Source organism: Pelomicrobium sp. G1, assembly GCF_051905455.1.
Classification (GTDB): Bacteria; Pseudomonadota; Gammaproteobacteria; order Burkholderiales; family UBA6910; genus Pelomicrobium.
Map to the genome: position 1 here is coordinate 52,743 of NZ_JBQACR010000016.1, position 51,213 is coordinate 103,955.

The following is a 51,213-nucleotide window of genomic DNA, read 5'->3' on the forward strand; positions in this document are numbered from 1 at the left end:
GGAGGGCGGTTGCGCCACCGTTGCCGCAGGCGCTTCCATGCCGGGCGCAGCCACCGCTCGGCCCGGTCCAGGGCCCGGGCCACCGTGAGGGAGGTGCTGCCCAGCAGGGTGAGGCCCACCAGGGCCACCAGCAGGCCTGGCCCCGGCATCGCCATGAGGAGGAGCCCGACGAAGACCAGCAGGAGACCGGCAAGGGCCACCAACACCCTGCCCCAGCCGTTCACCCTGGGGCGGCTGGAGCGGTGCCACTCCTGGAAGCGGTGGCCTGGCCTGCCCCGGCGCAACGCTTTCAAGCCCTCGATCCACCCCTTCATCGCCGATCCCCGCTGCTCGCCCCGTCAGGATACGGGAGAAGGCCCGGCGGGCAAACCGGAGCGCGGACGCCGGATGGGCTTTCCTCCTCAGAGCCGGGCGAGGACGGCGGTGAAGGCCGATTTCAGCTCTTCGTAGTTCCGGGCGATGGGGAACTGGGGGAATTCCCGGGCCACGTTCTCGGGCGGGCAGTAGAAGATGCCGGCGTCCGCCTCCGCCAGCATGGCGGTGTCGTTGTAGGAATCGCCGGCGGCTACCACCTTGAAGTTCAGGCCGTGGAAGGCCTTGACCGCTTCGCGCTTGGCGTCCTTCTGCCGCAGCCGGTAGTCCACGACGCGCCCGTTGCCGTCCACCGCCAGGCGGTGGCACAGCAGGGTCGGATATCCGAGGGAACGCATGAGGGGCAGGGCGAACTCGTAGTAGGTGTCCGAGAGGATCACCACCTGGCAGCGCTCCCGCAGCCAGTCCAGGAACTCCCGCGCCCCGGGCAACGGCTCCAAGGTGGCGATCACCGCCTGGATGTCGGGCAACCCCAAGTGATGTTGGTGGAGCAGCCGCAGGCGCTGGCGCATGAGCTGGTCGTAATCGGGAATGTCCCGGGTGGTGGCCCGCAGCTCGGGAATACCAGCGCGCTCGGCCAGGCCGACCCAGATTTCGGGGACTAGGACGCCTTCCAGATCGAGGCAAGCGATGTGCACGCAAGCGGCTCCCGGAGCGGAAAAGAGGGCCAGTATAAGCATTCGCGCCCTCCGCTCCAAGGCAAGCTCATTCGATCGCCCGGCAGCCTTCGGCCTCCCCTTGGGCGGCCGGCAGGGCCTCGTGCCGCTCGCAGCTCACCACGTAGCGCAGCGCTCCGCCGGACTCGGGGTTTTGGGAGGGATAGGGGCTCATCAGGGTGAGCACCTGGGCGAACGGATCCAGGTGCAGGGGCACCGCGCGCCGGTCGGCGACGAAATGCTCCTTCACCCGGTAGCGCCTTTCTTCGCCTCCGGGCGTCTCCAGCCGGATCTCGTCTCCCGGCCGCAACGCCTGGAGAAAGCGGAAATGGGCGCCGCCCGAGGCCGAGAGCACGAGATGGGCACGGCCCGCGCCGGGACCGGCGGCGCCCGCGGGGGGGTCCGGCGCCGGGCCGCATGCACCCATGTCCGCCAGCAGCAAGAGCTTGACCCCGAGGCGCGGGACGCTCAGCTTTGCGACGGGCCAGGCATCGGCCCAGGACCAGGGTTTCATGATCCGACCTCCTCGATGCGGGGCGTTCCCGACGTGGCCGTCTGTGGGAGTGGCAGGGTGTGTTCCGCCGCCTGGCGGAAGGGACACCCTGCGAGAGCGCACCCCCATTCGGTGGGCGACGGGCGTGCATGGTCGGCTGCGCCCGGACGCGGCGTGTTCAGAGGGATCCCGGGAACAAGGCGAGGAGCAGCACCAGGGCTCCCAGGACGAAGCTGGCGGCGAGGCCGGCGAGAACGCTCAAGCCCAGGGCGGACAGGGCATCGCGGACGAGCTCCGACCGCGGGAGCCGGCGGGTAGGGTGGAACGGTTGCATGGTACTCATTGTCTTCACCTCATCCATTGGAGCCGGCCGGGACGACCGGCCGCCGGGAGGAGATTCCACCGTGCCGGCGTGGCGGCGCGGGGGAAGCAAAAATGGAATTCCGAGGAGCAATTGGGGCAAAAAAATGGCAGATGGCCCGCCGGGATTCCCCGCGTCCAGCCGCGGCGCTATAGTCCCTGCAGGCTTTTCCAAAGTCATCACCGCCATGAGCCGACGCATCGCCATCGTGGAGGACGAGCCCGCCATCCGGGATAACTACGCGGACGCGCTGCGCCAGCGCCACTACGAAGTGGCCACCTATTCCAACCGGCGCGAGGCGCTGGAGGCGTTCCGGCTGCGGCTGCCCGACATGGCCATCATCGACATTGGGCTGGAGGACGAACCCGACGGCGGCTTCACCCTGTGCCGGGACCTGCGTGCCCTGTCGGCCACGCTGCCCATCATCTTCCTCACCGCCCGCGACAGCGATTTCGATACGGTGGCGGGGCTGCGCCTGGGCGCCGACGACTATCTCACCAAGGACGTGAGCCTGCCCCATCTCCTCGCCCGCATCGCGGCTCTGTTCCGGCGCAGCGACCTGGCGGGAAAGACGGCCGAGGCGGAGGACGTGCTGCGGCGCGGCCGGCTCACCCTGGATCTCAAGCGCATCGTGGCGCGCTGGAATGGGGAGCCGGTGGACCTCACCCTCACCGAGTTCTGGATGGTGCACGCCCTCGCCAAGTTTCCCGGCCACGTGAAGAGCCGGGACCAGTTGATGGCGGAGGCGCGCATGGTGGTGGACGACAGCACCATCACCTCCTACGTGAAGCGCATCCGCAAGAAGTTCGCGGCGCGCGACCCCGCCTTTGACTGCATCGAGACCGTCTACGGCATGGGTTACCGCTGGAACGACCCGCGCGCCGCCGAGTGATCCCTTTCAAGCCTACCCTCTCCATCCGCGCCAAGGTGCTGCTGGTGGCCGCGGTGCTGTTGACCATCCCGTGGCTCGGCTACCGCTACGTGGTGGAGATGGAGAAGTTCCTGCGGGAAGGCCAGGAGCGGACGGTGGCGGGCCTCGCCCGGGCGGTGGCCACCACCCTCCACGACCGGCCGCAGCTTTTCCTGGCGGGGCCGGCGGGCGAGCCGTCGCCTGCCGGGCTCATGGTGGCCAATCTCACCGCGGCGATGCGCTTGGACGGCCAGGCGTCCGACTGGGAACGCCAGGCCGTGACCCTCCATCAGCGCAGCCTGGGGGAGCTTTCCGCCGCGCCGGGAGGGCTCATCTTCTACTCCCTGTCCATGGACCTGCGGGCGGGAAGGTTCGGCCGCCACCTCTATCTTTTCGTGCGCGCCACCGACGACCGGGTGGTGAGACCCGCCGGCCAGGGCGAAGACCCGTGGCGGGCGGATCACCTCCTGCTGGAGATGGGAGGAGTCGGGGGCGAGCCGCGCCGCTGGCGCCTCACGGGCGATCGGGGCGGGCGGCTCCTGGCCGAAGGGGAGCAACCCGGCGGCCGATGGGAGCCCGACCCGGGCGTGGAAGGCGCGTGGCTGTGGGGCGAAACGGGCTATACCGCAGAGCTGCGCCTGCCCTTTGGCCTGGCGAGCGAGCGGGTGCGGCTTTTCGCCGTGGACGTGGACGCGGGCCGCGGCGCCCGGTCCGGAGCGCCGCCGGTGGAAGTGGCGACCCTCGCCTTTTCCGACACGGAGATCGATCTCATCATCAAGGGTCTCGCCCGGGCGAGCTCCCGCATCTGGGTGCTCGACGGAGCGCGCCGCGTTCTGGCCCAGGCCGGCAGCCTCCAGCCGCCTGCGCCGCAGGCCGGCAAGGACGGCGGGAGCGTGGGGGCGCGCCTGCGGGAGCACCTGCTGCGGCCCCTCTATGCCCTCATTCTGCAGCAGCCGGGAGAAACCCATGCCGAAGATTGGCCTGAGGAAGGGCGGCTCGAGGGACCCGAGGTGGAAGCGGCCCTCTCCGGCATCGCCACCACCCGCTGGCGCCGCCTGGCCGACGAGCGCGCCGCGGTGGTCTCGGCGGCTCACCCGGTGTGGAACGAGGACCGGGTCATGGGGGTGGTGCTGGTGGAGGAGAGCACCCAGCCGATCTTGAGCGTGCGCAACGAGGCCTTGGAAGCCCTTTTCGACCTGACGCTCGCCGTTTTCGTCCTGGGGGCGCTCGCCCTCTTCCTCTTCGCCCGCCACGTCTCGGTGCGCATCCGGCGCCTGCGGGACGCGGTGGACCGGGCCATCGATCCCCAGGGACGGGTGCGGAGGGAGATCGAGACCCCCGCTTCTGGGGACGAGATCGGCGACCTCGCCCGCAGCTTCGCCGCGATGCTGGCGCGGTTGCGCCAGTACACCGGATATCTGGAACAGATGGCGAGCCGCCTGTCCCACGAGTTCCGCACCCCCATCGCCGTGGTGCGCTCTTCCCTGGAAAACCTGAAGGGACAACCCCTGCCCGGGGAAGCCCAGGTCTATCTCGATCGGGCCGAGCAGGGACTTGCGCGCCTCTCCACCATTCTCACCCGCATGACCGAGGCGACGCGGCTCGAGCAAGCCCTCGCCCGAGCGGAGCGGGAACCCTTCGATCTCGTCCAAGTGATCTCGGGCTGCGTGGAAGGCTACCGGACCGCCTATCCCGGACGCGAGCTGGTCTTTCACCTGGGGGCCAGCGGACCAATGGGGATGATGGGGGTGCCCGACCTCATCGCCCAGCTTCTCGACAAGCTGGTGGCGAACGCCATGGACTTCGCCCGACCCGGGACGTCCGTCACAGTGCGCCTGGAGCGGGACGGAAACCAGGCCCTGCTGCGGGTGCTGAACGAAGGCCCCCGGCTCCCCGCCGAGATGCAGGGCCGCCTCTTCGAGTCCATGGTATCGCTGCGGCCCGACGGCAAGGAATCCGGCGAGCCCCACCTGGGGCTGGGACTCTACATCGTGCGCCTAATCGCCGAGTTCCACGGAGGCAGCGCCGCGCTGGCGAACCGGGAGGACGTGGACGGAGTAGTGGTCACGGTAAGACTGCCCCTCGTCTGAGGGGGCGGCCCGCGGCTACCGGCGGGGTCTCAAGCCAGCGTACAATCCTCTTTCCTTTCGGAGTTTCCTCCCATGGGCCCTGGGGAGCGCATCCGCCGGCTTGGCTTCAGGCGCTGGTACGAACGCCAGCTCATCGAAAGCCACGCCTACCTCGTGACCTGTTTCCTGTGCATGCTGGTGGTGGCTGCGACGCTGGAAGGCTTCAGTTTCCGGGGGCCGGGGCTGGAGCCTTTCGCCCTGCTCACCCTCGCCTTCGGCGGCGGCGCCTTGAGCCTCTTCTCCTGGGGGCGCTACAAAATCACCATGAACCTGGCCGAGCGGCTGGCGGACCACGCCACCTGCCTCCGCTGTCGCACCTATGGCGCGTTCACCGTCACGGCGTGGGGACCTCACGAGGACTCGGCGTCGAAGGACGATGGAGAGGCCGAAGCGGCGGAGCCCTGGCTCCAGGTGCGCTGCCGCAAGTGCGGCCACGAGTGGACCATCCACTGATGGCCTTCTTTCACAATGGTTTTATGGCCGCGGGTGATCCCCGCCGCGCTCACTTGCCCAGCCAGCCCTTGAGCCGCCCGGCGAAGCGGGCCGAGGAATCCAGGGTGAGATAGCACGTGTCGAGGGGTGCGGCGCCGAGGGTCAAGCGCCGGACGAACAGTTCGTCCCGGCGGAAGCCGGTCGCTTCCACGTTGTCTCCGGGCCGATAGCGGGCGAGGCGCGCTTCCAGATTGGAAGGCGTGACCCGCAGTCCATCCAGGGCGACGAGAGTATCGCCTGCGGCAAGCCCCGCCGCCTGGGCGGGCCCGCCGTCCAGCACGTGGGTGAGCTTCACCTCGTCCCCGTTGCCGGAAGTGCGGGCGCCCAGGGTGACCCGCTCCTGGAGCTTAGCGGCGGGCTTTCCTGCCGGCTTTCCTCCCTTGTCCGTCGCCGACTCCGCGGGGCGCAGCGCCATCTTCACCCCGAAGCGGGCAAGCAGGTTTTTGAGGGGCAGCTCCTCGGTGGAACGCAGCGCCTGGTCGAAGAAGGCGCCAAGCTTCAATCCGGTCACCTCTTCCGCGAGCCGCTCGATCCCGTCTTCGGGCACGGGCACGCCCGTCAGGCCGTGCCTGCGCCACAGCGCCCGCATCACCTCGTCCAGGCTCTTACGGCCGCGGGTGCGGTCGCGGATCAGAAGGTCCAGGCACAGGGCGATGAGGCTTCCCTTGGTGTAGTAGCTCACCACCGCGTTGGGCGTGTTCTCGTCCTGGCGGTAGTACTTGATCCAGGCGTCCCAGCTCGATTCCGTCACCGTTTGCTTGGTGCGGCCAGGGGTGCGCAGGAGCTGGGTGATGGCCTGGCCCAAAAGCTCCAGGTAGTCCTGCCGCGGGATCAGCCCGCAGCGCACGAGGGCGAGATCGTCATAGTAGGAGGTGAAGCCTTCGAACGCCCAGAGCAGCGTGGTGTAGCATTCCCGATCCAGGTCATAAGGGGAAAAGGCGGATGGCCGGATGCGCTTCACGTTCCAGGTGTGGAAGTACTCGTGGCTCGCGAGCCCCAGGAACCGGCGGTAGCCTTCGGTCACCTCCTTGACTCCGGAGCGGGGCAGATCGTTCCGGGCGACGAGCAGCGCCGTCGAGGCGCGATGCTCGAGCCCTCCGTAGCCTTCGCCCACCGCGGTCACCAGGAACAGGTAGCGGTCGAAGGGAGCCGGCTCGCCGAAAAAGCGGATATGATACTCGCATAATCGCTGCAGGTCCCGGGACAGGCGCGGGAGGTCCGCATCGCTCACGCCGGTGAGGGCCACTTCGTGGGGCACGCCGCAGGCGCGGAAGCGCGCCAGCCGGAACTCCCCCATTTCCACGGGATGGTCGATCAGCTCGTCATAGTCCCGGGCGGCGTAGCGGCCGAAGCCGTGGGCCTCGACGCTGTCCCGGGCGAGGGTGGTGGCCACCCGCCAGGCCCGGTAACGGGCGCCCCGGGGCGGCGCGATCTCCACCCGGCAGGGCTGCCTTTCCTTTCCCGGCACCCGCAGGAACACGCACGGGCCGTTGAAGAAACCGTGGGAGGTATCCAGGTGGGCGCCCCGCACCGACAGGTCCCAGGCGTACACCTCCATGGTCACCGTCACCGGGCCGGGCGCGGAGTCGCAGCGCCAGGTATGCTTGTCCACCTTCTCGATGGTGAGAGGTTTCCCGCCACTCGCGGCCCGGATCGTCACCACGTGTTTGGCGAAATCCCGGATCATGTAGCTGCCGGGGATCCACGCCGGCAGGGCGAAGTGCTGGCCCTCCGGATCGGGATCGTTCACCGTGCAGCTCACCTCGAACAGGTGGGCCTCGGGGGACTTGGGAAAGATGCGGTAGGTAATGGGCTGAGCGCGTGTCATGGTGCCGGAGCGGTGGAATGGGTTCGCCGCATTGTAGCGTCGCCGCTTTCGCGAGCCTATCGCGGGAAAGGGAATAAACCCCCGCCCGGCCCTGTTTATACTTGCAGACCCGTTTTCGCGCCGGGTCGAGGCGGCGGGGCCGGGGCCCGTAAGCAGCCGGCCGCCGCCAAGGCGAGGGACCATCGATGAACGAGACGGAGAAAATCGCGGCCCTCATTCCCCGGCTGCGACGCTACGCCCGGGCCTTACTGGGGGATCCCGGCGCGGCCGACGACCTGGTGCAGGACACCCTAGAGCGGGCCTGGCGCAAGGCGGCCCTGTGGCGGCCGGGCACCGACCTGCGGGCGTGGCTGTTCGCCATCATGCACAACCTGTTCGTGAACCAGGTGCGGGCGCGGAGAAGGGACGTGGAGATCCCGCTGGACGAGACCGGGCTGGAGCGCCCTACCGCCGCCGACGCTTCGGCCGGGGTGCAGTTGCTCGATCTCGCTTCCGCCCTGGCCCGGCTGCCCCCCGAGCAGCGGGAGGTGCTGTTGCTGGTGGGATTGGAAGAATTGACCTACCGGGAGGCGGCCCACGTCCTGGGCGTGCCCGTCGGCACGGTCATGTCCCGGCTCGCCCGGGGACGGGAGCGGTTGCGGCGATTGATGAACGGCGAGGGCGGCGCGCCTTCGTTGCGAGTGGTGAAATGAAGAACGACCCTGTCGTCGAAGCGGATTTGCACGCCTATCTGGACGGGGAGCTTCCCCCCGAACGGCGGCCGGAAGTGCAGGCGCACCTGGCGGCCCACGCTGAGGACGCGGCGCGGCTTGCCGCCTACGCCGAGCAGAAACGGGCGCTCCACGCTTCGTACGATGCCGTGATGGACGAGCCTGTGCCGCAGCGGCTGCGGCCGACGGCCGGAGGCCGGCGCGTTCTGGTCTGGCGGGCGGCGGCAGCCGCGGCCTGGATGGTCTTGGGCGGGGCAATCGGCTGGAGCCTGAAGCCCCCGTCCCAGCCTGCTTCCTCGGCGCCGGAGACCCTGGCCCGGCGGGCGGCGGTGGCCCATACCGTCTATACCCCCGAGGTGCGCCATCCCGTGGAGGTGGGGGCGGAGCAGGAGCAACATCTGGTGGCTTGGTTGTCGAAACGACTGGGGGCACCGGTCAAGGCTCCGTCCCTGGCCGCTGAAGGCTATGTCCTGGTGGGCGGCCGGCTCCTCGCTGACGAGGCGGGGCCGGCGGCCCAGTTCATGTACGAAAACGCCCAGGGACAGCGTCTAACCCTGTACGTACGGCGACGGGCGGAGGCCGGGGAGACGGCGTTTCGCTTCGCCCAGGAAGGCGGCGTAGCCATTTTCTACTGGATCGACCGGGAATTCGGCTACGCCCTGTCGGGCAATCTCGCGAAGGAGGAATTGCAGCGGCTCGCCTTCGCAGCCTATCGCCAACTGAGCGAGTAGCGAGCCTGCGCCCCTTGCTTCCGGCGATTGCCGGCGGGCGCCGCGGTCTTTCCTGTAAGGGGGACGGAGGCGGGGGCGACTAAAGCCGCAAAGGGAAGAGAGCGCGATGGTGATCAAGCAGCCGAGCGACGTGTTACCTTCGGAGATCACACCCAAGGAGGCGTATCTCCGGCGCCGGGAATTCCTCAAGGCCGCGCTCGCCCTGGGCTTGGGCGCAGGGCTGGCGGCGCGGGCCGCGGAAAGTGGCAGCGCGCGGCTTCCCGAGGTGCGCAAATCCCCCATGAGCACGCCGGAGCCGCCCACCTCCTACAAGGACATCACCCGCTATAACAACTTCTACGAATTCGGCACGGACAAGGGCGACCCCGCCGAGCGGGCCCATCTGCTCAAGACCCGCCCCTGGACGGTGGCGGTGGAAGGACTGGTGCGCCGCCCTCGGGTGTACGACATCGACGAGCTGCTCAAGCTCGCGCCGCTGGAGGAGCGCATCTACCGGCTGCGCTGCGTGGAGGCCTGGTCCATGGTGGTGCCCTGGGTCGGCTATTCCCTGTCCGAGCTCATCCGGCAGGTGGAGCCTCTAGGCAGCGCCAAGTACGTCGAATTCACCACGCTGCTGCGACCCGCGGAGATGCCCGGCCAGCGCCTGCCCATCCTCGCCTGGCCCTACGTGGAGGGGCTGCGCCTGGACGAGGCGCTCCATCCCCTCACCCTCTTGTGCGTGGGCCTGTACGGCGAGGTGCTGCCCAACCAGAACGGGGCGCCGGTGCGTATCGTAGTGCCCTGGAAGTATGGCTTCAAGAGCGGGAAATCCATCGTGAAGATTCGCTTTACCGAGTTCCAACCCAGGACCTCGTGGAACCTGGCGGCACCCCACGAATATGGATTCTACGCCAACGTCAATCCCACAGTGGATCATCCGCGCTGGAGCCAGGCCAAGGAGCGGCGCATCGGCGAGGGATTTTTCGCCCCCAAGCGGGACACCCTCATGTTCAACGGCTATGCCGAGCAGGTGGCCCATCTCTACGCCGGCATGGACCTGAAAAAACACTTCTGAGCCGCCGGCGCCATGGCAGCCACCCTAGCTCAGCCTTCCCTCGAGCGCATACGCGACTTCAAGCGCTTGCTGTTCTTGCTGGGCCTCGCGCCCCTCGCGCGCCTCGTCTGGCTGGGGTTCGACGACGGCCTGGGGGCCAATCCGGTGGAATTCATCACCCGCTCCACGGGTTTCTGGACCCTCGCCTTCCTCACCCTCACCCTGGCGGTGACCCCGCTGCGGCGCCTCCTCGGGTGGCCGTGGCTGCTGCGGCTGCGGCGCATGCTGGGCCTGTACGCCTTCTTCTACGCCTGCCTGCATTTCTCCACCTACCTGGTCCTGGACCAGTTTTTCGATCTGGCGGCCATCGTGCAGGACGTGGCGAAGCGCCCCTACGTCACCGTGGGCTTCACCTGTTTCCTGCTCCTGATCCCCCTGGCGGCCACCTCCACCGACCGCATGATCCGGCGTCTCGGCGCCCGCCGCTGGCAGCGGCTACACCGGCTGGTCTATGTCATCGGCATCGGCGGAGTGATCCACTTCTGGTGGCTGGTCAAGGCGGACGTGACCCGGCCCGCGCTCTTCGCCGCCGCGCTCGCCCTCCTGTTGGGCAGCCGCGTGGTGCACGCCTTCCGCAGCCGCGCCCTTTCCCTGTGGCGCGTGGGGCGGGCCGGCGTCGAGGCGGAATGAAAAGAAGGCAAGGATAGAAACGACCCGGCGGCCGGGCGCGGGACAAGGCTCGCAAGGGCCGCCGGGAGACGGCCGTCAGGCGCCGAGCGCGCCGGTGGCGGCCACGCGCTTGCGCGCCGGGCTTTTTCTGGCGGGTTTCCTGGCGCTCGATTTCCCCGCGGGCTTTTTCCTGGCCGCCGCCGATTTTCTGGCGGGCGCTTTTTTCCTGGTGGCCGGCCGCTGCGGGTTCTTGCGGATCTTTTTCGCCGCCGGTTTCTTCACCGTCTTGCGGGCTGCGGGATTGGCGGCTTTTCTGGCGGGCTTCTTGCGCGCGCTCTTCCTGGGCGCCGCTTTCTTGGGCGTCGCCTTGCGCACGCTCTTTCTGGCGGATGCCTTGCGCGCAGCAGGCTTGGTCGCGAGCTTCTTCTTTGCAGCGCTCTTCTTCGCCGCTGGTTTCTTTCTGCTTACTGCCATCTCCATGCTCCTTTCTTCGGTCCAGGCTCCAAGTTGGATGGATGCTGCGGCGCTGCGCCGCACTTCCGAGCCCGCTGCGCCGCTTCCGCTGGCGTCCAATGACGCTCAATGATGGACGAAAACGATCGACGCTCCGGCTCGGTAAGTCGATTCTATGGTCTCGGGCAGCGACGCACAACAGCGAGCTTCGAGACAAGCGTCTTGAGGCGCGCCGCGGCGTTGCATTTTTCCCACACTTGGCGGATCAATCCGGCAGGCGTCTTTCCAGGGCGATCAACTGCTCGACGGTTTCGCGGCTGCGGATCAGGTGTACCCGGTCGCGGTCCGCCATCACCTCCGCCGCGCGCGGGCGCGTGTTGTAGTTGGAGCTCATGCTCATGCCGTACGCGCCGGCGGAGCCGATCGCCAGGAGGTCGCCCTCCGCCAGGGCAAGCTCGCGATCGCGGGCGAGAAAATCGCCGCTCTCGCACACCGGTCCGACCACGTCGTAGACGGCGCTCGCCCGCGCGGCCTCCTGCACGACCGGCAGGACCTCGTGATAGGCGTCGTAGAGGGAAGGGCGCATGAGATCGTTCATGGCTGCGTCCACCACCGCGAAGTTCTTCGTTTCCCCGTGCTTTAAGTATTCGACCCGCGTCACCAGCACGCCGGCGTTGCCCGCCAGGGCGCGGCCAGGCTCGACGATGAGCCGCTCCCGGCGCCCGCGCAGCAATCCGACGAGGGCGCGGCCGTACGCCTCGATCGACGGCGGCCGCTCGTCGCGATAGCGGATGCCGAGGCCGCCGCCCAGGTCGACGTGGGCGAGGGGCATGCCTTCCGCGGCGAGACGGTCGGCGAGCTCGAGGACTCTGCGCGCCGCCTCGACGAAGGGATCCAGCTCGGTGAGCTGGGAGCCGATGTGGCAGCCGATGCCCGCCACCGCGAGATGGGGCAGGCGCCGCGCCTCCCGGTACAGAGGCAGGGCTTCGGCGAAGGGGACGCCGAACTTGTTCTCCTTGAGCCCGGTAGCGATGTACGGATGGGTCTTCGGATCCACGTCCGGGTTCACCCGCAGGCTCACGCTCGCCCGCGCGGAGAGCGCCGCCGCGACCCGGTTGAGGCGCTGCAGCTCGCTTTCCGATTCCACGTTGAAGCACAGCACCCCGGCGGCGAGCGCCTCCCGCATCTCCGCCTCGGTCTTGCCCACGCCGGAAAACACCACCCGGCGCGCGTCGCCGCCCGCCGCCAGCACACGCTTGAGCTCCCCGCCGGAGACGATGTCGAAGCCGCTGCCCAGGCGCGCCAGGAGATCCAGGATGGCCAGGTTGGAATTGGCCTTGACCGCGTAGCACACCAGGTGGGGATGCCCCGCCAGGGCCTGGTCGAAAGCGCGATAGGCTTCGGTAAAGGCGGCGCGGGAATAAACGAAGCACGGGGTGCCGAAACGGGCCGCGATTTCGGTGAGCGGCATGTCTTCGGCGTGCAGCACGCCGTCGCGGTAATGAAAGGCGCTCATTCTTGTCTAGGGGCCGCGTCCCGGGAAGCAGGCGCGCTCTTCTCTTCTGGCAGGTAGAGCGGACCCTTGAAGCCGCAACCGTTCAGGAACGCGAGAAGGAGGAAGAGGGGCAGCAGGGCGCGCATGGCTGGACCGCGGATCATGGCGGCAATGATAGCCGAGATCGAAAGCGGTAAGGGACCGACCGCCCCCAGGAGCTGGGCGACTGGGGATGGGTCCGCAGCCTGCCTCTGCCGGGCCACGTCAGCGCTCCTCCGGCGCGGCGTCGATGCGCTGCATTTCCGCCTCGATCCACTCTTCCGCCCGGCGCAGCACCTCCTCGGGTTTGAGTCCCCGGGGGTCGATGGGCTCGCCGATGCTCACGGTCACCAGCCCGGGACGCTTGAGAAACGCGCGCCGGCCCCACAGGCGCCCCGCGTTCACCGCCACCGGGACCACCGGCGCGCCGGCGTGCACGGCGAGCCACGCGCCGCCCACCTGGTAGCGGCCCCGCTCGCCCGGATCGACCCGCCTTCCCTCCGGATAGACGATCACCCAGAAGCCGGCGGCCAGCCGCTCCATGCCCTGGCGCAGCAACTGCTTGAGCGACGTGCGCGGCGAAGCGCGGTCCACGACGATGGGGGAAAGCATGGCCAGCCCCCAGCCGAAGAACGGGATGTAGAGCAGGCTTTTCTTCACCACGATCACCTGGGGCGGGAAGATCTCCTGGAAGGCCAGGGTTTCCCACGCCGACTGGTGCTTGGAGAGCACTACCGACGGCCGCGCCGGCAAGCGCTCCCGCCCCAGCACCCGGTAGCGGATGCCGCAAATCACCCGGGCGAGGAAGATGGTGATCCGCGACCACCGGGTGATGATGCGGTAGCGGGTGAAGGCGCCGAAGGGAAACGTTGCGAGGGCGATGAGGGAGAAGACGGGGGTGGTGATGGCGAGCGCTGCGGCGAAGAGGGCCGAGCGCAGCCAGATCATGGGGCGACGCTGGCCGGCTGTGTGTCCCGCCCCGTCATCAGGACGAAACCAAGGCATCCACTGCCGCCGCGAGATCGGAGAACACGGCGGTGCGGGGCGGCAGGTTTCCTTCCAGGCGGGTGCGTTCGCCTTTGCCGGTGAGCACCAGGAGCGGCAAGGCGCCCACGGCCGCGGCCGCTTCCAGGTCCCGCAGGGAATCGCCGATGGCCGGCACCCCCTCCAGGGACACGTTGTAGCGCTGGGCGATCTCCTGCAGCATGCCCGGAGCGGGCTTGCGGCAGGGGCAGCGGGCCTCGGCGGTGTGGGGGCAGAAGAAGAGCGCATCGATGTGGCCGCCGGCCGCGGCCAGCGCCCGGTGCATCTTTTCGTGTACCGCGTTGAGGGTGGTCATGTCCAGGAGCCCCCGCCCGATGCCCGACTGGTTGGTCGCCACCACGACTCGGTAACCCGCCCGGTTCAGCCGGGCGATGGCCTCTAGGCTGCCGGGAATGGGCCGCCATTCCTCGGGCGACTTGATGAAGTTGACGCTGTCGTAGTTGATGACGCCGTCGCGGTCCAGGATGACCAGTTTGGTGGTGGCGGGCAAGGCCTGCGCTCCTCGATGGCGGAAGTATTTTAAACCGGTTGTGTCACGCGGCGAGCTTGGAGATGTCCGCCACCTGGTTCATCACCCCTGCCAGTTGCCGCAACAGGGCGAGGCGGTTCGAGCGGATGGACGGCTCCTCGGCCATCACTAGCACCTGGTCGAAGAAGGTGTCCACTTGGGGCTTGATCCCCGCCAGCGCCGCCAGGGCCTGGGTGTAGTCCCCCCGCTGCATGAGGGCCTCCACCCGGGGCGCCAGCTCCCGGGTGGCTAGGTAGAGCTGTTTCTCCGCGGGCTCCCGCAGAAGGGAGGCCTCCGGCGCCCAATCCTCGGCGTCCGCCTTCTTGAGGATGTTCTGGATGCGCTTGTTGGCCGTGGCCAGGCTCTCCGCTTCCGGCAGGCGGCGGAACGCCCGCACCGCTTGGATACGGGGCATCACCCGGTCGATGCGGCTCGGCCGCTGGCTCACCACCGCCTCCACCTCATCGGCCTCGTAGCCCTGGCCCCGCAGGTAGTGCCGCAGGCGCTCCAGCATGAACTCGAACACCTCCGCCTCCACGCCGGCTGCGATGATGCCTGGAGCGAAGGCCTCGCGGGCGTCGGCGAGGAGCGCCCGCAGATCGATGGGCAGGTTGCGCTCGATCAGGAGACGCAGCACCCCCAGGGCGTGGCGCCGCAGGGCGTAGGGGTCCTTGTCCCCGCTGGGGGCGAGGCCGATGCCGAAGATGCCGATGAGCGCATCCAGCTTGTCGGCTAGGGCCACGGCGATGGCCACGGGATCCTCGGGCAGGGTGTCGTTGGCGAAGCGCGGGTGGTAGTGGGCCTCGATCGCCCGGGCCACCGCCTCGGGCTCGCCGTCGTGGCGGGCGTAGTGCATGCCCATGACGCCCTGCAGCTCGGGGAACTCTCCCACCATGTCGGTCAACAGATCGGCCTTGGAGAGGTAGGCGGCCCGTTCCGCGAGGCTTCGATCCGCCCGCAGCGCTTCTGCGATCTTTCCGGCGAGCTTCTGGATGCGCAGCACCCGCTCGAGCTGGCTGCCCAGGCGGTTGTGGTACACCACCTCCGCGAGCCGCGGCACCCGCGCCTCCAGCCGTATTCTGCGGTCCTGGTCGTAGAAAAACTTGGCGTCGGCGAGCCGGGCCCGCAGCACCCGCTCGTTGCCGTGAATGATTTCCCGGGGGTCGTCCACCCGCAGGTTGGAGACGATGAGGAAGCGGGGCTGCAGTCTCCCCGTCCCCGGGTCGAGCAGCGGGAAGTACTTTTGGTGCTGCTTCATGGACAGGATCAGGCATTCCTGGGGCACGGCGAGGAAGGCCGGATCGAAGCTTCCCGCGTAGACCGCGGGATACTCCACCAGGGCGGTGACCTCGTCGAGCAGGGCCTCGTCCATGTCCGGCCTGAGCGGACCCGCCGCCTCCATGAGCAAGGCCTCGATGCGGCCTCTGCGCTCGTCGAAGGAGGCGATGACGCAGCCCCGGGCGGCGAGCCGCTCGGCGTAGGCCTCGGCGTGGGGAATCTCCAGCCGGCCTTCGCCCAGGAACCGGTGGCCGCGGGTGGCGCGCCCGCTCGCCACCCCCAGGACCGTGCCCTGGATAGCCTGCTCGCCGTGGAGCAGGATGACCCCGTGCACCGGACGCACGAACTCTTCCTCGCCCGCGCCCCAGCGCATCATCTTCGGCACCGGCAGCCGGGCGGCCGTCTCCTCCACCGCGGTAGCCAGCACCGCGGCGAGCGTGCTGCCGCTTTCGCTCTTGCGGCAGACGAAGTGCTCGCCCTTGGCGTCCGTGGCGCGGGCGAGCGCCTCCGGCTCGACCCCGTGCTTGCGGCAGAACCCCAGGAGGGCCTGGGTGGGCCGGCCCGTGGAGTCCAGGGCGGTGGCGACATAAGGGCCCTTCACCTCTACCGCCTTGTCGGGTGCCTTCTCCCGCACCCGGGAGATCGCCACCGCCAGCCGGCGCGGCGTGGCGTAGCCGATGGCCCGGCTGTCGGGCTCCAGCAGATCCAGCTCCCCGAGCCGCCGGGCGAGCCCCTCGGTGAAGGCCTCCCCCAGCGCCCGCAGTGCCTTCGGCGGCAGCTCCTCGGTGAGGATCTCGACCAGCAGGGTCTCGGTCATGGCTCACGCCGCCTTGGCCTGGTTCAGCATCGGGAAGCCCAGCGCCTCCCGGGAGGCGTAATAGGCCTGGGCCACCAGGCGCGCGAGGGTGCGGATGCGGGCGATGTAGGCGGCGCGCTCGGTGACCGAGATGGCGCCCCGGGCGTCCAGGAGGTTGAACGTGTGGGAGCATTTGAGGACCATCTCGTAGGCGGGCAGGGGTAGCCCCGCCTCGATGAGGCGCTTGGCCTCCGCCTCGAAGCCGTCGAACTGGGAGAAGAGCCAGGGCACGTTGGATTGCTCGAAGTTGTACCGGGACTGCTCCACCTCGTTCTGGTGATAGACGTCGCCGTAGGTGACCCCATCGGTCCACACCAGGTCGAACACGCTCTCCTTGCCCTGGAGATACATGGCGAGCCGCTCCAGCCCGTAGGTGATCTCCCCGGTGACCGGGCGGCACGGGAGGCTGCCCACCTCCTGGAAATAGGTGAACTGGGTCACCTCCATGCCGTTCAGCCACACCTCCCAGCCCAGTCCCCAGGCGCCCAGGGTGGGGTTTTCCCAGTTGTCCTCGACGAAGCGCACATCGTTCCTGCGGGGATCGATGCCCAGGTAGGCCAGGGAGTCCAGGTACAAGTCCTGGATGTGGAGCGGCGAAGGCTTCAGCACCACCTGGTACTGGTAGTAGTGCTGCAGGCGGTTGGGATTCTCGCCGTAGCGGCCGTCCTTGGGCCGCCGGGACGGCTGGACGTAGGCCGCGTTCCAGGGCTCCGGTCCCAGGGCCCGCAGGAAAGTGGCGGTGTGGGATGTGCCCGCGCCCACCTCCATGTCGTAGGGCTGCAGCAGCACGCAGCCCTGCCGGTCCCAGTATTCCTGGAGCTTGAGAATGACCTGCTGAAAGGTGAGCATGAAAGCCGCAAAAAAATCGTTATTTTACGCGGTCCGGCGGTTTTTTATGTCAGAACGGTTCCCGTTGGCGCGGCTGGGAGAGCAACGCCGCGGCGCAGGCGGCCAGGGCGAGAAGGAGGGCGGGCGCGTTGCCCCAGCGCACGTAGGGGGTCTCGCCCCCGTAGCCCCGGACTTCGGCTTCTACCAGGGCTTCCTCGTGCACCGGCGCCTGCGCTAGCACCTGCCCTTTGGGATCGATCACTGCGGTTACGCCTGTGTTGGTGGCCCGCAGCATGTAGCGGCCGGTCTCCAGGGCCCGGGCCTGGGACATCTGCAGATGCTGCCAGAGGGCGAAGGAATCCCCGAACCAGGCGTCGTTGCTCACGTTGGCAAGGAGCGTCGCCCCGGGAAGCTGGCGGATGATTTCCTCCCCGAACGCGTCTTCATAGCAGATGTTGACCGCCACCTGTTGGCCGGCCACCTGGAGCGGCCGCTGCCACGGATCGCCCCGGGAGAAATCGGTGAGCGGGATGCTGAGGGCTTTCATCGCCCAGCCGAAGCCCGGGGGGATGAACTCGCCGAAGGGGACCAGATGGGACTTGCGGTAAGCCTGGGGAGGGGAGCTGCCCCGGGTCACCACGCTGTTGTAATAGACCTCGCTGTCGGGATCGGGCTTCTCCGGCATGCCCACCAGCAGGTCGCCGCCCCGGCTCGCCACGGAGGCGGTGAGCTCGGTCCAGTAGGCTTCCGGCACCTGGTGATAGAACAGGGGCAGCGCCGTCTCGGGCAGGATCACCAGGGTACCGGACGCCCTTTGCACCGCCGCCAGGTACTGGCGCAGGGTGGCCGCCACCCGCTCCTCCCGCCACTTGAGCTCCTGGGGCACGTTGCCCTGGACCAGGGTCACTTTCACTGGTTCCGTGACCGGCCAGGTGAAGGTCACGCTTTTCAGCGCCTGGCCGGCGAGCCACAGGCCGGCACCCGCCGCCACGGCGAGCGGCAGCCCGGGGGAGAAGCGAAGCCGCCGGGCGGCGGCGAGCAGCACCGCCGCGGCGAGCCCGGCGGTGACCGCCACGGCGAGCCCGACGCCGTAAATCCCCGCCGCCGGCGCGTAGCCGGCCAGAGGGCTTTCGGGAATCTGGGAGTAGCCCACCGCCAGCCAGGGAAAGCCGGTGAAGAGCCAGCCCCGCAGCCATTCGACGGTCACCCACAGGCCCGGGATGAGAAGCGCCGTGCGCCGGAGCGGCGGGACAGGTACCATGGCCTGCAGCCAGCCCACCAGGGCGGGAAAGAGGGCGAGCAGCGCGCAGAAGAGCAGGGTGGCGAGGGCGGCGAGCGGCGCCGGCATGCCGCCGAAGACGTGCAGACTCACCCAGATCCAGCTCACGCCCACGCCGAAGAGCCCCAGCCCGAAGGCGAACCCGGCGGCCGCGGCGGCTCCCGGGCGCGGCAGCACGCCCCACAGGGCGAACAGCAGGGCGAGCGCCAGGGGCGCGAGGAAGAAGGCGTGGAACGGGGCGTAGCCGGCGACCGCCACCGCCCCCAGGGCGAAGGCGCCGGCCAGCGTCCACAGGCTGCGGGCGCGGGAGGCGGAGCGGAAGCGGGGAAGCGACCGGTGCGCCGCCGTCATGCCTCGTCCTGGAGCCGCTCGACCAGCAGGGTGTGCAGCCGGCGGCTGTCGGCGCGCAGGACCTGGAACTTGACCCCGTCGGCGCTCACCGACTCGCCCCGCCGGGGCAGGCGTCCGAACAGGGACAGCACCAGCCCGCCCACGGTGTCGTACTCCTCGTCGCTGAACCGGGTGCCCAGGGCGGCGTTGAAGTCCTGGATCTCCGTGGTGGCCTTGACGCGATAGCGTCCGTCCTTGTCGCGGATGATGTTGTCGCCGGCCTCCTCGTAGTCGTACTCGTCCTCGATCTCGCCGACGATCTGCTCCAGCACGTCCTCGATGGTCACCAGCCCCGCCACGCCCCCGTACTCGTCCACCACGATGGCCATGTGGTTGCGGTTGCTGCGGAAGTCCTTGAGCAGCACGTTGAGCCGCTTCGACTCGGGGATGAACACCGCCGGGCGCAGCATGGCGCGCACGCTGGACTCCTCGCCGGCGTAGAAGCGCAGCAGATCCTTGGCGAGCAGGATGCCGATCACGTTGTCCTTGTGGCCGTCGTAGACCGGAAAGCGGGAATGGGCGGTTTCGATGGCGAAGGCGGTCATCTCCTCCGGCGTCGACTCGATGTCGATCATCTGCATCTGGGAGCGCGGGATCATGATCTCGCGCACGGGCATCTCCGAGACCTGGATCACTCCCTCGATCATGCTCAAGGCGTCGGCGTCCAGGAGGTTGCGCCGGTAGGCCGAATGGAGCAATTGCACGAGGCTCTCCCGGTCCTCAGGCTCGCGCATGATGAGCGCCGACAAGCGCTCGAGCCAGCCGGGCTTATCGACTTCTTCCATCTATTTCTCCATGGGCTGTTCGTGCCTTGCGTCTGGGCGCTTCCGGCCCGTAAGGGTCGGCGTAGCCGAGCGCCCGCATGATCCGGGACTCCAGGAGTTCCATCCTGGTCGCTTCGTCCTCGCCCTGATGGTCGTGGCCCTGCAGGTGCAGCACGCCGTGGACCGTGAGGTGGGCGTAATGGGCCAGGACTGGCTTGCCCGCCTCCCGCGCTTCCCGCTCCACTACGGGCGCGCACAGCACGATGTCGCCGCGTAGAGGCTTGAACTCTGGGTAGGGGAAGGTGAGGACGTTGGTGGCGTAGTCCTTGCCGCGGAAGCGCTGGTTGAGCGCCCGGGCCTCGGGCTCGTCCGCCACGCGGATCACGATGGCCGCGGGCCGCTGGAGCGTGCGGCCGACCCAGCGGCGGAACTGGCTGCGGCTGGGCACCCCTGGTCGAGCGGTGGCGTATTGGACCGAGAGGGAGAACGGCGCCGGGCGCCTACTGCCGCTTGGCATACTCGTCGTAGGCCTGGACGATGCGCTGCACCAGGGGATGGCGCACCACGTCCTCGGCCTGGAACACGGTGAAGGCGATGCCGCGCACGCCGGCGAGCACCTCCTGGGCTTCCACCAGCCCGCTTTTCTGTCCCCGGGCGAGGTCGATCTGGGTCACGTCGCCGGTGATCACCGCCTTGGTGGCGAAGCCGATGCGGGTGAGGAACATCTTCATCTGCTCGGGCGTCGTGTTCTGGGCCTCGTCCAGGATGATGAAGGAGTGGTTGAGGGTGCGACCCCGCATGTAGGCGAGGGGCGCGATCTCAATCGCCCCCCGCTCGAACAGCTTTGCCACCCGGTCGAACCCCATCAGCTCGTACAGGGCGTCGTACAGGGGCCGCAGGTAGGGATCCACCTTCTGGGCGAGATCCCCGGGCAGGAAGCCCAGCCGCTCGCCCGCCTCCACCGCCGGCCGGGTGAGCACGATGCGCTTGACCCGGTCCCGCTCCAGGGCGTCCACGGCGCTCGCCACCGCGAGGTAGGTCTTGCCCGTGCCTGCCGGACCGATGGAGAAGGTGATGTCGTGCTCCTGGATTTGGCGCAGGTATTGCACCTGGCGGGGCGTGCGGCCGTGCAGGTCGGCGCGCCGGGTCACTAGGGGTGGCGACTCCAGCGGCCGCGCCGTCCCGGGGGCCGGGCTCATCACCTCCACCAGCCCCAACTGGATGTCTTCCGCACTCAAATGATGCTGGGCCTGGTCGTAAAAAGTGCGCAGCGCCCGGGCCGCCAGATCGGCCCGCTCCGGCGCGCCGCTCAGTTTGAAATGCTCGCCGCGCCGGGCGATGGTCACGTCCAGGGCCACCTCGATCTGGCGCAGGTTCTCGTCCAGGGCGCCGCACAGGTTGGCCAGGCGCTGGTTGTCGGGCGGGGTGAAGGACAGTTCGAGGACGGCGGACTTCAATTCGGTAGTGAGGCAAGCCTGCCTCGGAGGGAATGGGGCAGGGCGGCCGTGATGCTCACGTGGACGAACCGGCCGATCAGGCGCGGATGGCCCGGGAAGTTCACCACCCGGTTGTTTTCCGTGCGGCCCTGGAGTTCCGTCGGATCCTTCTTGGAGGGTCCCTCCACCAAGACGCGCTGCTCGGTGCCCACCATGGCGCGGCTCAAGGCTTGGGCCTGGGCATCGATCAGCGCCTGCAGCCGGGCCAGGCGCTCGAGCTTCACCGCCTGCGGGGTCGGGTCCGGCAGCTCCGCCGCGGGGGTTCCCGGCCGCGGGCTGTAGACGAAGCTGAAGCTGGCGTCGAAGCCCGCTTCTTCCACGAGCCGCAGCGTCGCCTCGAAGTCGGCCTCCGTCTCGGTGGGAAAGCCTACGATGAAATCCGACGAAATGGAGATGCCCGGCCGCGCGGCGCGCAGGCGCCGGAGGATGGACTTGTACTCGAGCACCGTGTAGCCCCGCTTCATGGCGGCCAACACCCGGTCCGAGCCCGACTGCACGGGCAGGTGCACGTGGCCCGCCAGCTTCGGGATCTGGGCGAAAGCGTCGATCAGCCGCTGGGTGAACTCCCGCGGGTGGGACGTGGTGAAACGGATGCGCTCCAAGCCGGGAAGCTCCGCCAAGTAGCGCAACAGCAGAGCCAGGTCCGCCGTTTCCCCGTCGCTCATGGCGCCCCGGTAGGCGTTCACGTTCTGGCCGAGGAGGGTCACTTCCCGCACCCCCTGGTCCACCAGGGACGCCACCTCCGCCAGCACGTCCTCGAAGGGGCGGGAGACCTCGTCCCCCCGGGTGTAGGGCACCACGCAGAAACTGCAGTACTTGCTGCAGCCCTCCATGATGGAGACGAAGGCGCTCGCCCCCTTGACGCCCGGGGGCGGCAGGGCGTCGAACTTCTCCACCTCCGGAAACGACACGTCCACCTGGGGCCGGCCGGTTTCCCGGCGGGCCCGGATGAGCTGGGGCAGCCGGTGCAGGGTCTGGGGGCCGAACACCAGGTCCACGTAGGGGGCCCGGGCGATGATGCGCTCCCCCTCCTGGCTCGCCACGCAGCCCCCCACCCCGATCAGCATCCCCGGCCGGTGGCGCTTCAGGTGCTTGACGGTGCCCAGGTCGGAGAACACCTTCTCCTGGGCCTTCTCCCGCACCGAGCAGGTGTTGAAAAGGATGAGGTCGGCCTCCGCCGGATCGTCGGTCGGCTGCAACCCTTCCGCCGCCCGAAGCACGTCGGCCATCTTGGCCGAATCGTACTCGTTCATCTGGCAGCCGAACGTCTTGATGTAAACCTTGCCGCCCACGGGAATCGAAGCGTTACCGGCGCCGCTTGAGCTCCTCCCGGGCGAGCTCCTCGGGAGTGAGCAGCCACACACGGGACAAATCCCCGTTGCCGTCCACCAGGTACAGCACCCGGGCGTCCTGCGGAAGGGCCGGGGGCATCACGACACGATTCCAGGAATCGAAGATCCTGGCGCCCGGGGCGAGGCGATAGGTCTTGCCGGCGATCTTGGCGTGGGGATATTCGAAGGCGTCCACTTTGCCCAGGGCAGCCTCCGCGGGCAATATGCGCTGCGCGGAGGCGCCTCCGCTCACGGAAAAAAACAGGATAAACAAGAGGATAGAACCTAACCGCATGGGCTTACGATAGCACGCTGGCGGGCCTGCTCGCAATCGGCGGCGGACCGGTCGCTCGGGAACCCTCCCAGACGGTTGCGGGACCGACAGAGAGGGCAGACGGTCGGGCGGAAGGGTGGGCGGGATCTGGAAAGACCTGGAATCGGAAGCGCTGGTGGCGAATCAGGGATTCGAACCCCGGACCAACGGATTATGATTCCGCTGCTCTAACCACTGAGCTAATTCGCCACGGAGGGGCGAAACTATGCCAGCCGCCCTCGAGGGCTGTCAAGGAAGGTCCGGACGGCAGGGCGGGCACCGAGGGCGATGATAAACTTGCATGATGCATTCCATAAGGATTATCTATTTTTGCTGATATGAAAAATTGACCGCGGTCAATTTCCGGCGCGGCCTGCTCCACCACACTCCACTGCGCTCCAGGGCTTAAGGGTAGAAGACGGCCTCCGGGGACTTCCCGGCGGGAGCGGGTCAGCGGGCCCTGGCATGATGTCCATCCGGCCATCTGGAATTTCCTGAAACAACAGCCAAGACGGGGGATGCAATGAAGATTTGCGTTGTGGGTGCGGGCGCCATCGGCGGCTATTTGGGCGTCAAGTTGGCGCTGGCGGGCGAGGACGTGACCCTCATCGCCCGGGGCGCCCATCTGGAGGCGATCAAGAAAAACGGCCTCAAGCTCGTCATGCACGATGGCACCGAGCACGTGGCGAAGAACGTTAAGGCGACCAGCGCCATGGCCGAGGCGGGCGTCCAGGATCTGGTGATCCTGGGCATGAAGGCCCACCAGCTTCCTCCGGTGGCGTCGGACCTACGGGCCATGTTCGGGCCCCAGACCATCGTCGTGCCGACCCAGAACGGCATCCCCTTCTGGTACTTCCAGCGCCACGGCGGCCCCCTGGAGGGGCGCATCGTGGAGTCGGTGGACCCGGGCGGGGTGTGCGTGAAGAACATCGAGGCGGAGCGGATCCTGGGTTGCGTCGTCTATCCTGCCAGCGAGATCGCCGCGCCGGGGGTGATCCGGCACATCGAGGGAGACCGCTTCCCCATCGGCGAGCTGGACGGCTCCGAGACCGAGCGGGCGAGGCGCGTGTCCGAGACCTTCACCCGGGCCGGCTTCAAGTCCCCCATCCTGCCCGACATCCGCTCCGAGATCTGGCTCAAGCTGTGGGGCAACCTCACCTTCAACCCCATCAGCGCCCTCACCCATTCCACCCTGGTGGACATCTGCCAGTACCCCCTCACCCGGGACCTGGCGGCGAAGATGATGACCGAGGCCCAGGCCATCGCCCATAAGCTCAACATCCACTTCCGCGTGCCCCTGGAGAAGCGCATCGCCGGCGCCGAGAAGGTGGGCAAGCACAAGACCTCCATGCTCCAGGACCTGGAAGCCGGCCGGCCCCTGGAGGTGGACGCCCTGGTGGGGGCGGTGGTGGAGCTTGGGCGCATGACCGACACTCCCTCGCCCCACATCGACGCGGTCTACGCCCTCACCAAGCTCCTCGACAAGACCGTGCAGGAGGAGAAGGCCTGCGTGCGGGCGCTCAAGCTCGCTTAGGCGAACAGCCGGGCGAGCTCGGCGCCCGGGTCTTCCGCCCGCATGAACGCTTCTCCTACCAGGAAGGCGTGAACCCCCCGGGCGCGCAGGCGGGCCACGTCCCCGGGAGTCAGGATTCCGCTTTCGGTCACCACGATCCGGGCGGGCGGAACCCGGTCGAGGAGTCCGAGGGTGGTCTCCAGGCGGGTTTCGAAAGTGCGCAGGTTCCGGTTGTTGATGCCAATCAAGGGCGTGGCGAGGGTGAGGGCCGCCGCCAGCTCCTCCCCGTCGTGGACCTCCGCCAGCACCGCCATGCCCAGGGAATGGGCGAGGGACTCGAGCGCTTGCATGCGGGCAAGGTCGTAGCCGGGGGCCCCGCAGGAAGGGCCCTCTCCCCCAGCCCCTCCCCCCGGGGGGGAGGCGGGGTCGCTGCTTTCGCTTTCCCAAGAGACGGGAGGCCAGGTGGCGCCGCCCGCTGGTGGATCTCCCTCTCCCGTGGGGAGAGGGGACAAGGAAGAGGGCTGGCGGGCTCCCGCGGCAAGCCGAAACGCCGCCACGATCACCAGGATGCAGTCCGCCCCCATGGCCCGCGCTTCGAACACCTGGTACGGATCGATCACGAAGTCCTTGCGTAGCACCGGCAGCTCGCAGGCGGCGCGGGCCGCCCGGAGGTAATCCGGGCTTCCCTGGAAGAACGCCCGGTCGGTGAGCACCGACAGGCACGCCGCCCCGTGGCGGGCGTAGCTACGGGCGATCGCTTCCGGGTCGAATCGCTCCCGCAGCACCCCTTTGCTGGGGCTCGCCTTCTTGATCTCGGCGATGACGGCGGGCCGGCCCGCGGCGATGCGCCCGCGTAGGGCGCCGGCAAAGTCCCGCGCCGGGGGCGCGGTCTGGGCTCGTTCCCGGACCGCCTCCAGGGGCAGTGCCGCGCGGGCCGCGGCCACCTCCTCCGCCTTCGCGGCGAGGATGCGCTCCAGGATGTCAGCCATCGTCTTTCGTCGAATATCCAGGCTCAGGCCCGGAACCGGTTGGTTAGCTCGACGAAGGCTTCCAGCTTGCGCCGCGCCGCGCCGCTCTCCAGTGCCGCGGCGGCCTTTTCGATGCCCTGTTCCATGGTCTTCGTGACGCCGGCCAGGTAGAGGGTCGCGCCGGCGTTGAGCAGCACCATGTCCCGGGCCGGCCCGGGGACATTGTCCAGCACCCCGAGCAGCATGCCCTTCGCCTGGGCGGCGTCCTCCACCCGGATCGCGGCGGGCTCGCCCAGCTTCATCCCGAACTGGGCCGGGTGCAGGGTGTACTCGGAGATCTCGCCGTTCTTGAGTTCCCCCACCATGGTTTCGGCGCAGATGGAGATCTCGTCGACCCCGTCCAGCCCGTGCACCACCATCACGTGGCGGCTGCCCAGGCGCTGGAGCACCCGCACCTGGATGCCCACCAGGTCCGGGTGGAACACGCCCAGGAGCTGGTTCCTGGCGCCCGCCGGATTGGTGAGGGGCCCCAGGATGTTGAACAGGGTGCGCACCCCCAGCTCCCGCCGCACCGGCGCGGCGTGCTTCATGGCGGCGTGGAAATTGGGGGCGAACATGAAGCCGATGCCCACCTGTTCGATGCACCGGGCGACCTGCTCGGGGGTGAGCTGGACCCAGGCGCCCAGGGCTTCCAGCACGTCGGCGCTGCCGCTTTTGGAGGACACCGACCGCCCACCGTGCTTGGCTACCCGGGCGCCGGCGGCGGCGGCGACGAACGCGGAGGCCGTGGACACGTTGAACGTGTGGGCGTTGTCTCCCCCGGTGCCGCAGGTGTCCACCAGATGGGCGCTGTCCTCCACCGGCACCGAGGTGGCGAACTCCCGCATCACCTGGGCCGCGGCGGTGATCTCGCCGATGGTTTCCTTCTTGACCCGCAGGCCCATGAGGATGGCGGCGATCTGGGCCGGCGTCATCTCGCCGTTCATGATCTGGCGCATGACCGAGAGCATCTCGTCGTAGAAGATCTCCCGGTTGTCGATCAGGCGGTTCAACGCTTCCTGGGGCGTCATGCCTTCCTCCTTTCGGCGCTTACCCGTTCTTCGGCGCTTCCCTGTCCCGGGGCGGCGGCTTGCCCCGGCGGCCCTTCCGGCCATAGAAAGTTGCCGAGCAGGGCGTGCCCGTGCTGGGTCAGGATGGACTCCGGATGGAACTGCACGCCCTCCACCCGGAACGCCTTGTGCCGCACCCCCATGATCTCCCCGTCGTCGGTCCAGGCCGTCACCGCGAGGCAGTCGGGCAGGCTCGAGCGCTCGATCACCAGGGAGTGGTAGCGGGTCGCTTCGAACCCGTCCGGCAGCCCGCGAAACACGCCTTCTCCCGCATGGCGGATGCGGGAGGTCTTGCCGTGCATGAGCGCTCGGGCGTGCACGATGCGGCCGCCGAAGGCCTGCCCGATCGCCTGGTGCCCCAGGCAGACCCCCAGGATAGGGATCCGGCCCGCGAAGCGCTGGATCAGCGGCACCGACACCCCGGCCTCGTTGGGCGTGCAAGGCCCCGGGCTGATGACGATGTACTGGGGATCGAGGGCCTCGATCTCCTCCAGCGTGATCTCGTCGTTGCGGGCGACCTTCACCTCCTGCCCCAGCTCGCCCAGGTACTGCACCAGGTTGTAGGTGAAGGAGTCGTAATTGTCGATCATCAGCAGCATGATTTTCACCACCTTGTATCCAACCCCGCGTGGGCCAGCTCGGACGCCCGCAGGATCGCTCGCGCCTTATTTTGCGTCTCGATCCATTCGTTGCGCGGCACCGAGTCGGCGACGATTCCGGCGCCCGCCTGCACGTAGAGCGCCCCGTCCTTGACCAGCGCGGTGCGGATGGCGATGGCGAGGTCCATGTCCCCGTTGAACCCCAGGTAGCCCACGGCGCCCGCGTAGACGCCGCGCTTGGAGGGCTCCAGCTCGTCGATGATCTCCATGGCCCGCACTTTAGGGGCGCCGCTCACCGTGCCCGCCGGGAAGGTGGCCTTGAGCACGTCCAGCGCCCCGAGCGCCGGGCGCAGCCGCCCTTCCACGTTGGACACGATGTGCATGACGTGGGAGTAGCGCTCGATCACCATGTTCTCGGTGACCCGCACGGTTCCCGTCTGGGCCACCCGTCCCACGTCGTTGCGGCCCAGATCCATGAGCATCACGTGCTCGGCGCGCTCCTTGGGGTCGGCGAGGAGCTCCGCCGCGAGCCGGGCGTCCTCGTCCGGCGTCTTCCCCCGGGGGCGGGTGCCGGCGATGGGCCGCACCGTCACCGTCTCGCCCTCCAGCCGCACCAGGATCTCCGGGGAGGCCCCCACCACGTGGAAGCTGTCGAGATCGAAGTAGAACATGTAGGGCGAAGGATTCAATCCCCTGAGCGCCCGGTACAGGGCGAGGGGGGAGGCATGGAACGGCTGGCGCATGCGCTGGGAGAGCACCACCTGCATGATGTCGCCCTCGAAGATGTAGCGCTTGGCCCGCTCTACCGCCTCGATGAAGGCATCCTGCGCGAACTCGCAAGCCGTGGGTCCGGAGGGGCAGGGGTCGCTCGCTGGGATCGCCACCGGCTGGCGCAGGCGCGCGAGCAGCTCGGCGAGGCGCCGGCGCGCCCGGGCGTAGGCGCCCGGCTCCCGGGGATCGGCGTACACCACCAGGTAGAGCTTCCCCAGCAGGTTGTCGATGACCGCCAGCTCCTCGGAGAGGAGCAGCAGGATGTCCGGCGTGCCGAGGGCGTCCGGCTTGTCGGTGCGGGCTAGCCGCGGCTCGATGTAGCGCACCGTGTCGTAGCCGAAGTAGCCCACGAGCCCGCCGCAGAAGCGGGGGCCCGCCGCCAGCGGCGCGGCGCGGAAGCGGGCAAGATACGCTTGGAGAAAGCCCAGGGGATCGGGGGTTTCGTGCTCTTCCACGGCAAGCCCCCGCCGGACCAGGCCGACGCGGTGGCCCTTCACCTCGATGCGCAGCTCCGCGGGCAGCCCGATGATGGAATAGCGGCCGAAGCGCTCGCCCCCGATCACCGACTCCAGCAGGTAGGAGTAGGGCTCGCCGGCGAGCTTGAGATAGAGGGAGAGGGGCGTGTCCAGATCGGCCAGGGTCTCGAGGACCACGGGCACGCGGTTGTAGCCGCGCGCGGCCAGATCGTCGAATTCCTGTTCAGTCACGGAAGTCTCCACAAAAGGGTTTGAAACCGGAAACGGCAGGGCGAAGCGCCTGGATACGCGTCACGGGCGCCAAGGGCGCCAGCGGCGGAGCGCGAACCGTTCGATTTCAATCCTCTTGGAGCTCACGGCTGAACTTGGCGGAAAAATTCCTACTGGGGGCGCCCGGCGGCGGGGCGGGCCTTGCGCACCAGCCGGGGCACCTCGTCCACGCCCGCTACTATAGCATCGCAATCGAGGTCCTGCACCTCGGTCCCCTCGTTGTAGCCGTAGGGCACGCACACCACCGGGCAGCCGGCCGCCCGGGCCGCCCGGGTGTCGTTGGGGGAGTCGCCCACCAGCAGGAGCTCGCCCGGGGCGACGCCGAAGTGCCGTGCCGCGTAGAGGAGGGGCATCGGATCCGGCTTCTTGCGCGGCAGGGTGTCGCCCCCCAGCACCAGGTCGAAATAGCGGGCAAGCCCCGTCTGCGTGAGCAGCGGCCGGGTGAAGCGTTCCGCCTTGTTGGTCACGCAGCCAAGCGGGAAACCCGCTTGGCGCAGCGCTTCGAGCCCCTCCACCACGCCGGGGTAGGGACGGGTGCGCACGCACAGGTTCGCCCGGTAATGGGGCTCGAAGACAGCCAATGCCCGCTCGACCTGCGCCGCAGTCGGCTCAGCGCCGGTCACCTCCGCCAGGCAACGGGTGACCAGGTTCTGGAGGCCCTTGCCGATGTGGGTGCGAATGACGTGCTCCGGCAACGGTTCGAAACCCAGCTCCTGGAGCATGGCGTTTGCCGCCACCGCCAGGTCATCGACGGTGTCGAGCAGGGTCCCGTCGAGATCCAGAACGACCGCGCCCACGGGGATGGGGAAGCGGGAATTCACGTGTTTCGGCCTCGGGCTTTTTCCAGCTCCGCCCGCATCGCTGCGATGGTCGCCTTGTAGTCTTTGGTCCCGTAGATCGCGGAGCCGGCGACGAAGGTGTCCGCCCCGGCCCGGGCGATCTCCGCGATGTTGTCCACCTTCACGCCCCCGTCCACCTCCAGCCAGATGTCGCGCCCGCTCGCGTCGATCCGCCGGCGCACCTCCCGAAGCTTCTCGAGGGCCGTGGGGATGAACTTCTGCCCGCCGAAGCCCGGGTTGACCGACATGATGAGCACCAGGTCCAGCTTCCCCAGGGTCCAGTCCAGGTAATGGAGCGGTGTCGCCGGGTTGAACACCAGCCCCGCCTTGCAGCCGCAGTCGTGGATCAGGCCGATGGTGCGGTCCACGTGCTCCGAGGCCTCGGGGTGGAAGGAGATGATGTTGGCGCCCGCCTTGGCGAAGTCCGGCACGATCCGGTCCACGGGCTTCACCATCAGGTGCACGTCGATGGGCGCTTCGGTGAGGGGCCGGATCGCCTCGCACACCAGCGGCCCGATGGTGAGGTTGGGCACGTAATGGTTGTCCATCACATCGAAGTGGATCAGGTCGGCTCCGGCGGCGATGACCGAGGTCACCTCCTCGCCCAGGCGCGCGAAGTTGGCCGAAAGGATGCTGGGGGCGATCCGGTACGTGGGCATGGACCCTCCGCAGGCGATAAAGCCCGGATTTTAGCGGGATTGCCTCCCCGGCTGCATAACGGGCGCTGATTGCCGGGAAAAGCCGCCGTTATGCTGCGGCGCTTGTGCCCGCCGCGCCTTTGGTGTGCAATGCAAGCCTGGCCTCGGCGAGGGTACCCTATGAGCGAACGCAAAATTTACCGGATCGACGTGAAGGCGCGCACCACCTACCTGCCCGACCAGTCGGACGAGGCGGAAAACCGCTACGTGTTCGCCTACACCATCACCCTCACCAACACCGGCACGGTCGCCGCCCAGCTCATGAGCCGCCACTGGATCATCACCGACGCGGACAACCGGGTGCAGGAAGTGCGGGGCCTGGGGGTGGTGGGCGAGCAGCCGGTGCTGCGCCCCGGGGAGAGCTTCGAATACACGAGCGGCACCGCCATCGCCACCCCCGTGGGCACCATGACCGGCCGCTACCACATGCGGGCCGAGGACGGGGTGACCTTCGAAGCGCCCATCCCCGAGTTCACCCTGAGCGCGCCCCGCATGCTCCATTGAGGCGGGCGCGGGTTTCTACCCCTCCCGGTCCGGTCCCTCGTCGCGCCGCCCCTTGCGCGGCATCGTCCACCACACGATGAACACGACCAGCCCGAGGGCGAGGGCGGTCTCCAGCAGCACCACCCACATGGCGCGGCCTCAGGCGGAAGAGCCGGGCCGGGCCGGCGGGGCGGCGGGACGGGGCGGGCGGCTTTGCCTCATCGCCCCCCTCCGCCCGCGGTCTTCGCCTCCTTGAGGGCCTGATCCAGGGCTTGCGCGGTGCGGGGGCCCGTGTACTCGGTGCCGTCGGCGAGGAAGATGGCGGGGGTGCCCTGCAGGCCCAGACGCCGGGCCATGTCGTGCACGGGCTCCGCCCGGTATTCGCAGCCCGCCTTGTCGGCGGGAGGCACCTGGTCCCGCAGCATCAGATCCTCGAACGCCTTGCCCCGGTCCTTGGCGCACCAGACGGCCTGGGATTTGGTGAGGGAACTCTCGGAGAGGAACGGCCACAGGAAGGTATAAATGGTGACGTCGGTAAGCTGCACCAGTTCCTTCTGCAGCGCCTTGCAATAGGGGCAATTGGGGTCCTCGAAGGTGATGAGGGTGCGCTGGCCGTTGCCCTTCACCCGCTTCACCGCGAGCTTGAGCGACCCGTTGATCAGGGCGGCGTTGAGCCGGCTCACCGTCTCCCGGGTAAGGTCCTTGTAGGGGGCGCTGCGCACGTCCAGAAGCGCCCCGCCGGCGAACAGGAACTGGGCCTTTTCGTCGGTGTACATCACTAGGCTGCCCCGGGGGCTCGCCACGATCACCTCGTAGAGGCCGGCGAACGGGGTGGGTTTCACGCTTTCGATGCGCTCCCCCTGCAAGCGCGCCTCCAGCGCCTTCTTCGCCGCCTCGGCGTCGGCGCGGGCGAAGGCGGAAGGCAGCACCGCGAGTACGGCCGCCATCCCGGCGGTCAAGACGGATTTCAGCACGGCACGGTCCCTTTCGTCGTTGCGGTAGGGTGCGCCTGGGCGCACCGCTCTGTCTGGTATGTCGAGCGTGCGCTTCAGCGCACCGCATCCGGCGGTACTTTGCCGGCCCGCCGGTGCGTTTCGCGCGGCTCAACGCACCCTACATTATCCTCATTCGACCGCCTCGCCCAGCGCCTGTTGCGCCAGGCGCGCTTTCACGGGCGTGAGGGCGTCCACCAGCCGCAGCCCCGTGTTGCGCAGCCACCCGACGCCCCAGGCCCGGGCGCTGAAGAGGCGCGCGAGCCCGTCGGTGGCGAGCTGCATCAGGGCCACCTCCTCCCGGCGGGCCCGCTCGTAGCGGCGCAGCAGAAAGTAGTCGCCGCAGTCGGTCACCGGCCCCCGGTTCCTGAGGACCTCTGCCAGCACCCGCGCGTCCTGGAAGCCCAGGTTAACCCCTTGCCCGGCCAGGGGATGGATCGTGTGGGCGGCGTCCCCCGCGAGGGCCACCCGGGGCGCCGCGAGCCGCTTAACCTTCACGAGCCGCAGGGGAAAGGCCGCCGGCGGCGAGATCACGGCGAGCCCCCCCACCACGCCCCGGGAGGCCTCCTCCACTTGGGCGGCCAGTGCGGAATCGTCCAGGTTGAGGAGCGCCGCCGCGTGCGCGTCCCAGGTGGACCAGACCATAGAGACGCACTCCCCCGGCAGGGGCAGCAGCGCCAGCACCCCGTCCTCCCGGAACCACTGGAAGGCGGTGTTATGGTGGGGGCGCTCGCAGCGGAAATGGGCCACCACCGCCTGCTGGCCGTAGGGCTTCTCCGTCGCCTCGATTCCCGCTTGGCGCCGCACCCAGGAGTTCGCCCCGTCCGCCCCTACCACCAGCCGAGCCTCCAGGGTCTCGCCCCCTTCCAGGGAGAGGGCAATGCCCTCGAGGCCCCAGGCCAGGCCCGCGGGCGGGGGCGTCCGCCGCCACGCGAGATTCGCCTGCCCCGCCAGGGCGGACTCGAGGGCCGCCTGGAGCGCCCGGTGCTCCACGATATAGGCCAGCGCCGGCCGCCCCAGCTCGTAGGCGCTGAACACGATCCGGGAGCGGGCGTCGTCGCCGTAGACCTCCATGCGCTCCACGGTCGCGACGCGGGCGGGATCGAGCCGGGCCCACGCCTCCAGCTCGGCGAGGAACGCCCGGCTCCCGGGGCTCACGGCGTAGACGCGGGGGTCCCAGCCGGGAAGGACCCCGGGGGGCGCGGGGGCGCCATTTCGGACCGTCTCGCGCCCCTCGAGTTCCTCGACGGTTCGCCCCGGCGCTGCCGCGTCGATCGGGCTTGTCGGGTGCGCTTCAGCGCACCGCTCTCCGGTGTCGTTCCGGCGCGTCTCGCCTCCCTCGACGCCCCCTGCGGTTCGTGCCCGGGCCTCCGCGTCGATCAACGCCACCGCGAGCCCGCTGCCCCGAAGCGCCCGGGCGAGGGCCCGCCCCACGAACCCGCCGCCCACCACCGCCACGTCCCATTCCATGGGCGGATTATACCCGGCGGGCCTGCCGGGCCCGGCGCGGACGGGACGATCGGGGCGCGTTTCGAATTCCGCCGGGCCGCCGCTGTCTGCATTGGCCTCCCGGCGAATTGACGATATCATTTCTTAAAAGTCGATATCGCGGTGAAAGAATGATCCGAACGGTCGTGAGTCTCGATCCGGAAGACAAGGCCTGGTTGGACCGCAAAGCCCGGCAAGAAGGCGTTCCCATGACCGAGATCGTCCGACAAGCCGTTCGCCAATTGCGCGAGCGGTGCGAGTCCGCGCCCCGCATGGAACGACTCTTGGAGAAGACCCGGGGGATGTGGAAAGGCGATGATGGCCTCGTTTATCAGCGCCGTCTGCGGCGGGAATGGGACAGGCGCCGGTGACGGTCCTCTTGGACTCGGTGATTCTGATCGATCACTTCAACGGGATCGATGCCGCCACCCGCTACCTGGCCCAAAGCGGGGGCAGCGCGGCCATCTCGGTCATCACCCGGGCCGAAGTGCTGGCCGGTTTCGGGACCCGAGCGGCCGCCCTGGCGAAGCGCCTGCTCGACTGTTTTCCGACCCTGGCCATCGATCAGCCCATCGCGGACCGGGCCGCCGAGTTACGCCGCCGGCACCGCTGGAAGCTGCCCGACGCGTTTCAAGTGGCGCTCGCCCAGCACCACGAGCTGCGCCTGGCGACGCGGAACGTGAAGGACTTCCCTCCCGGCCGGTGGGACTTCGTCCTGGTGCCGTATACCCTCTGAGCACCTGTCTCAAAAATTGCCCGCGCCCACCCATCCCCCTCCCGGCCTCCCCCTTGAAGGGGCAGGATGACAGGGGCATGCCAGACCGTGGACGGGCTGGGGTAGGGTCCCCTCCCCTTCAAGGGGAGGGTTAGGGAGGGGATGGGTTCCCTCCCCTTCAAGGGGGCGGAGCGGGGGTTTCGCAGAGCACAGCTCTCTCGCCCGCGGAGCCGGTCCGGCCTGCAGGCCGGGCCGTGGACGGGTTAGGGAGGGGATGGGGTAGCCTGGTCGGTCGCGCCTCGCCGCAGCCTTTCTCCAGGTTGTAGGGTGCGCTTTAGCGCACCGCTTGGGGCGCTTCGGGGCTTGCCGCCGCTCGAGCCCCCGCCGGGTGCGCCTTGGGCGCAACCGCTCCGGCGTTTCGGGTCCTGCCGCCCGGTGCGTTTCGCGTCGCTCAACGCACCCTACGGGGGCGGTGCGTTTCGCGTGGCTCAACGCCCCCTACGACGCTTCCCGCCCCCCGGGTCCCTTGACGCCCCGCTCGTGCCGCCATACAGTAATACTGCAATACGCATGGAGGCGGTCATCATGCTGGCGTCGAAAGTCACGAGCAAATACCAGGCAACCATCCCTGCCGAGGTGCGCAAGCGGCTGGGTATCGAGAAAGGCGACAGGGTGGCCTTCGAGGTGGAAGGCCAAAAGGTCGTCCTGCGTCGGGTGTCACCCCTCGACGTGGAATACGCCAAAGCCGTCGTCGGGACGTTGAGCGAATGGGCGTCGGAAAACGACGAGGAGGCCTATCGTGGCCTATGAAAGGTTTGACGTAGTGGCGGTGCCCTTCCCGTTCACCGATTCGGCCCGGCAAAAGCGGCGCCCGGCCCTTGTGCTGTCCGACCGGGAGGCCTTCAACGATCCGGTGGGGCACAGCGTCATGGCCATGATCACGAGCGCAAAGAACCCCCCCTGGCCGCTGGATGTGCGCCTTGCCGATCTCGCCCGCGCCGGCTTGCCCGCGCCCTCCGTGGTGCGCATGAAGCTGTTCACGCTGGACCATCGCTTTGTCGTCCGCAAGCTGGGCGCCCTGGCCCAGGTCGACCGGAGGGCGGTGCGGCGATCCCTCGAGCGGGCGTTTGCCTGTTGACCAAGCGACGGGGGCGGTGCGTTTCGGCTGCGCTCAACGCACCCTACGATGCCTGTTCGGGGTTGTAGGGTGCGCTTTAGCGCACCGCTTGGGGCGCTTCGGGGCTTGCCGCCGCTCGAGCCCCCGCCGGGTGCGCCTTGGGCGCAACCGCTCCGGCGTTTCGGGTCCTGCCGCCCGGTGCGTTTCGCGTCGCTCAACGCACCCTACGGGGGCGGTGCGTTTCGCGTGGCTCAACGCCCCCTACGACGCTTCCCGCCCCCCGGGTCCCTTGACGCCCCGCTCGTGCCGCCATACAGTAATACTGCAATACGCATGGAGGCGGTCATCATGCTGGCGTCGAAAGTCACGAGCAAATACCAGGCAACCATCCCTGCCGAGGTGCGCAAGCGGCTGGGTATCGAGAAAGGCGACAGGGTGGCCTTCGAGGTGGAAGGCCAAAAGGTCGTCCTGCGTCGGGTGTCACCCCTCGACGTGGAATACGCCAAAGCCGTCGTCGGGACGTTGAGCGAATGGGCGTCGGAAAACGACGAGGAGGCCTATCGTGGCCTATGAAAGGTTTGACGTAGTGGCGGTGCCCTTCCCGTTCACCGATTCGGCCCGGCAAAAGCGGCGCCCGGCCCTTGTGCTGTCCGACCGGGAGGCCTTCAACGATCCGGTGGGGCACAGCGTCATGGCCATGATCACGAGCGCAAAGAACCCCCCCTGGCCGCTGGATGTGCGCCTTGCCGATCTCGCCCGCGCCGGCTTGCCCGCGCCCTCCGTGGTGCGCATGAAGCTGTTCACGCTGGACCATCGCTTTGTCGTCCGCAAGCTGGGCGCCCTGGCCCAGGTCGACCGGAGGGCGGTGCGGCGATCCCTCGAGCGGGCGTTTGCCTGTTGACCAAGCGACGGGGGCGGTGCGTTTCGGCTGCGCTCAACGCACCCTACGATGCCTGTTCGGGGTTGTAGGGTGCGCTTTAGCGCACCGCTTGGGGCGCTTCGGGGCTTGCCGCCGCTCGAGCCCCCGCCCGGGTGCGCCATGGGCGCAACCGCTCCGGCGTTTTCGGGACCTGCCGCCCGGTGCTACGGGGGCGGTGCGTTTCGCTTCGCTCAACGCACCCTACGATGCCCGTCGGATGCGCCTGGGCGCGCCGCATCGGCATAAGCCTTTGATATATCGTATTTTCTAACCCTTCCCGCCGCCCCTGTTGCGTTTTTGCCGGCGGATTTGTCAAGCGCCTTGAGGCGCCGTTGCAATATTTTTCCCTAAGTCCTTGGGCGGACGGGCTCCCCGGCAGCCGCCGGGAGGTGTTGCGTCCGCGCAACAAATGGGGGGTCCGGGGGGGGCGTTTAGGCGGTTTTTTCTTGTTTCCCGGGCCGCCCCCTTGCCACAATACCCTCGACTTCTCGACCTTGGGGAGGGAAGTCGAGGAAATAAGGAACGTTCGCGAACCATCCTTATTTAGAGCAGCGATTCTTCAGAGGAGAAAACCGCATGAACAAGAAGTTGATCGCGCTGGCCGTCGCCGGCGCCCTGGCCGCCCCCCTGGCCGCCACGGCCGCCGACAACGTGACCATCTACGGCACCCTCAACATGAGCTTGGAGTCCGTGGACAACGACAATCCCACGGACGCCCGCCGCACCCGGGTGAACAGCAACTCGTCCAACATCGGCTTCAAGGGCCAGGAGGACCTGGGCGGGGGCTTGAAGGCCTGGTTCCAAGTGGAAAACGACGTCCGTCCCGACGGCTCCACCAGCGGCGCCTGGGCGGGCCGCAACAGCGCCGTGGGTCTCTCCGGCAACTGGGGTAATGTGTTCTTGGGCCGCTGGGATGAGCCGTACAAGCTCGCCACCATCGGCTACGACCGCTTCTACGCCACCGGCATGCCCGACATCGAGGCCCTGATCGGCAACAATAACGGCGTCGGCGGCACGTCAGCGGGCTTCAGCAACCGGCAGTCGAACATCGTCCAGTACTGGTCGCCCAAGTTCGCCGGCTTCTCGTTCAAGGTGTCCTATGCCCCCGACGAGGGTAAAACCAACGCTCAGAATCAAGACCGCTGGGCCATCGGCGCCAGCTACGAGTGGATGGGCCTGGGCATCGACGCCGCCTATGCGAAGCACAACGAGCAGCGCACCACCGGTGGTTCCAAGGGAGACGACACCGGGTGGAAAGTGGGCGTGCGCTACACCTTCAACCAGGGCAACACCTTCGTTGGCGCCGTGTGGGAAAGCCTGGAGTACGAAAACGTGGTGGCCGCCGGCTCTAAGGCCGAGCGGGACGCCTGGGGCATCGTGGGCTCCCACCGCATGGGTAATTTCGACCTGCGCGCCCAATGGTTCCACGCCGACGATGTGGACGGCTCCTGCGCGGGCGGCACGCCTACCACCACCTTCGTGGGTGGCATGCCAGGTTGCGGGATCGGCGACAGCGGCGCCGATCACTACACCGTGGGGGTGGGCTACCACTTCTCCAAGCGCACCGTGGCCTACGCCTACTACACCAAGATCAAGAACGACACCAACGCCGGGTACGACTTCTTTGTGAACCCTGCTGGTATTGGCAGTGGCGCGGCTGCGGCTGGACGGGATCCGGACGCCTTCGCGCTCCACGTCCGCCACAGCTTCTAAAGCGCGCGGGCGGCCACGAGCCGCCACCGCGCTTAAAGCGGGCTTTCGCCGGGCGCCTTCGGGCGCCCGGTTTTTTTTGTCGGGTGCGCCTGGGCGCACCGCTCTGGAGGTTTTCGCTCCGCTGTCCGGTGCGTTTCGCCTGCGGCTCAACGCACCCTACGGGGGCGGTGCTCCGCTGTCCGGTGCGTTTCGCCTGCGGCTCAACGCACCCTACGATTTGGGTTGTAGGGTGCGCCTTGGCGCAGCGCCCGATTTTATCTTTGTGCTAGGCTATTGGGCGCCGAGAAGAGGCAGGGGTTGATGGCCGGGTTAACGCTCGAACAGGCGGTAACGGTGAGCCGATGGGGTTATTGGAACAGCTGAGGCAGCGCAGGCAGGAAATCCTCGAGATCGCGGCACGCCACGGCGCGCACAACGTGCGGGTCTTCGGCTCCGCCGTACGCGGATCGGAAGAGACGTCGAGCGATGTTGATTTACTGGTGGACATGGAGGAAGGCCGCACCTTGTACGATCTGGTGGCCCTCCAGCAGGATCTGGAGCAGCTTCTCCGCCGCAGGACCGATGTGCTGACCCCCAATGCCCTCAGCCCCTATTTGAAGGACCGCATCCTGACCGAGGCTCAACCCCTTTGAGCAAGGACCGCTCCGTCTACATCCGGCACATTCACGACTGCATTCGCCGGATCGAAGAATACGTCCGCGATGGGAAAGAAGCTTTTTTGGCCGACAAGAAGACCCAGGACGCGGTCATCCGAAACCTGGAGGTCATCGGTCAGGCGGTCAGGGACATGGGCATCGATGACCTCAAAGCCCGGTATCCGGGGACACCGTGGGCGCAAATCGCCGCATCCCGCAACGTGCTGGCCCACCAGTATCTGGGCGTCGATATCCACCTCGTCTGGAATATCGTCGAACGGCATCTCCCACAACTCGCGGCCGACATTCGGGACATTGCGGCTTGCGAAGGAATTGCGCTGGAATGATCCGGGGCGGTCGCTCTCGGGTGCCCTCGAGCGCACCGTCCGGGCGCTTCCACCGGGCATTGGTGCGTTTCGCCTGCGGCTCAACGCACCCTACGACGCCTGTAGGGTGCGCTTTAGCGCACCGCCTCGGAGGTCTTTTGTCCCGTGACCGGTGAGTTTCGCCTACGCCCAAAGCACCCCACGTCTCGTAGCCTACGGCTGACTTGCATGCTGGGCGGGCTTGGCCTTATCTTGTGTTGACATCGTAAGGGTCGCAGGAGCGGTGAGCCCATGGGAACCACGGTACAAAAACTGTACGAGGAAGCGATGGGGCTCGACCCCGAGGAACGGGCGGCACTGACGGGCCTGTTGATCGAAAGCCTGGAGCCCGGATCGGAGGAGAGCGTAGAAGAGGCCTGGCTCGCTGAAATCGAGCGCCGCATGGCTGAGCTCGACGGCGGAGCCGTTCAGGCCGTCTCCTGGGAAGCGCTCCGGGCGAAGCTCTTCGGCGACAGGCGTGCCGGCGGGCGTTAGGTTCTACCCGGCCGCTGCCGAAGAGGTCCTGGCAGCGTTCGAATGGTACGCCGAACGCAGCGAGGCCGCTGCGGAGGGGTCTCGCAAAGAACTCCAACACGCGGTGGTGGCGATTTCCACGGCACCGACCAGGTGGCCTCGGTATGCCGCTTGCACCCGGCGCTACGTTTTTCCTCGCTTTCCCTACAGCTTGATCTACCGGCTGCGTGGTGATGAGGTGGAAGTGCTCGCCGTCGCCCACGGTAAACGCCGCCCGGGTTACTGGCGCGCCCGCGCACGACGCACCGCTTGAGCGCCGTCGGGTGCGCTTTAGCGCACCGCTCCAAGGCCCCTGATTCCGTATGCCGGTGCGTTTCGCTCGGCCCGACGCCCAAAGCCCCGGGCGTTTTCTTGTGCTAGGATTTGGTGCGTTTCGCTTCACTCAACGCACCCTACGACCGAGGCGCCCGGCCTCTGACGGGTTTCATGTTAGACTTCTGGCATGGCCAGCATTTCCTTCGACACCCACAAGTTCATCCGGCGCCTGCAGCAAGCGGGCGTTTCCGAAGCCCAAGCCGAGGCGATCGTCGATGCCTTCCGTGAAGCCTATGGGGAGGCGGAGCTCGCCACGAAGCAGGATCTTCGAGCGCTCGAGATGAAGCTGGAAGCGCGCTTCGAGGCGCTCAAGGGTGAGATGACCTTGATCAAGTGGATGCTCGGCCTCCTCCTGGGCGGCGTGCTCGCCCTTATCCTCAAAGCCCTCTTTCCCGGTTAGCACAGCTCCGCAGGCACCCGCACGCTGGCGGTGCGTTTCGGCTGCGCTCAACGCACCCTACGACCGAGGCGCCCGGTTTTTGGGCGTTTCGTGCTAGACTTTTTCCGTGGCCACCATCACCTTCGACACCCACAGTTCATCCGGCGCCTGCAGGAGGCCGGCATGACCGAGGCACAGGCCGAAGCCTTGGCCGACGCTTTCCGGGATGCCCAGGGCGAGGCGGATCTTGTGACCAAGAAGGATTTGCAAATCGAGCTCGCGCCCATCAAAGCGGACATCACGGTCGTCAAGTGGATGCTGGGCCTCCTCTTGGGCGGCGTGCTCGCCCTTATCCTCAAAGCCTTCTTTCCCGGTTAGTTGTCGGGTGCGCCTGGGCGCGCCGCTTGGGGCGCTTCGGGACCTGCCGCCGGTGCGTTTCGCGTGGCTCAACGCACCCTACGAGGCCCGTAGGGTGCGCCTTGGCGCACCGCTCTCAAGTCTACCCGGTGCGATATCCTTGACAGGCGTGAAATGCCGTGATTGCATCGATAAATCCAAAACAGACTACGATTCGGAACGCGAACATGACGGCGTTGTCGACTCGGCTTCCTGACGGACTGCTTAAGTCCTCGTAGAGGCAGCAGAGGCGCGCTTCCAGCGCGCCGCCTGAGCCTCGCCTTCGCATTGACACGTCCGCCGTTGAGGCGACCCGCGAAAAATGTTCAACCTGGACCCCCTGCTGATCACCCTGGACAACGCCCTGCGCACCCTCTTCGCCCCGGCCCCCTCGGCCCGCAAGCGGCCGGGGAGCGATCTTCCCGAGGCGCCCCTTTCCGACGACGAGCGCCGGCGGGTGGTGGGGCTCTTGCGGGTGGATCACGCCGGGGAGATCTGCGCCCAGGCCCTGTACCAGGGCCAGGCCCTGACGGCGCGCCATCCCGCGATCCAGGCGACCCTGCGCAAGGCGGCCCAGGAGGAGACCGAGCATCTCGCCTGGACCGAGGCGCGGCTCGCGGAACTCGGCGGGCGCACGAGCGTGCTCAATCCCGTCTGGTACGCCGGGTCGTTGGCCATCGGCGCCGTGGCGGGCCTCCTGGGCGACCGCTGGAACCTGGGCTTCCTGGCGGAGACCGAGCGGCAGGTGGAAGGCCACCTGGACGGACACCTGGAGCGGCTGCCCAAGCAGGACAGGAAGAGCCGGGCGATCCTCCTCCAGATGAAGATCGACGAGGCGCGCCATGCCTCCACGGCGCTCTATCACGGCGGCGCGGAGCTGCCCGCGCCGGTGCGGCTCGCCATGCGGGTCACCTCCCGGGTGATGACGTCGACGGCGTATTGGGTGTAGCCCTCTGGCGCGCTCAAGCGCGCAGAGGAGATCGAGGCGAATGGAGTTGTAGGGTGCGCTTTAGCGCACCGCTTCGGCGCTTCAGCGTATCGTTTGCAGCAGGAGAAAGGGGGTTCCTGCATGCCCAACTACCGGCGAAATCGGACTCCGGGCGCCACATTTTTCTGTACGGTGGTCGCGTACGAACGACGCCCCTGGCTTTGCACCGAGCCCATGCGCCAGGCCCTGCGGGAGGCGATCCGCCTGGTACGGTCCCGTCATCCTTTCCAGATCGTGGCATGGGTGCTCTTGCCCGACCACCTGCATTGCATCTGGCGGCTTCCACCAGGCGATGCGGATTATTCGGGGCGCTGGCGCATGATCAAGTCGGCGGTCTCCAGACGCTGGGGGGCGGGAGGCGATGAAACGCAGCCGGCGGCTTTCTCCCGCGCCAAGCGGCGCGAGCGGCTTATATGGCAGCGGCGATTCTGGGAACACACCATTCGTGACGAGCGGGATCTCGCGGCACACCTCGATTACATTCATTACAACCCGGTCAAGCACCGGTTGTGCTCGACCCCCGCGCAGTGGCCCTATTCCAGCTTCCACCGGTTCGTCAGGGAGGGGCGGTATCCGCTCGATTGGGCAGCGGGGGTGGCGCCGAGCGTTCCGGACAGCATTGGGGGTGAATAGCGCCGCCCTCTGTTGGCCGGTGCGTTTCGCATGGCTCAACGCACCCTACGGATTTGGGTTGTAGAAGCGGTGCGCCTTGGCGCACCGCTTCGGCGCTTCGGGACCTGCCGCCGGTGCTGCTGCCGGTGCGTTTCGCGTGGCTCAACGCACCCTACATGCCGGTAGGGTGCGCCTGGGCGCACCGCTTCGGCGCTTCGAGGTCCGGTGCCGGTGCTACACCCAAGGGCGGTGCATTTCGCTTCGCTCAATGCACCCTACGCTTCCAGTACCTCGAAGTCATGGGTGATCGACGCCGTTTTGCCTAGCATGAGGGAGGGCGGCCGCGACACGGAAGCCGCGCAGCGGTGGGAGCGGGAGCGGACGCAAGAGGCCTCCAAGGGACTAGGTCTCCAGCACCTCGAAGTCATGGGTGATCGATGCCGTTTTGCCTAGCATGATGGAGGCCGAACAATATTTCTCCGCCGAGAGCTTGATCGCCCGCTCCACCTGCTCGGGCTTGAGGCCCTTGCCTTTCACCACGAAGTGGAAGTGGATGCGGGTGAATACCTTGGGATCCTGGGCCGCCCGCTCGGCGTCGATCTCCACCACGCAGTCGGTGACGCTCTGGCGGGCTTTTTTCAGGATGTGCACCACGTCGAAGGCGGTGCACGCCCCCGTGCCCATGAGCACGGTCTCCATGGGGCGCGGCCCCAAGTTTCGGCCGCCCGCCTCGGGCGGCCCGTCCATGAGGATGGCATGACCGCTCTCGCTCTGGCCGAGGAAGCTCGCCTCTTCGACCCATTTGATCCTCGCCTTCACGTCCGCTCCTTTCCGCCGTATGGTTTCCGGCCGTTCGCCGCAGAGGCGCAGGGACACAGAGAAAGAATTATTCCTTAAACGCAAAAGGCGCCATATGCGCGCGAAGAGGAGATTTCCTCTCCTTTTCCGGCGCCTCTACGAAGGGCTTTTCTACTTTAACGAAGCGCCCATTGTAGTCGATACCAGCCATAGCCCAGGGCTTCGTGCAGGAAGCTGCGGGTGGCAAGGAGCGCGTCGGCGCGGGGCAGCCAATCGAACACGTCGCCGGCGAGCCGGGCCGCGTATCCCGTGGGGGCCGGGATCGCTTCGAAGCCCGCCTGCTGGAAGGCCATCGCCGCCCGCGGCGTGTGGGCCGCATGGGTCACCAGCAGGATGCGCGTGATCCCCGCGGGAGCGAGGATTTCCTTCGACCGCAGCGCGTTCTCCAGGGTGTTGCGCGCGCCTTCCTCGGCCCAGCGCACCGGGACGCCGAAGTCCTCTTCCAGCGCTTCCTTCATGGCGGCCGCCTCGCTGCGGGGGCGGCCGCGGGGATTTCCCCCGGTGACTAGGATCGGAAGGCCGCTCGCGCGGGCGAGCCGCGCCGCGTAGCGCAGCCGCTCCAGGGTCCAGGAACCGACCGTGTCCTCGGCGTATTCGGGGGAGGCGAACAGGGTGCCTCCGCCCAGTACGACGATGGCCTGGGCCTGGACGCGCTGGGGATCTCCCGCGAGGGGAGGGGGCTCCAGAAGCCCCAAGGCACGGTAGGCCACCGCCGGGGTGGAGGCGATCCACAGGCCGAGGATCCCGGTGGCCAGAAAGGCTTTTGCCGCTCCCGGGCGCCGCTTGAGCAGGGCCCAGCCTGCTAACAGGGCAAGCAGAAGGGAGGCGGGCGGGAGAAGGAACCCTCCTAAAAGCTTGACCATGGGCCCGCTCGTCATGTTAATGATTTAAAATCAATTTGTTAAATATTTTTCGCGGCCTCTGTGACGCGATGCAAAAAAATACTTGCATTGGCGGCTCATTTCAGGCATAATGCGCTTACATTGAATGCTCGTCATGGGTATTCAATGGTTGTCTCCTCCATCCTCCTCCTAAGGTGGAACTCGGCGCAACCCCATCAGGTTGCGCCTTTTTTTTCTCCTTTTGGGTAGTCGAGATTGAATCTCTTTCCATTTCCGGCGGCATAATCGCCTTTTATGGCAACGCAATATTAGAGTTATAAAATATTAGTTTCACGTGATATTCATTGGCCTCAACGGTGACCGGATGGGGCGTCCTCCCGGTTCACCCGCATTCCCTCCATCGCCCCATTTCCCCGCCCGGGCGGGTGCGCTTGTGGTTTGACACTTAAAGGAAAACTAACCTAAAATTCGCGCCTTTCCTCCGATCGAATCGTCCGATGAAAACCTATTCGACCAAGCCCCAGGACGTGAAGCGCGACTGGTTCGTGGTGGACGCCACGGACAAGGTGCTTGGGCGCCTCGCCAGCGAGATCGCGCGCCGGCTCCGGGGAAAGCACAAGCCCATCTACGCCCCCCACGTGGATGCCGGCGACTACATCGTGGTGATCAACGCGGACAAGATCCGCGTGACGGGCAAAAAATTGGATCAGAAGATCTACTACCGGCACAGCGGTTACCCCGGCGGGCTCTACAGCACCAGCCTGCGCAAGCTGCAGGCGCGCTTTCCGGCGCGGGTAGTCGAAAAGGCGGTCAAGGGCATGCTGCCCAAGGGTCCCCTCGGCTACGCCATGTTTCGCAAGCTCAAGGTGTACGCGGGTCCCGAGCATCCCCACGCCGCCCAGCAACCGAAGCAGTTGGACATCTGAGGAGCGCCGATGATAGGCGAGTTTTACTACGGCACCGGCCGTCGCAAGAGCGCGGTGGCCCGGGTGTTCATGAAGCCCGGCCGGGGCGAGATCCGGGTCAACGGCAAACCCATCGACGAGTTTTTCTCCCGCGAGACGGGCCGCATGATCGCGCGGCAACCTCTGGTCTTGACAAACAACGAAGCGCGGTTCGATATTCGCATCAACGTCCATGGAGGCGGCGAATCGGGCCAGGCCGGCGCGGTGCGCCACGGCATCACCCGCGCCCTGATCGACTACGACGCAGCCCTGAAACCCGTGCTGCGCAAGGCGGGGCTGGTCACCCGGGACGCGCGGGAAGTAGAACGGAAAAAGGTGGGCCTGCACAAGGCGCGGCGGCGCAAGCAGTTCTCCAAGCGGTAAGAACGATACCAACGAGGGACATTGGGGGTGGCCCCGCCGGCCGGGGTTCACCCCTTTTTCTTTTCGGGCGGCACCGATCGGTGGAGCCGCCCAGGCGGTGGAAGCGGGACTCATGATCAAGGTCGGCATCGTCGGCGGCACGGGTTACACGGGGGTGGAGCTGCTCCGGATCCTGGCGGAGCACCCCGAGGTCCGGCTGCACGCCATCACCTCCCGCAAGGAAGCGGGCATGGCGGTGGCGGAGCTGTTTCCCAGCCTGCGCCGGCAGGTGCAGCTCAAATTTTCCGCCCCGGAGGCGGCGCCCCTGGCGGAATGCGACGTGGTGTTCTTCGCCACCCCCAACGGTGTCGCCATGGAACAGGCCCCGGCGCTTCTCCGGGCGGGGGCGCGGGTGATCGACCTCTCGGCGGATTTCCGTCTGGCGGACGTGGCCGCCTGGGAGAAGTGGTACGGCATGGGCCATGCGAGTCCCGCGCTCGTTTCCGAGGCGGTCTACGGCCTGCCGGAAGTGAACCGGGAGCGCATCCGCTCGGCGCGGCTGGTGGCCAACCCGGGCTGCTATCCCACGGCGGTCCAGCTCGGATTCCTGCCCCTGGTGGAGGCGGGGGTCGTGGACCTGGCGCACCTGGTGGCCGACGCCAAATCGGGGGTGAGCGGGGCCGGGCGCAAGGCGGAACTGCCCCTGCTCTTCTCGGAAGCCTCCGACAACTTCAAAGCCTACGGGGTACCGGGCCACCGCCATCACCCGGAGATCGTCCAGGGGCTCACGCGGGCGGCGGGTCGGCCGGTGGGGCTTACCTTCGTGCCCCACCTGACCCCCATGGTGCGGGGGATCCACGCCACCCTCTACGCCCGGCTCACCCGGGAAACGGACGCCCAGGCCCTGTTCGAGGAGCGTTACGCCCGCGAGGTCTTCGTCGACGTGCTGCCCCCCGGCAGCCATCCCGACACCCGCTCCGTGCGCGGCGCGAACCTGTGCCGGATCGCCGTGCACCGGCCCCAGGGGGGCGACACCCTGGTGATCCTGTCGGTCATCGACAACCTGGTGAAGGGGGCCGCCGGACAGGCCGTCCAGAACATGAACCTCATGTTCGGGCTGCCGGAAGGCTTGGGGCTCACCCACGCGCCCTTGTTCCCCTGATGGCGCTCAAGGATCTGCGCAGGCGCTTCGGCATCGCTGCGCCGCAAGTGGCGATCCGCCCCCAGGTCCCGTGGTACTGGAGAACCTTGAGCATCGTGCTCCTCACGGTGGCCTTGGGGTTCCTCGCTTGGCGGTTGTTCGAGACCGGGCGGGAGGTGGCGGGCTTCAGCGCGGCGGAGGCGGCGGGCGAGCTGGCGCGGCTGCGGAGCCTGAGCGAGCGGCTCACCCGGGAGAACGAGGAGCTGCGGTTGCGCACCGCCCGGGCCGAAGGCGAGCTGCAGGTGGAGCGGGCGGCCCAGGAGGATCTGGCGCGCCAGGTCAAGACCCTGATCCAGGAGAACGCCCAGCTCAAGGAGGATCTGGCGTTCTTCGAGAGCCTCACCTCCGGCGTCGGTCCGGGGCGGCAGCTCGCGGTGCACCGCTTCGTTCTGGAGCGGGACATCGTCCCGGACGAATACCGCTACAGTCTCCTGCTGGTACAGCCGCCGGGCCAGGGCAAGCCGTTTCGCGGCCGGCTCCAGTTCGCGGTGCGGGTGGTGCAGGGCGGGCGGCAGGCGGTCATTCCCCTTCCCGGGCCGGACGCCCCGGATCCCGCTGCCTTCAACGTGAGCTTCCGGGTGTTTCAGCGCGTGGAGGGGCGATTCAAGGTGCCGCCGGGGACGGCCGTGGAAAGCCTGCAGGTCCAGGTGTACGGCGAGGGACGGCGGGAGGCTCTCGTCACCGAAACCACCGCTCTTTCGTAAGGGGAGGAACCGGGATGTTCTTCAACAAGCCGACCAAGCCGCACAATCGCATCGATTGTCTCATCGGCGCGGGAACCCGCATCGACGGCAACATCGTCTTCAACGGCGGGCTGCGGGTCGACGGGCACGTGCGGGGCAGCGTGATCGCCTCGGGCGAGTCCGCGTGCACCCTGGTGCTGAGCGAAAACGCCACCATCGAGGGGGAGATCCGGGTGTCCCACGCAGTGATCAACGGCACGGTGGTGGGACCCGTCCACGCTTCCGAATACCTGGAACTCCAAAGCAAATCCCGGGTCCGGGGAGATGTGCACTACGCCCGCATCGAGATCCAGGTGGGCGCGTTGGTGGACGGGCAGCTCGTGCACGACCAGGCCGCGGCGGAGAAGGAAAACGTGGTGACCCTCAAGCCCGCCACCAGCGATTGACCCGGGTCGACGTCGGCTTCATAATGAAAGCAAACGGGTTTTTCCAGGAGCGGAACATGAACGCAGTGACCGAGACTCCGCTGATCTTCACCGACAGCGCGGCGAACAAGGTGAGGCAGTTGATCGACGAAGAAGGCAATCCCGAGCTGAAGCTGCGGGTATTCGTGAGCGGCGGCGGCTGCTCCGGGTTCCAGTACGGGTTCACCTTCGACGAATCGATCAACGAGGACGACACCGTGATGGAAAAGAATGGCGTCACCTTGCTGATCGATCCCATGAGCTTCCAGTACCTGGTGGGCGCCGAGATCGACTACCAGGAAAGCATCGAGGGGGCGCAGTTCGTCATCAAGAACCCGAACGCGGTCACCACCTGCGGCTGCGGCTCCTCGTTCTCGGTGTAAGTCCCGGGAGGCCGTCTCCTGGCGGCGGGAGCTCTCCCGCCGCCTCTCCAGCCCACCCGGATCAGGCCGGGTAGATCGCTCCCAGGACCCGGGGTCCTGCGGCGCCGGTCGCCTCCGGCACGTTTCCCGGAAGACCCAGGAGGGTGGCGCGGGCAAGCCAGGCGAAGGCCGCGGCTTCCACCCATTCCACCGCGATTCCCAGGACGTCGGTCAGCTCGACCCGGCGAGGGCCGAGCCGCTCCCTCAAAGCCGCCACCAGGGCGCCGTTGCGGGCCCCCCCGCCGCAGAGGTACACCTCGTCGGCGTCGGGGCAGGCGGCCTCGATGGCCGCCGCCACGCTTTCGGCGGTGAGCCGAAGGAGCGTGGCTTGCACGTCCTCCGGGCGCTCGCCTCCCCGCAGGTGGCGGTTCAGCCACGCCTCGTGGAAGCGTTCCCGGCCGGTGCTCTTGGGCGGCGCCGCCCGGAAGTAGGGATCTTCCAGCAAGGTCTCGAGCAAGGCGGGGATCGGCCGGCCGGAGCTCGCCCAGGCGCCGCCGGCGTCGAACCGCTGCCCCCTGTGCCGGTGGCACCAGGCGTCCAGCAGGACGTTGCCGGGGCCCGTGTCGAAGCCGAGCACGGTGCCGTCAGAGCGGAGCACGCTCACGTTGGCGATGCCGCCGATATTGACCACGGCGCGGGTGCGGCCCTTAAGGCCGAACTGGGCCCGGTGGAAGGCGGGCACCAGGGGCGCCCCCTGGCCCCCCGCCGCCAGGTCCCGGCTGCGAAAGTCGGCCACCACCGGCACGCCGGCCAGCTCGGCCACCAGGGCGGGCTCAAGAAGCTGGAGGCTGAAGCGGGACTCGGGCCGGTGGCGCACCGTTTGCCCATGGCAGCCTGCCGCCCGCACGGCGGGTTTCCCCGGAGCGGTCTCCAGCAGCCTCTTCAGGGTTGCGGCGTAGAGCCGGGAGATTTCTTGGGCGGCGAGGGCGGAGCGCTCCAGCTCGTTGTCCCCGGGCTGGGCGAGGCCCATGAGCTCTGCGCGCAGGGCGTCCGGGTAGGGGGTGTGGGCGGTGGCCACCAGCCGTCCGCGGTCGCCCTGGAATTCCACCACCGCTCCGTCAACCCCGTCCAGGCTGGTTCCGGACATGAGGCCCGCGTATCGCTCGACGGCGCTCGAGGCGGCGGAAGGCATGGGAGAGGAGCTCGCGGGCCCCAGGGGCGGTCAGCCCCTGGGGCCTAGCAGGACTATTCGGCGCGGGCCAGCATCACGCTGCGCATCAGGTCCATCCGGGCGGTGAGGCTCGCCGCAGCGGCTTTGAACGCAGCCCGGTGCCGAGCGCCGATGGGCGGGGCCTCCGGCATGACCACTCGGAGGGGATCCCGCTGCACCCCGTTCACCCGGAATTCATAGTGCAGGTGGGGACCCGTGGCCCAGCCGGTCATGCCCACGTAGCCGATGGTCTGACCCTGTTCCACCCGGGCGCCGGGACGGATGCCCCGGGCGAAGCCCGACAGATGGGCGTAGGCGGTGCTGTAGCCTCCGGCGTGCTGGAGGATGACGATGTTGCCGTAACCCCCTTGCTTGCCGGCGAACGCGACCCGCCCGCTGCCCGTGGCGCGCACGGGCGTGCCGGTGGGGGCGCCGTAATCGACCCCTCGGTGCGCCCGCCACTCCTTGAAGATGGGATGGAAACGGGCCTGGGTGAACCCGGAGGTGATCCGGGAGAAGGGGAGGGGGGAGCGCAAAAACGCCTTTTTCAGGCTCTTGCCTTCCGGGGTGTAGTAACCGCTGCCCTCGGGGGTGGCGAAGTGGATGGCCCGGTGGGTCTTGCCGTCGTTCACGAACTCCGCGGCCAGGATGCGTCCCGAGCGGATCGGCGCCCCGTCATAAAGCTCCTCCTCGTAGAGGACGATGAACCGGTCGCCCTTGCGAATGTCGCGGTGGAAGTCGATCTCGGAGGCGAAGATTTCCGCCATCTGGATGGCGATGGCGTCGGGAATGCCGGCCGCGTCGGTCGCCCCGAACAGGCTGCTCTCGATGGTGCCCGCCTTGAGCACGACCCGCTGCTCGATCGGCGGGGCGGCGGTGCGCACGGAAAAGCCCTCGTCGGAGCGGTCCACGGCGAACTCCTCGTTGGACCCGTCCAGATACCGGAACGCCAGCAGCCGGCCGTCCTCGCTCACCTGGGCCTTCACCGTTTTGCCGGGGACCAGGCGGCGCAGGGCGGGGCTGCCGCGCACACTCTGGAGAAAAGCGACCGTATCCCCGTTGTCCACGCCCAGGCGGGACAAGAGGGCTCCCACCGTGTCGCCTTTCTGGATCACCTCTTCCTGCCAGAAGGCCAGCGCGGGTTCCCGCTCTTCCGTGGCGAGGAGCAGGTCGAACTCTTCCACCACGCTGCGCTGGGGGACGGTCTCGACCTGGGTTCCGGGGGCGATGCCGAAAGCGGCCACCATGCCGAAGAGGGGAATGGCGAAGAGGACCATCATCCAGCGGCGAGAGCGCCGGACGGCCCGGGTGCGGTCTTCGGTTAGAATCTCATGCTCGATCATGCCTCCCTCACTGACCGGCTGGGTTTGTAAAAAAATGCAACTTTAGCACCGAGCCCGCGCGCCGTCTCCCGATGGGAACATGGCGGGCAGCGGCTTTGTCGCCCGCCCCAAAATCAGATTCTAAGAAACTTTTTTAAAAAATCAATTTATTTTATTGTTTGAAATAAGGAAACGGACTTGAGCGATTCTCTAGGGATCGAGCGGGCTTTGGCCCAGATCCGCCGCGGTTGCGAAGAGCTGATCTCCCAGGACGAGCTCGCCCGCAAGCTCGCCCGGGGGGGGCCGCTGCGGGTCAAGGCCGGTTTCGATCCGACCGCCCCGGATCTGCACCTCGGCCACACCGTGCTGCTCAACAAGCTGAGGCAGTTCCAGGATCTGGGCCACACGGCGTTGTTCCTGATCGGCGATTTCACCGGGATGATCGGCGATCCCTCGGGCAAGAACGCGACCCGCCCCCCCCTTACGCGACAGGAGGTCGAGGCGAACGCCCGGACTTACGCCGAGCAGGTGTTCAAGATCCTCAAGCCCGAGCAGACAGAGGTGGTCTTCAACTCCACCTGGATGGACCGGCTCACCGCCGCCGACATGATCCGCCTGGCCGCCACCTACACGGTGGCCCGGATGCTGGAGCGGGACGATTTCGCCAAGCGTTACCGCAGCAACCAGCCGATCGCCATCCACGAGTTTCTCTACCCTCTGGTGCAGGGTTACGACTCGGTGGCGCTCAAGGCCGACGTGGAGCTGGGCGGGACCGACCAGAAGTTCAACCTGCTCATGGGGCGCGAGCTGCAAAAGCACTTCGGCCAGGAGCCCCAGGTGATCCTCACCATGCCCCTGCTGGAGGGCCTGGACGGGGTCAACAAGATGTCCAAGTCCCTGGGCAACTACGTGGGCATCAACGAGCCGCCCCAGGAGATCTTTGGCAAGCTCATGTCCGTCTCCGACGAGCTGATGTGGCGCTACATCGAGCTGCTGTCGTTCCAGCCGCTGGAGACCGTCCGGCGCTGGAAGGAGGAGGTCGCCCAGGGCCGCAATCCCCGGGACGTCAAGGCGGAATTTGCCCGGGAGATCGTGGCGCGCTTCCACGGTACGGAGGCCGCGGCGCGGGCCCAGGCCGAGTTCGAGGCCCGGTTCCGGTATGGGGCTCTGCCCGAGACCATGCCCGAAGTCAGCCTGGAAGCGGGTGGCGAAGGGCTACCCATCGCCCAACTGCTCAAGCGGGCGGGGCTGACGGCCAGCACCTCGGAGGCGCTGCGCATGATCGGCCAGGGCGGCGTGAAGCTGAACGGGACGCGGGTGACCGACGCCCAGCTTCGCCTTCACCGGGGCGAGACCGTGGTCGCGCAGGTGGGCAAACGCAGGTTCGCCCGCGTGGTGCTGGTCTGAGCCCTCTGGCGTAACGTCTGGAAGCCGTTTCCCTCCATTGGCGAGCCACCGTCCGCACTCGCGGGCGGTGAAATTCCTTGACCCCGATGCGCCGCCCTGTATAATGCCGCCCTTCGCCGCATTCGCGGCATTGCTCTTTAACAATCGAACAGCCGATCGGTGTGGGCACGGGTTAGAGGGGTCGTGGGGTGCGCTTTTGAGCAGC

General features: G+C 67.8%; 61 protein-coding genes and 1 tRNA gene (1 of these 62 cut by a window edge). 31 read left to right on the plus strand and 31 right to left on the minus strand.

Going from position 1 to position 51,213, the window contains the following annotated elements; all coding sequences use genetic code 11:
• The 4 genes from ACTFO6_RS14655 to ACTFO6_RS14670 all read right to left on the minus strand — a co-directional run.
• Positions 1 to 314 carry the 5' portion of a PGPGW domain-containing protein gene (locus tag ACTFO6_RS14655; RefSeq protein ID WP_439935188.1) on the minus strand. Its footprint begins 16 nt before the window's first position, so 314 of the gene's 330 nt are visible here — the first part of the coding sequence; its start codon is at positions 312 to 314; its stop codon lies beyond the left edge, outside the window.
• Between the two features lie 87 nt (positions 315 to 401).
• Positions 402 to 1,010: a bifunctional phosphoserine phosphatase/homoserine phosphotransferase ThrH gene (gene thrH, locus ACTFO6_RS14660; RefSeq protein WP_439935189.1), complete on the minus strand. Its 609-nt coding sequence runs from the start codon at positions 1,008 to 1,010 to the stop codon at positions 402 to 404.
• Between the two features lie 67 nt (positions 1,011 to 1,077).
• The gene (locus ACTFO6_RS14665) at positions 1,078 to 1,542 is read right to left on the minus strand and encodes a sortase domain-containing protein (protein ID WP_439935190.1); all 465 of its coding nucleotides are present in this window, start codon (positions 1,540 to 1,542) and stop codon (positions 1,078 to 1,080) included.
• A 157-nt stretch (positions 1,543 to 1,699) separates the two neighbouring features.
• Complete coding sequence (locus ACTFO6_RS14670) at positions 1,700 to 1,864, minus strand: hypothetical protein (RefSeq protein ID WP_439935191.1); 165 nt, start codon at positions 1,862 to 1,864, stop codon at positions 1,700 to 1,702.
• 205 nt (positions 1,865 to 2,069) lie between these two features.
• On the opposite strand from ACTFO6_RS14670, the gene pdsR reads away from it, so the two are divergent.
• The 3 genes from pdsR (at position 2,070) to ACTFO6_RS14685 (ending at position 5,374) form a co-directional block, all read left to right on the plus strand.
• Positions 2,070 to 2,774, plus strand: a complete 705-nt coding sequence (pdsR, locus tag ACTFO6_RS14675; protein ID WP_439935192.1) for a proteobacterial dedicated sortase system response regulator — start codon at positions 2,070 to 2,072, stop codon at positions 2,772 to 2,774.
• On the plus strand, positions 2,771 to 4,882 hold the full coding sequence (gene pdsS, locus ACTFO6_RS14680) for a proteobacterial dedicated sortase system histidine kinase (protein WP_439935193.1): 2,112 nt from the start codon (positions 2,771 to 2,773) through the stop codon (positions 4,880 to 4,882). Before pdsR ends, pdsS begins: the two co-directional genes overlap by 4 nt.
• A gap of 72 nt (positions 4,883 to 4,954) precedes the next feature.
• A complete protein-coding gene (locus tag ACTFO6_RS14685; RefSeq protein ID WP_439935194.1) occupies positions 4,955 to 5,374 on the plus strand; it encodes a hypothetical protein in 420 nt (139 codons plus the stop codon).
• A 49-nt stretch (positions 5,375 to 5,423) separates the two neighbouring features.
• Here ACTFO6_RS14685 and ACTFO6_RS14690 read toward each other — a convergent pair whose 3' ends face one another.
• Positions 5,424 to 7,241, minus strand: coding sequence for a M61 family metallopeptidase (locus ACTFO6_RS14690; protein ID WP_439935195.1), 1,818 nt, complete (start codon positions 7,239 to 7,241; stop codon positions 5,424 to 5,426).
• Between the two features lie 185 nt (positions 7,242 to 7,426).
• Between ACTFO6_RS14690 and ACTFO6_RS14695 the strand changes: the two genes are divergently transcribed.
• The 4 genes from ACTFO6_RS14695 to ACTFO6_RS14710 all read left to right on the plus strand — a co-directional run bounded on the left by ACTFO6_RS14695 (position 7,427) and on the right by ACTFO6_RS14710 (position 10,405).
• Positions 7,427 to 7,933, plus strand: a complete 507-nt coding sequence (locus ACTFO6_RS14695) for a sigma-70 family RNA polymerase sigma factor (RefSeq protein ID WP_439935196.1) — start codon at positions 7,427 to 7,429, stop codon at positions 7,931 to 7,933.
• Entirely contained in the window at positions 7,930 to 8,682 is a 753-nt protein-coding gene (locus tag ACTFO6_RS14700; protein WP_439935197.1) for an anti-sigma factor family protein, read from the plus strand. Before ACTFO6_RS14695 ends, ACTFO6_RS14700 begins: the two co-directional genes overlap by 4 nt.
• A 106-nt stretch (positions 8,683 to 8,788) precedes the next feature.
• Positions 8,789 to 9,736, plus strand: coding sequence for a protein-methionine-sulfoxide reductase catalytic subunit MsrP (gene msrP / locus ACTFO6_RS14705; protein ID WP_439935198.1), 948 nt, complete (start codon positions 8,789 to 8,791; stop codon positions 9,734 to 9,736).
• Between the two features lie 12 nt (positions 9,737 to 9,748).
• The gene (locus ACTFO6_RS14710) at positions 9,749 to 10,405 is read left to right on the plus strand and encodes a sulfite oxidase heme-binding subunit YedZ (protein WP_439935199.1); all 657 of its coding nucleotides are present in this window, start codon (positions 9,749 to 9,751) and stop codon (positions 10,403 to 10,405) included.
• 75 nt (positions 10,406 to 10,480) lie between these two features.
• Here the strand turns inward: ACTFO6_RS14710 and ACTFO6_RS14715 are convergent, their stop codons facing one another.
• From ACTFO6_RS14715 to ACTFO6_RS14780, 14 genes are all read right to left on the minus strand, one after another.
• The gene (locus ACTFO6_RS14715; RefSeq protein ID WP_439935200.1) at positions 10,481 to 10,921 is read right to left on the minus strand and encodes a histone; all 441 of its coding nucleotides are present in this window, start codon (positions 10,919 to 10,921) and stop codon (positions 10,481 to 10,483) included.
• Between the two features lie 181 nt (positions 10,922 to 11,102).
• Entirely contained in the window at positions 11,103 to 12,353 is a 1,251-nt protein-coding gene (gene lysA / locus ACTFO6_RS14720; RefSeq protein WP_439935201.1) for a diaminopimelate decarboxylase, read from the minus strand.
• Complete coding sequence (gene lptM, locus ACTFO6_RS14725; RefSeq protein WP_439935202.1) at positions 12,350 to 12,595, minus strand: LPS translocon maturation chaperone LptM; 246 nt, start codon at positions 12,593 to 12,595, stop codon at positions 12,350 to 12,352. The genes lysA and lptM overlap by 4 nt, the downstream gene beginning before the upstream one ends.
• Before the next feature lies 1 nt (position 12,596).
• A complete protein-coding gene (locus tag ACTFO6_RS14730) occupies positions 12,597 to 13,319 on the minus strand; it encodes a lysophospholipid acyltransferase family protein (RefSeq protein ID WP_439935203.1) in 723 nt (240 codons plus the stop codon).
• Positions 13,320 to 13,356: 37 nt separating this feature from the next.
• Entirely contained in the window at positions 13,357 to 13,905 is a 549-nt protein-coding gene (gene gmhB, locus ACTFO6_RS14735) for a D-glycero-beta-D-manno-heptose 1,7-bisphosphate 7-phosphatase (RefSeq protein ID WP_439935204.1), read from the minus strand.
• Positions 13,906 to 13,948: 43 nt separating this feature from the next.
• A complete protein-coding gene (glyS, locus tag ACTFO6_RS14740) occupies positions 13,949 to 16,018 on the minus strand; it encodes a glycine--tRNA ligase subunit beta (RefSeq protein WP_439935205.1) in 2,070 nt (689 codons plus the stop codon).
• Between the two features lie 3 nt (positions 16,019 to 16,021).
• Positions 16,022 to 16,906, minus strand: coding sequence for a glycine--tRNA ligase subunit alpha (glyQ, locus tag ACTFO6_RS14745; RefSeq protein ID WP_439935206.1), 885 nt, complete (start codon positions 16,904 to 16,906; stop codon positions 16,022 to 16,024).
• A gap of 49 nt (positions 16,907 to 16,955) precedes the next feature.
• Positions 16,956 to 18,515 carry an apolipoprotein N-acyltransferase gene (gene lnt / locus ACTFO6_RS14750; protein ID WP_439935207.1) on the minus strand — a complete coding sequence of 520 codons (1,560 nt, stop codon included), beginning with the start codon at positions 18,513 to 18,515 and terminating at the stop codon, positions 16,956 to 16,958.
• Positions 18,512 to 19,339 carry an HlyC/CorC family transporter gene (locus tag ACTFO6_RS14755; protein ID WP_439935208.1) on the minus strand — a complete coding sequence of 276 codons (828 nt, stop codon included), beginning with the start codon at positions 19,337 to 19,339 and terminating at the stop codon, positions 18,512 to 18,514. Before ACTFO6_RS14755 ends, lnt begins: the two co-directional genes overlap by 4 nt.
• Positions 19,323 to 19,835, minus strand: a complete 513-nt coding sequence (ybeY, locus tag ACTFO6_RS14760) for an rRNA maturation RNase YbeY (protein WP_439935209.1) — start codon at positions 19,833 to 19,835, stop codon at positions 19,323 to 19,325. Before ybeY ends, ACTFO6_RS14755 begins: the two co-directional genes overlap by 17 nt.
• Complete coding sequence (locus ACTFO6_RS14765) at positions 19,819 to 20,775, minus strand: PhoH family protein (protein ID WP_439935210.1); 957 nt, start codon at positions 20,773 to 20,775, stop codon at positions 19,819 to 19,821. The genes ybeY and ACTFO6_RS14765 overlap by 17 nt, the downstream gene beginning before the upstream one ends.
• Positions 20,772 to 22,106 carry a tRNA (N6-isopentenyl adenosine(37)-C2)-methylthiotransferase MiaB gene (miaB, locus tag ACTFO6_RS14770; RefSeq protein WP_439935211.1) on the minus strand — a complete coding sequence of 445 codons (1,335 nt, stop codon included), beginning with the start codon at positions 22,104 to 22,106 and terminating at the stop codon, positions 20,772 to 20,774. Before miaB ends, ACTFO6_RS14765 begins: the two co-directional genes overlap by 4 nt.
• A gap of 13 nt (positions 22,107 to 22,119) precedes the next feature.
• On the minus strand, positions 22,120 to 22,368 hold the full coding sequence (locus ACTFO6_RS14775) for a hypothetical protein (RefSeq protein WP_439935212.1): 249 nt from the start codon (positions 22,366 to 22,368) through the stop codon (positions 22,120 to 22,122).
• A gap of 224 nt (positions 22,369 to 22,592) precedes the next feature.
• A tRNA-Met gene (locus tag ACTFO6_RS14780) sits at positions 22,593 to 22,668 on the minus strand.
• Between the two features lie 313 nt (positions 22,669 to 22,981).
• Between ACTFO6_RS14780 and ACTFO6_RS14785 the strand changes: the two genes are divergently transcribed.
• Positions 22,982 to 23,992, plus strand: a complete 1,011-nt coding sequence (locus ACTFO6_RS14785) for a 2-dehydropantoate 2-reductase (protein ID WP_439935213.1) — start codon at positions 22,982 to 22,984, stop codon at positions 23,990 to 23,992.
• Here the strand turns inward: ACTFO6_RS14785 and ACTFO6_RS14790 are convergent.
• The 6 genes from ACTFO6_RS14790 to rpe all read right to left on the minus strand — a co-directional run bounded on the left by ACTFO6_RS14790 (position 23,989) and on the right by rpe (position 29,662).
• Positions 23,989 to 24,960: an indole-3-glycerol phosphate synthase TrpC gene (locus ACTFO6_RS14790; RefSeq protein WP_439935214.1), complete on the minus strand. Its 972-nt coding sequence runs from the start codon at positions 24,958 to 24,960 to the stop codon at positions 23,989 to 23,991. The genes ACTFO6_RS14785 and ACTFO6_RS14790 overlap by 4 nt on opposite strands.
• 23 nt (positions 24,961 to 24,983) lie before the next feature.
• Positions 24,984 to 26,009: an anthranilate phosphoribosyltransferase gene (gene trpD, locus ACTFO6_RS14795; RefSeq protein ID WP_439935215.1), complete on the minus strand. Its 1,026-nt coding sequence runs from the start codon at positions 26,007 to 26,009 to the stop codon at positions 24,984 to 24,986.
• Positions 26,006 to 26,647 carry an aminodeoxychorismate/anthranilate synthase component II gene (locus ACTFO6_RS14800; RefSeq protein ID WP_439935249.1) on the minus strand — a complete coding sequence of 214 codons (642 nt, stop codon included), beginning with the start codon at positions 26,645 to 26,647 and terminating at the stop codon, positions 26,006 to 26,008. The genes trpD and ACTFO6_RS14800 overlap by 4 nt, the downstream gene beginning before the upstream one ends.
• A 5-nt stretch (positions 26,648 to 26,652) precedes the next feature.
• Positions 26,653 to 28,125, minus strand: a complete 1,473-nt coding sequence (gene trpE / locus ACTFO6_RS14805) for an anthranilate synthase component I (protein ID WP_439935216.1) — start codon at positions 28,123 to 28,125, stop codon at positions 26,653 to 26,655.
• Between the two features lie 149 nt (positions 28,126 to 28,274).
• On the minus strand, positions 28,275 to 28,985 hold the full coding sequence (locus ACTFO6_RS14810; protein ID WP_439935217.1) for a phosphoglycolate phosphatase: 711 nt from the start codon (positions 28,983 to 28,985) through the stop codon (positions 28,275 to 28,277).
• Complete coding sequence (gene rpe / locus ACTFO6_RS14815; RefSeq protein WP_439935218.1) at positions 28,982 to 29,662, minus strand: ribulose-phosphate 3-epimerase; 681 nt, start codon at positions 29,660 to 29,662, stop codon at positions 28,982 to 28,984. Before rpe ends, ACTFO6_RS14810 begins: the two co-directional genes overlap by 4 nt.
• A gap of 159 nt (positions 29,663 to 29,821) precedes the next feature.
• On the opposite strand from rpe, the gene apaG reads away from it, so the two are divergent.
• Positions 29,822 to 30,205, plus strand: coding sequence for a Co2+/Mg2+ efflux protein ApaG (gene apaG, locus ACTFO6_RS14820; RefSeq protein ID WP_439935219.1), 384 nt, complete (start codon positions 29,822 to 29,824; stop codon positions 30,203 to 30,205).
• A gap of 197 nt (positions 30,206 to 30,402) precedes the next feature.
• On the opposite strand, the gene ACTFO6_RS14825 is transcribed toward apaG, so the two are convergent.
• The gene (locus ACTFO6_RS14825; protein WP_439935220.1) at positions 30,403 to 31,158 is read right to left on the minus strand and encodes a DsbC family protein; all 756 of its coding nucleotides are present in this window, start codon (positions 31,156 to 31,158) and stop codon (positions 30,403 to 30,405) included.
• Between the two features lie 150 nt (positions 31,159 to 31,308).
• Positions 31,309 to 32,646, minus strand: a complete 1,338-nt coding sequence (locus ACTFO6_RS14830) for an FAD-dependent monooxygenase (RefSeq protein ID WP_439935221.1) — start codon at positions 32,644 to 32,646, stop codon at positions 31,309 to 31,311.
• A 149-nt stretch (positions 32,647 to 32,795) separates the two neighbouring features.
• On the opposite strand from ACTFO6_RS14830, the gene ACTFO6_RS14835 reads away from it, so the two are divergent.
• The 15 genes from ACTFO6_RS14835 to ACTFO6_RS14905 all read left to right on the plus strand — a co-directional run bounded on the left by ACTFO6_RS14835 (position 32,796) and on the right by ACTFO6_RS14905 (position 41,373).
• The gene (locus tag ACTFO6_RS14835; protein ID WP_439935222.1) at positions 32,796 to 33,035 is read left to right on the plus strand and encodes a ribbon-helix-helix domain-containing protein; all 240 of its coding nucleotides are present in this window, start codon (positions 32,796 to 32,798) and stop codon (positions 33,033 to 33,035) included.
• Positions 33,032 to 33,400, plus strand: a complete 369-nt coding sequence (locus ACTFO6_RS14840; protein WP_439935223.1) for a PIN domain-containing protein — start codon at positions 33,032 to 33,034, stop codon at positions 33,398 to 33,400. The genes ACTFO6_RS14835 and ACTFO6_RS14840 overlap by 4 nt, the downstream gene beginning before the upstream one ends.
• A 549-nt stretch (positions 33,401 to 33,949) precedes the next feature.
• The gene (locus ACTFO6_RS14845; RefSeq protein ID WP_439935224.1) at positions 33,950 to 34,189 is read left to right on the plus strand and encodes an AbrB/MazE/SpoVT family DNA-binding domain-containing protein; all 240 of its coding nucleotides are present in this window, start codon (positions 33,950 to 33,952) and stop codon (positions 34,187 to 34,189) included.
• On the plus strand, positions 34,179 to 34,517 hold the full coding sequence (locus ACTFO6_RS14850; RefSeq protein WP_439935225.1) for a type II toxin-antitoxin system PemK/MazF family toxin: 339 nt from the start codon (positions 34,179 to 34,181) through the stop codon (positions 34,515 to 34,517). The genes ACTFO6_RS14845 and ACTFO6_RS14850 overlap by 11 nt, the downstream gene beginning before the upstream one ends.
• 312 nt (positions 34,518 to 34,829) lie before the next feature.
• Entirely contained in the window at positions 34,830 to 35,069 is a 240-nt protein-coding gene (locus ACTFO6_RS14855) for an AbrB/MazE/SpoVT family DNA-binding domain-containing protein (protein WP_439935224.1), read from the plus strand.
• Positions 35,059 to 35,397: a type II toxin-antitoxin system PemK/MazF family toxin gene (locus ACTFO6_RS14860; RefSeq protein WP_439935225.1), complete on the plus strand. Its 339-nt coding sequence runs from the start codon at positions 35,059 to 35,061 to the stop codon at positions 35,395 to 35,397. Before ACTFO6_RS14855 ends, ACTFO6_RS14860 begins: the two co-directional genes overlap by 11 nt.
• A gap of 594 nt (positions 35,398 to 35,991) precedes the next feature.
• On the plus strand, positions 35,992 to 37,128 hold the full coding sequence (locus ACTFO6_RS14865; RefSeq protein ID WP_439935226.1) for a porin: 1,137 nt from the start codon (positions 35,992 to 35,994) through the stop codon (positions 37,126 to 37,128).
• A gap of 341 nt (positions 37,129 to 37,469) precedes the next feature.
• Positions 37,470 to 37,760 (plus strand): nucleotidyltransferase family protein, encoded by a 291-nt coding sequence (locus tag ACTFO6_RS14870; RefSeq protein WP_439935227.1) that lies wholly within the window; start codon positions 37,470 to 37,472, stop codon positions 37,758 to 37,760.
• Complete coding sequence (locus ACTFO6_RS14875) at positions 37,757 to 38,110, plus strand: HepT-like ribonuclease domain-containing protein (protein WP_439935228.1); 354 nt, start codon at positions 37,757 to 37,759, stop codon at positions 38,108 to 38,110. The genes ACTFO6_RS14870 and ACTFO6_RS14875 overlap by 4 nt, the downstream gene beginning before the upstream one ends.
• A gap of 270 nt (positions 38,111 to 38,380) precedes the next feature.
• Positions 38,381 to 38,623, plus strand: coding sequence for an addiction module protein (locus ACTFO6_RS14880; protein ID WP_439935229.1), 243 nt, complete (start codon positions 38,381 to 38,383; stop codon positions 38,621 to 38,623).
• Entirely contained in the window at positions 38,607 to 38,915 is a 309-nt protein-coding gene (locus tag ACTFO6_RS14885) for a type II toxin-antitoxin system RelE/ParE family toxin (protein WP_439935230.1), read from the plus strand. The genes ACTFO6_RS14880 and ACTFO6_RS14885 overlap by 17 nt, the downstream gene beginning before the upstream one ends.
• Before the next feature lie 189 nt (positions 38,916 to 39,104).
• The gene (locus ACTFO6_RS14890; protein WP_439935231.1) at positions 39,105 to 39,377 is read left to right on the plus strand and encodes a coiled-coil domain-containing protein; all 273 of its coding nucleotides are present in this window, start codon (positions 39,105 to 39,107) and stop codon (positions 39,375 to 39,377) included.
• A gap of 162 nt (positions 39,378 to 39,539) precedes the next feature.
• Positions 39,540 to 39,734, plus strand: coding sequence for a DUF1640 domain-containing protein (locus ACTFO6_RS14895; RefSeq protein WP_439935232.1), 195 nt, complete (start codon positions 39,540 to 39,542; stop codon positions 39,732 to 39,734).
• Positions 39,735 to 40,074: 340 nt separating this feature from the next.
• Entirely contained in the window at positions 40,075 to 40,701 is a 627-nt protein-coding gene (gene coq7 / locus ACTFO6_RS14900; protein WP_439935233.1) for a 2-polyprenyl-3-methyl-6-methoxy-1,4-benzoquinone monooxygenase, read from the plus strand.
• Between the two features lie 120 nt (positions 40,702 to 40,821).
• Positions 40,822 to 41,373 carry an REP-associated tyrosine transposase gene (locus ACTFO6_RS14905; protein WP_439935234.1) on the plus strand — a complete coding sequence of 184 codons (552 nt, stop codon included), beginning with the start codon at positions 40,822 to 40,824 and terminating at the stop codon, positions 41,371 to 41,373.
• 381 nt (positions 41,374 to 41,754) lie between these two features.
• Here ACTFO6_RS14905 and ACTFO6_RS14910 read toward each other — a convergent pair whose 3' ends face one another.
• A complete protein-coding gene (locus ACTFO6_RS14910) occupies positions 41,755 to 42,171 on the minus strand; it encodes an OsmC family protein (protein ID WP_439935235.1) in 417 nt (138 codons plus the stop codon).
• A gap of 155 nt (positions 42,172 to 42,326) precedes the next feature.
• Positions 42,327 to 43,073 carry a YdcF family protein gene (locus ACTFO6_RS14915; protein WP_439935236.1) on the minus strand — a complete coding sequence of 249 codons (747 nt, stop codon included), beginning with the start codon at positions 43,071 to 43,073 and terminating at the stop codon, positions 42,327 to 42,329.
• Positions 43,074 to 43,549: 476 nt separating this feature from the next.
• Here ACTFO6_RS14915 and rplM point away from each other — a divergent pair, with 476 nt between their 5' ends.
• The 6 genes from rplM (at position 43,550) to erpA (ending at position 47,090) form a co-directional block, all read left to right on the plus strand.
• The gene (gene rplM / locus ACTFO6_RS14920) at positions 43,550 to 43,978 is read left to right on the plus strand and encodes a 50S ribosomal protein L13 (RefSeq protein WP_439935237.1); all 429 of its coding nucleotides are present in this window, start codon (positions 43,550 to 43,552) and stop codon (positions 43,976 to 43,978) included.
• Between the two features lie 9 nt (positions 43,979 to 43,987).
• The gene (rpsI, locus tag ACTFO6_RS14925; RefSeq protein ID WP_439935238.1) at positions 43,988 to 44,380 is read left to right on the plus strand and encodes a 30S ribosomal protein S9; all 393 of its coding nucleotides are present in this window, start codon (positions 43,988 to 43,990) and stop codon (positions 44,378 to 44,380) included.
• A 112-nt stretch (positions 44,381 to 44,492) separates the two neighbouring features.
• Positions 44,493 to 45,521, plus strand: coding sequence for an N-acetyl-gamma-glutamyl-phosphate reductase (gene argC / locus ACTFO6_RS14930; protein WP_439935239.1), 1,029 nt, complete (start codon positions 44,493 to 44,495; stop codon positions 45,519 to 45,521).
• Complete coding sequence (locus tag ACTFO6_RS14935; protein ID WP_439935240.1) at positions 45,521 to 46,264, plus strand: DUF6776 family protein; 744 nt, start codon at positions 45,521 to 45,523, stop codon at positions 46,262 to 46,264. Before argC ends, ACTFO6_RS14935 begins: the two co-directional genes overlap by 1 nt.
• Before the next feature lie 14 nt (positions 46,265 to 46,278).
• A complete protein-coding gene (locus tag ACTFO6_RS14940; protein ID WP_439935241.1) occupies positions 46,279 to 46,689 on the plus strand; it encodes a bactofilin family protein in 411 nt (136 codons plus the stop codon).
• Positions 46,690 to 46,745: 56 nt separating this feature from the next.
• A complete protein-coding gene (gene erpA, locus ACTFO6_RS14945; RefSeq protein ID WP_439935242.1) occupies positions 46,746 to 47,090 on the plus strand; it encodes an iron-sulfur cluster insertion protein ErpA in 345 nt (114 codons plus the stop codon).
• 61 nt (positions 47,091 to 47,151) lie between these two features.
• Here erpA and ACTFO6_RS14950 read toward each other — a convergent pair whose 3' ends face one another.
• Positions 47,152 to 48,261: an anhydro-N-acetylmuramic acid kinase gene (locus ACTFO6_RS14950; RefSeq protein WP_439935243.1), complete on the minus strand. Its 1,110-nt coding sequence runs from the start codon at positions 48,259 to 48,261 to the stop codon at positions 47,152 to 47,154.
• 53 nt (positions 48,262 to 48,314) lie between these two features.
• Positions 48,315 to 49,622, minus strand: a complete 1,308-nt coding sequence (locus ACTFO6_RS14955; protein WP_439935244.1) for a M23 family metallopeptidase — start codon at positions 49,620 to 49,622, stop codon at positions 48,315 to 48,317.
• Positions 49,623 to 49,799: 177 nt separating this feature from the next.
• Between ACTFO6_RS14955 and tyrS the strand changes: the two genes are divergently transcribed.
• The gene (gene tyrS / locus ACTFO6_RS14960; protein WP_439935245.1) at positions 49,800 to 51,008 is read left to right on the plus strand and encodes a tyrosine--tRNA ligase; all 1,209 of its coding nucleotides are present in this window, start codon (positions 49,800 to 49,802) and stop codon (positions 51,006 to 51,008) included.
• The last annotated feature ends 205 nt before the right edge of the window (positions 51,009 to 51,213 follow it).

Bases quoted from the DNA above. Each gene is read 5' to 3' on its own strand.
- ACTFO6_RS14665 (WP_439935190.1), bottom strand. From the start codon at position 1,542: ATGAAACCCTGGTCCTGGGCCGATGCCTGGCCCGTCGCAAAGCTGAGC.
- ACTFO6_RS14670 (WP_439935191.1), bottom strand. From the start codon at position 1,864: ATGAGTACCATGCAACCGTTCCACCCTACCCGCCGGCTCCCGCGGTCG.
- pdsR (WP_439935192.1), top strand. From the start codon at position 2,070: ATGAGCCGACGCATCGCCATCGTGGAGGACGAGCCCGCCATCCGGGAT.
- ACTFO6_RS14685 (WP_439935194.1), top strand. From the start codon at position 4,955: ATGGGCCCTGGGGAGCGCATCCGCCGGCTTGGCTTCAGGCGCTGGTAC.
- ACTFO6_RS14690 (WP_439935195.1), bottom strand. From the start codon at position 7,241: ATGACACGCGCTCAGCCCATTACCTACCGCATCTTTCCCAAGTCCCCC.
- ACTFO6_RS14695 (WP_439935196.1), top strand. From the start codon at position 7,427: ATGAACGAGACGGAGAAAATCGCGGCCCTCATTCCCCGGCTGCGACGC.
- ACTFO6_RS14700 (WP_439935197.1), top strand. From the start codon at position 7,930: ATGAAGAACGACCCTGTCGTCGAAGCGGATTTGCACGCCTATCTGGAC.
- msrP (WP_439935198.1), top strand. From the start codon at position 8,789: ATGGTGATCAAGCAGCCGAGCGACGTGTTACCTTCGGAGATCACACCC.
- ACTFO6_RS14710 (WP_439935199.1), top strand. From the start codon at position 9,749: ATGGCAGCCACCCTAGCTCAGCCTTCCCTCGAGCGCATACGCGACTTC.
- lysA (WP_439935201.1), bottom strand. From the start codon at position 12,353: ATGAGCGCCTTTCATTACCGCGACGGCGTGCTGCACGCCGAAGACATG.
- ACTFO6_RS14730 (WP_439935203.1), bottom strand. From the start codon at position 13,319: ATGATCTGGCTGCGCTCGGCCCTCTTCGCCGCAGCGCTCGCCATCACC.
- glyS (WP_439935205.1), bottom strand. From the start codon at position 16,018: ATGACCGAGACCCTGCTGGTCGAGATCCTCACCGAGGAGCTGCCGCCG.
- glyQ (WP_439935206.1), bottom strand. From the start codon at position 16,906: ATGCTCACCTTTCAGCAGGTCATTCTCAAGCTCCAGGAATACTGGGAC.
- lnt (WP_439935207.1), bottom strand. From the start codon at position 18,515: ATGACGGCGGCGCACCGGTCGCTTCCCCGCTTCCGCTCCGCCTCCCGC.
- ACTFO6_RS14755 (WP_439935208.1), bottom strand. From the start codon at position 19,339: ATGGAAGAAGTCGATAAGCCCGGCTGGCTCGAGCGCTTGTCGGCGCTC.
- ybeY (WP_439935209.1), bottom strand. From the start codon at position 19,835: ATGCCAAGCGGCAGTAGGCGCCCGGCGCCGTTCTCCCTCTCGGTCCAA.
- ACTFO6_RS14785 (WP_439935213.1), top strand. From the start codon at position 22,982: ATGAAGATTTGCGTTGTGGGTGCGGGCGCCATCGGCGGCTATTTGGGC.
- ACTFO6_RS14790 (WP_439935214.1), bottom strand. From the start codon at position 24,960: ATGGCTGACATCCTGGAGCGCATCCTCGCCGCGAAGGCGGAGGAGGTG.
- trpD (WP_439935215.1), bottom strand. From the start codon at position 26,009: ATGACGCCCCAGGAAGCGTTGAACCGCCTGATCGACAACCGGGAGATC.
- ACTFO6_RS14800 (WP_439935249.1), bottom strand. From the start codon at position 26,647: ATGCTGCTGATGATCGACAATTACGACTCCTTCACCTACAACCTGGTG.
- rpe (WP_439935218.1), bottom strand. From the start codon at position 29,662: ATGCCCACGTACCGGATCGCCCCCAGCATCCTTTCGGCCAACTTCGCG.
- apaG (WP_439935219.1), top strand. From the start codon at position 29,822: ATGAGCGAACGCAAAATTTACCGGATCGACGTGAAGGCGCGCACCACC.
- ACTFO6_RS14830 (WP_439935221.1), bottom strand. From the start codon at position 32,646: ATGGAATGGGACGTGGCGGTGGTGGGCGGCGGGTTCGTGGGGCGGGCC.
- ACTFO6_RS14835 (WP_439935222.1), top strand. From the start codon at position 32,796: ATGATCCGAACGGTCGTGAGTCTCGATCCGGAAGACAAGGCCTGGTTG.
- ACTFO6_RS14845 (WP_439935224.1), top strand. From the start codon at position 33,950: ATGGAGGCGGTCATCATGCTGGCGTCGAAAGTCACGAGCAAATACCAG.
- ACTFO6_RS14855 (WP_439935224.1), top strand. From the start codon at position 34,830: ATGGAGGCGGTCATCATGCTGGCGTCGAAAGTCACGAGCAAATACCAG.
- ACTFO6_RS14865 (WP_439935226.1), top strand. From the start codon at position 35,992: ATGAACAAGAAGTTGATCGCGCTGGCCGTCGCCGGCGCCCTGGCCGCC.
- ACTFO6_RS14870 (WP_439935227.1), top strand. From the start codon at position 37,470: ATGGGGTTATTGGAACAGCTGAGGCAGCGCAGGCAGGAAATCCTCGAG.
- ACTFO6_RS14880 (WP_439935229.1), top strand. From the start codon at position 38,381: ATGGGAACCACGGTACAAAAACTGTACGAGGAAGCGATGGGGCTCGAC.
- ACTFO6_RS14890 (WP_439935231.1), top strand. From the start codon at position 39,105: ATGGCCAGCATTTCCTTCGACACCCACAAGTTCATCCGGCGCCTGCAG.
- ACTFO6_RS14895 (WP_439935232.1), top strand. From the start codon at position 39,540: ATGACCGAGGCACAGGCCGAAGCCTTGGCCGACGCTTTCCGGGATGCC.
- coq7 (WP_439935233.1), top strand. From the start codon at position 40,075: ATGTTCAACCTGGACCCCCTGCTGATCACCCTGGACAACGCCCTGCGC.
- ACTFO6_RS14905 (WP_439935234.1), top strand. From the start codon at position 40,822: ATGCCCAACTACCGGCGAAATCGGACTCCGGGCGCCACATTTTTCTGT.
- ACTFO6_RS14915 (WP_439935236.1), bottom strand. From the start codon at position 43,073: ATGGTCAAGCTTTTAGGAGGGTTCCTTCTCCCGCCCGCCTCCCTTCTG.
- rplM (WP_439935237.1), top strand. From the start codon at position 43,550: ATGAAAACCTATTCGACCAAGCCCCAGGACGTGAAGCGCGACTGGTTC.
- rpsI (WP_439935238.1), top strand. From the start codon at position 43,988: ATGATAGGCGAGTTTTACTACGGCACCGGCCGTCGCAAGAGCGCGGTG.
- argC (WP_439935239.1), top strand. From the start codon at position 44,493: ATGATCAAGGTCGGCATCGTCGGCGGCACGGGTTACACGGGGGTGGAG.
- ACTFO6_RS14935 (WP_439935240.1), top strand. From the start codon at position 45,521: ATGGCGCTCAAGGATCTGCGCAGGCGCTTCGGCATCGCTGCGCCGCAA.
- ACTFO6_RS14940 (WP_439935241.1), top strand. From the start codon at position 46,279: ATGTTCTTCAACAAGCCGACCAAGCCGCACAATCGCATCGATTGTCTC.
- erpA (WP_439935242.1), top strand. From the start codon at position 46,746: ATGAACGCAGTGACCGAGACTCCGCTGATCTTCACCGACAGCGCGGCG.
- ACTFO6_RS14950 (WP_439935243.1), bottom strand. From the start codon at position 48,261: ATGCCTTCCGCCGCCTCGAGCGCCGTCGAGCGATACGCGGGCCTCATG.
- ACTFO6_RS14955 (WP_439935244.1), bottom strand. From the start codon at position 49,622: ATGATCGAGCATGAGATTCTAACCGAAGACCGCACCCGGGCCGTCCGG.